The organism is Flavobacteriales bacterium (assembly GCA_019694795.1).
Lineage (GTDB): Bacteria > Bacteroidota > Bacteroidia > Flavobacteriales_D > UBA2798 > UBA2798.
Genome location: JAIBBF010000022.1, coordinates 1 through 48094 on the forward strand (window position 1 = coordinate 1; position 48094 = coordinate 48094).

Annotated in this window: 37 protein-coding genes; 16 read left to right on the top strand and 21 right to left on the bottom strand. The window is 40.7% G+C overall.

The window, feature by feature from the left end; all coding sequences use genetic code 11:
- The 5 genes from K1X56_08370 to K1X56_08390 all read left to right on the top strand — a co-directional run.
- A partial coding sequence (locus K1X56_08370; GenBank protein MBX7094720.1) for a hypothetical protein occupies positions 1–787 on the top strand: 787 nt, incomplete at its 5' end.
- Positions 777–4040, top strand: a complete 3264-nt coding sequence (locus tag K1X56_08375) for a DEAD/DEAH box helicase (GenBank protein MBX7094721.1) — start codon at positions 777–779, stop codon at positions 4038–4040. The genes K1X56_08370 and K1X56_08375, both read left to right, overlap by 11 nt.
- Before the next feature lie 158 nt (positions 4041–4198).
- The gene (locus K1X56_08380) at positions 4199–4420 is read left to right on the top strand and encodes a hypothetical protein (GenBank protein ID MBX7094722.1); all 222 of its coding nucleotides are present in this window, start codon (positions 4199–4201) and stop codon (positions 4418–4420) included.
- A 178-nt stretch (positions 4421–4598) separates the two neighbouring features.
- On the top strand, positions 4599–6455 hold the full coding sequence (locus K1X56_08385) for a sensor histidine kinase (GenBank protein ID MBX7094723.1): 1857 nt from the start codon (positions 4599–4601) through the stop codon (positions 6453–6455).
- 1 nt (position 6456) lies between these two features.
- A complete protein-coding gene (locus K1X56_08390; GenBank protein ID MBX7094724.1) occupies positions 6457–7149 on the top strand; it encodes a response regulator transcription factor in 693 nt (230 codons plus the stop codon).
- Between the two features lie 30 nt (positions 7150–7179).
- On the opposite strand, the gene K1X56_08395 is transcribed toward K1X56_08390, so the two are convergent.
- The 6 genes from K1X56_08395 to K1X56_08420 form a co-directional block, all read right to left on the bottom strand.
- Complete coding sequence (locus K1X56_08395; protein MBX7094725.1) at positions 7180–7596, bottom strand: PepSY-like domain-containing protein; 417 nt, start codon at positions 7594–7596, stop codon at positions 7180–7182.
- 42 nt (positions 7597–7638) lie between these two features.
- Complete coding sequence (locus K1X56_08400; GenBank protein MBX7094726.1) at positions 7639–8028, bottom strand: hypothetical protein; 390 nt, start codon at positions 8026–8028, stop codon at positions 7639–7641.
- 142 nt (positions 8029–8170) lie between these two features.
- Entirely contained in the window at positions 8171–9607 is a 1437-nt protein-coding gene (locus K1X56_08405; protein MBX7094727.1) for an efflux transporter outer membrane subunit, read from the bottom strand.
- The gene (locus tag K1X56_08410) at positions 9600–12803 is read right to left on the bottom strand and encodes an efflux RND transporter permease subunit (protein ID MBX7094728.1); all 3204 of its coding nucleotides are present in this window, start codon (positions 12801–12803) and stop codon (positions 9600–9602) included. Before K1X56_08410 ends, K1X56_08405 begins: the two co-directional genes overlap by 8 nt.
- 24 nt (positions 12804–12827) lie before the next feature.
- The gene (locus K1X56_08415; protein ID MBX7094729.1) at positions 12828–13910 is read right to left on the bottom strand and encodes an efflux RND transporter periplasmic adaptor subunit; all 1083 of its coding nucleotides are present in this window, start codon (positions 13908–13910) and stop codon (positions 12828–12830) included.
- 102 nt (positions 13911–14012) lie between these two features.
- Complete coding sequence (locus K1X56_08420; GenBank protein MBX7094730.1) at positions 14013–14489, bottom strand: hypothetical protein; 477 nt, start codon at positions 14487–14489, stop codon at positions 14013–14015.
- 335 nt (positions 14490–14824) lie between these two features.
- Here K1X56_08420 and K1X56_08425 point away from each other — a divergent pair, with 335 nt between their 5' ends.
- The gene (locus K1X56_08425; GenBank protein MBX7094731.1) at positions 14825–15760 is read left to right on the top strand and encodes a LysR family transcriptional regulator; all 936 of its coding nucleotides are present in this window, start codon (positions 14825–14827) and stop codon (positions 15758–15760) included.
- A gap of 58 nt (positions 15761–15818) precedes the next feature.
- Here K1X56_08425 and K1X56_08430 read toward each other — a convergent pair whose 3' ends face one another.
- Positions 15819–16448, bottom strand: coding sequence for a DUF1801 domain-containing protein (locus tag K1X56_08430; protein MBX7094732.1), 630 nt, complete (start codon positions 16446–16448; stop codon positions 15819–15821).
- Between the two features lie 38 nt (positions 16449–16486).
- On the opposite strand from K1X56_08430, the gene K1X56_08435 reads away from it, so the two are divergent.
- The 4 genes from K1X56_08435 to K1X56_08450 all read left to right on the top strand — a co-directional run bounded on the left by K1X56_08435 (position 16487) and on the right by K1X56_08450 (position 21363).
- Positions 16487–17704: a class I SAM-dependent methyltransferase gene (locus K1X56_08435; GenBank protein MBX7094733.1), complete on the top strand. Its 1218-nt coding sequence runs from the start codon at positions 16487–16489 to the stop codon at positions 17702–17704.
- A gap of 161 nt (positions 17705–17865) precedes the next feature.
- Positions 17866–18567 (top strand): succinate dehydrogenase cytochrome b subunit, encoded by a 702-nt coding sequence (locus K1X56_08440; protein ID MBX7094734.1) that lies wholly within the window; start codon positions 17866–17868, stop codon positions 18565–18567.
- 14 nt (positions 18568–18581) lie between these two features.
- Positions 18582–20585, top strand: a complete 2004-nt coding sequence (locus K1X56_08445) for a fumarate reductase/succinate dehydrogenase flavoprotein subunit (protein MBX7094735.1) — start codon at positions 18582–18584, stop codon at positions 20583–20585.
- A 28-nt stretch (positions 20586–20613) separates the two neighbouring features.
- Positions 20614–21363 (top strand): succinate dehydrogenase/fumarate reductase iron-sulfur subunit, encoded by a 750-nt coding sequence (locus tag K1X56_08450; protein MBX7094736.1) that lies wholly within the window; start codon positions 20614–20616, stop codon positions 21361–21363.
- 109 nt (positions 21364–21472) lie between these two features.
- On the opposite strand, the gene K1X56_08455 is transcribed toward K1X56_08450, so the two are convergent.
- The 4 genes from K1X56_08455 to K1X56_08470 are packed head-to-tail and all read right to left on the bottom strand — an operon-like array spanning position 21473 to position 22570.
- Positions 21473–21913 (bottom strand): hypothetical protein, encoded by a 441-nt coding sequence (locus K1X56_08455; protein ID MBX7094737.1) that lies wholly within the window; start codon positions 21911–21913, stop codon positions 21473–21475.
- Positions 21891–22154, bottom strand: coding sequence for a hypothetical protein (locus tag K1X56_08460; GenBank protein MBX7094738.1), 264 nt, complete (start codon positions 22152–22154; stop codon positions 21891–21893). The genes K1X56_08455 and K1X56_08460 overlap by 23 nt, the downstream gene beginning before the upstream one ends.
- Positions 22129–22383: a hypothetical protein gene (locus tag K1X56_08465; protein MBX7094739.1), complete on the bottom strand. Its 255-nt coding sequence runs from the start codon at positions 22381–22383 to the stop codon at positions 22129–22131. The genes K1X56_08460 and K1X56_08465 overlap by 26 nt, the downstream gene beginning before the upstream one ends.
- Positions 22340–22570, bottom strand: coding sequence for a hypothetical protein (locus K1X56_08470; protein ID MBX7094740.1), 231 nt, complete (start codon positions 22568–22570; stop codon positions 22340–22342). Before K1X56_08470 ends, K1X56_08465 begins: the two co-directional genes overlap by 44 nt.
- 98 nt (positions 22571–22668) lie before the next feature.
- Between K1X56_08470 and K1X56_08475 the strand changes: the two genes are divergently transcribed.
- Positions 22669–23826: a methionine aminotransferase gene (locus K1X56_08475; GenBank protein ID MBX7094741.1), complete on the top strand. Its 1158-nt coding sequence runs from the start codon at positions 22669–22671 to the stop codon at positions 23824–23826.
- A gap of 1 nt (position 23827) precedes the next feature.
- Positions 23828–24601 carry an amidohydrolase gene (locus K1X56_08480; GenBank protein ID MBX7094742.1) on the top strand — a complete coding sequence of 258 codons (774 nt, stop codon included), beginning with the start codon at positions 23828–23830 and terminating at the stop codon, positions 24599–24601.
- Here K1X56_08480 and K1X56_08485 read toward each other — a convergent pair.
- The 5 genes from K1X56_08485 to K1X56_08505 all read right to left on the bottom strand — a co-directional run bounded on the left by K1X56_08485 (position 24598) and on the right by K1X56_08505 (position 30617).
- On the bottom strand, positions 24598–25287 hold the full coding sequence (locus K1X56_08485; protein ID MBX7094743.1) for a M50 family metallopeptidase: 690 nt from the start codon (positions 25285–25287) through the stop codon (positions 24598–24600). The two genes, K1X56_08480 and K1X56_08485, sit on opposite strands and share 4 nt — an antisense overlap.
- 83 nt (positions 25288–25370) lie before the next feature.
- Positions 25371–27290: an acetate--CoA ligase gene (gene acs / locus K1X56_08490; GenBank protein ID MBX7094744.1), complete on the bottom strand. Its 1920-nt coding sequence runs from the start codon at positions 27288–27290 to the stop codon at positions 25371–25373.
- A 112-nt stretch (positions 27291–27402) separates the two neighbouring features.
- Positions 27403–28371: a tryptophan--tRNA ligase gene (trpS, locus tag K1X56_08495; protein MBX7094745.1), complete on the bottom strand. Its 969-nt coding sequence runs from the start codon at positions 28369–28371 to the stop codon at positions 27403–27405.
- A 16-nt stretch (positions 28372–28387) separates the two neighbouring features.
- On the bottom strand, positions 28388–30208 hold the full coding sequence (locus tag K1X56_08500; GenBank protein ID MBX7094746.1) for a pseudouridine synthase: 1821 nt from the start codon (positions 30206–30208) through the stop codon (positions 28388–28390).
- Between the two features lie 46 nt (positions 30209–30254).
- Positions 30255–30617 (bottom strand): YraN family protein, encoded by a 363-nt coding sequence (locus K1X56_08505; GenBank protein MBX7094747.1) that lies wholly within the window; start codon positions 30615–30617, stop codon positions 30255–30257.
- Between the two features lie 89 nt (positions 30618–30706).
- Here K1X56_08505 and K1X56_08510 point away from each other — a divergent pair, with 89 nt between their 5' ends.
- Positions 30707–31339 carry a DUF4412 domain-containing protein gene (locus K1X56_08510; GenBank protein ID MBX7094748.1) on the top strand — a complete coding sequence of 211 codons (633 nt, stop codon included), beginning with the start codon at positions 30707–30709 and terminating at the stop codon, positions 31337–31339.
- Positions 31340–31378: 39 nt separating this feature from the next.
- Here the strand turns inward: K1X56_08510 and K1X56_08515 are convergent, their stop codons facing one another.
- Positions 31379–32260, bottom strand: a complete 882-nt coding sequence (locus K1X56_08515; protein MBX7094749.1) for an LD-carboxypeptidase — start codon at positions 32258–32260, stop codon at positions 31379–31381.
- 14 nt (positions 32261–32274) lie between these two features.
- Positions 32275–35682, bottom strand: coding sequence for a hypothetical protein (locus K1X56_08520; protein ID MBX7094750.1), 3408 nt, complete (start codon positions 35680–35682; stop codon positions 32275–32277).
- A gap of 131 nt (positions 35683–35813) precedes the next feature.
- On the opposite strand from K1X56_08520, the gene xth reads away from it, so the two are divergent.
- Together xth and K1X56_08530 are read left to right on the top strand one after the other, a co-directional pair.
- On the top strand, positions 35814–36581 hold the full coding sequence (gene xth / locus K1X56_08525) for an exodeoxyribonuclease III (protein ID MBX7094751.1): 768 nt from the start codon (positions 35814–35816) through the stop codon (positions 36579–36581).
- Positions 36582–36677: 96 nt separating this feature from the next.
- The gene (locus K1X56_08530) at positions 36678–38432 is read left to right on the top strand and encodes an ABC transporter substrate-binding protein (GenBank protein ID MBX7094752.1); all 1755 of its coding nucleotides are present in this window, start codon (positions 36678–36680) and stop codon (positions 38430–38432) included.
- A 31-nt stretch (positions 38433–38463) separates the two neighbouring features.
- Here K1X56_08530 and K1X56_08535 read toward each other — a convergent pair whose 3' ends face one another.
- Positions 38464–39171: a hypothetical protein gene (locus K1X56_08535; protein ID MBX7094753.1), complete on the bottom strand. Its 708-nt coding sequence runs from the start codon at positions 39169–39171 to the stop codon at positions 38464–38466.
- A gap of 116 nt (positions 39172–39287) precedes the next feature.
- Between K1X56_08535 and K1X56_08540 the strand changes: the two genes are divergently transcribed.
- Complete coding sequence (locus tag K1X56_08540; GenBank protein ID MBX7094754.1) at positions 39288–40283, top strand: OmpA family protein; 996 nt, start codon at positions 39288–39290, stop codon at positions 40281–40283.
- Between the two features lie 61 nt (positions 40284–40344).
- Here the strand turns inward: K1X56_08540 and K1X56_08545 are convergent, their stop codons facing one another.
- Both K1X56_08545 and K1X56_08550 read right to left on the bottom strand, forming a co-directional pair.
- Positions 40345–42486, bottom strand: a complete 2142-nt coding sequence (locus K1X56_08545) for a S46 family peptidase (protein MBX7094755.1) — start codon at positions 42484–42486, stop codon at positions 40345–40347.
- A 154-nt stretch (positions 42487–42640) separates the two neighbouring features.
- The gene (locus K1X56_08550) at positions 42641–48073 is read right to left on the bottom strand and encodes a cell envelope integrity protein TolA (protein ID MBX7094756.1); all 5433 of its coding nucleotides are present in this window, start codon (positions 48071–48073) and stop codon (positions 42641–42643) included.
- Between the last annotated feature and the right edge of the window lie 21 nt (positions 48074–48094).

The following is a 48094-nucleotide window of genomic DNA, read 5'->3' on the forward strand; positions in this document are numbered from 1 at the left end:
TGATGACGAACAGGCGAGTAAACTCGAAGAATTTCTTAAATCAAAAGTCAAAAGGATTAAAGCGTTTCAGGACGTAAAAAATATTTCTGGTTATTTGAAAACACCGGGAATTGATTCCTCATATAAAGAAAAATTTGAAGCGACTTTGACTGACATAATTAATCCTAATAAAAACAAAATTCCTTGGTTTGATATCAGAAGATCATATGTTACTGAATTCATGTCCCAACTTCTACTTTCTAAGCAATTTCAATGTGTATTTTATGAGGAAGCTGATCGTAGAATGAATGCTGATGCAATTACTATCAAGAAGCACTCTCCGGGAATCGATGTAACTGGAGTTCGTAACGAAGGAGGAACCTTGAAATTTGTTGTGTGTGAGGTTAAGGCCTCAAAGGATAAAATACCAACTTCAAGCGCAGCAGATTTATTGGATGACATTAAAAAATCGTTGACCGATGAAAGCGATCGCTTGAGTAGTGAGATTTTATACTTTATGCAGCAGTTACTAAACAAGGGAGAGTTCTTTGAACAAACTATTAATTTTCTCTTGAAGTGTTTGTCTGAAAAGGTAGAAAAGGGTATAGTGTTGGAAAACGTGATCTTCTTTCCCTTTTTAATAAGAAACAACGAAGAAATTGTAAAAGATCAAAATGTTGATGATTATACTGAATTTGGGAATCATTCTTTTGATGATACTTCTGTAAATGGAATTATATGGTCTTTCAATAAAGACATCGATGATTTTTGTATTTCAATTTGGGAGAATGCAGTAAATGAGCTCTGAAGCAAAGATAAAATACATTGATGATCAGATTAAATCATTGTTTGATTCAATCGGAGAGACTGTTCCTGATATTCTCTCAATACTGCATGCGAAAGAAAAGCACCATTTAATTCACAAATTTATTGATCAAACTGTCATTGATGAAAATTGGGAATCAATAAAGAGTAGAATTGACTTTAAAATTGACGTTATTGATACATTAACTTCATATTTGGTAGATAATTCTCAATTATATGAATCGTCAAATGAACGGAACAAAAGAAATATTATTCCTAAACTCTACAGTGTTTTATCTGATCTTTTTCTAATGAAGTCGGAAGAGATTCCAGATTTAACTTTTAATAAACTTGAATTTCTTGTTCTGTCTTGTGTTACCGGTGTTGCCGCAGAGAGAACAACTGAGATTGCAATGGTGGTTAAGGAGAATTCTTCTTGGATAAAGAAATTAGCCAAAGAAGATGACATGACTGAAATGAAAAAAGCAGTCTACATTATTGTAATTGGCTTATTGGATAAGATTGAGAAGAGAGAACAGATTGAATGGTTTAATGAATTTATTAAGTCCTCTGAAACGCAACTTCAAAATTTGCAAGTTGAAGAGATGAAAACTGAATCATTTTCAATTGAGAATGCGCTAATCATTGGTACTTTTAGCAATCTGTTGCATATAATTAATTCGCAAAGAGAGTATTTGTTTACAGGTAAATTGTCGTCAGGTGAAAAAGTCCGGGATATTATTCGTGATTACGGCTTTAACGCAATTGAACTTTCAAGAAGAACAGATGATAAAAATCTTCAAAGGCTTTGCTTTCATCTTAGAAGAGCGTTCACTCAATTGAGTGATAACGCAATATGGACTTTAGCTGAGAGAAATCCGATATTCAAAGACTTCTTTGATAAAACCCTGAGTGGTAATGAAAATTTCTTTGTGACACTTTTCCCTTCACAAAGAAAATCGATACTTGACGTTTTAACCGCAAAGAAAAGTATTGTAGTAAATATGCCAACAAGCTCCGGCAAATCCTTATTGGCAGAAATGTATATCTTATTTACAATTCATACCCAAACGTTTAATAATGTTGAACCAACAGTTGCATATGTTGTTCCAACAAATGCATTAATAAATCAAGTCAAGCACAGATTAAAACGACAATTTGCAGATAGATACTTAATTGAAAGTGTGCTTCCATTTTACGAAGAGGATTCCCTCGAAGAGGAATTTCTTAATAAAAAAACGCACATACATATTATTGTAACTACTCCTGAAAAATTGGACTTTTTGATCAGGAATGAAAGGCCTGTGGTAAAAAACCTAAAATTGGTAATCTTAGATGAAGCTCATAACCTTTCAAGTAAAAACAGAGGATCAAAGTTTGAACTTCTATTATCGATTATCAAACAAAAAACGTCCAATGTCAATTTTTTACTTTTAAGTCCGTTCATAGATGAAAAGAACGCGCAGCAAATTGCAACGTGGCTTGGAGATACTGAAGAGAATTCAAGCACTATTAGTGTAGATTGGTCACCGACAAAACAATATATCGGTTGTAATACCTTAGAGTCAAATAAGACACAAAGTTTTGTTACGTATTTGCCCTCTCCAACAAATCAAATTATTAAGGAAGAAGTAACTATTCCTCTAAATGTGAATTTGCAAAATCTCAAGACTACTTTAGGTCTTGATCGAGTTGATTCTAAGGTGAAGGTAATTGGGTTGTTAGAGAAATATATATCAATTGGAGAATCAACTTTGGTTTTTTGTGGAGGAATTACTTCGAGTCAGAATACTGCGATAAAAGCCAAGGAATATTTTAGAAACAAGGGGGTTTTGAAAAATATTTCTGATGACCCTGCTATTGCAAGATGTGTAACTGTAATAAAATACGAATCAAAGGAAGACGATCCTTTAATTGATTGTATTGAGCATGGGGTTGCATACCATCATTCTGAATTAAGCGGATTAGTAAAGGAGGAAATTGAACTTTTAATTGCAATGGGGAAAATTAGACTTGTTTGCTCTACCCCCACTTTGGCACAAGGAATGAATTTTCCAATTTCTACAGTAATATTTGATACTTTATCAATTGGTCGGGATGAAGTTGATAACACGATGGACAATGCTACCTTTTGGAACATCGCTGGCAGGGCGGGGCGCGCTTACATGGACAAAGAAGGGCATATAATAATTGGTTACAGCACAAATAATGAAATAACGAAGGAAGCTACAAAGCAATATATTGGTAAAAAAACTAAAGAAATTATTTCTTCACTGTCGCACTTTTTTGACGCAGTCGGAACGGACGTTGAATTTAATCACGCCTTACTACGAAATAATCCTGCCGCATCTAATTTCCTGCAATACCTAAATCATATAATTAAAATCTCTTACAATTACGATTTAAATGCTGTCGATTCTAATAAAATTAGAGCGATTTTAAATAACTCACTTTTTTATAAGCAAATTACCTTCAAGGAAGGATTCTTAGAAACAGAACAACGAATAAGCTCTTTTGCTTCTAAGTATGTTGATCATTTGAAAGGACAAAATAAGGCTAATTTAACTCTTGCCGATGTATTTGGAATTAGTAATATTAGCTTGAATGGAGTAATGGCAAGGATTATTGAATTCAAAAACGATCTTCAGGCAGAGGGTGTTCTCACCAATGAGAACTTGCATGTCTCAAAAATTATCCTTGAATCTAAGAACGAACAGAACTTAGCAAAAATTATATCGATAATAAGTGGCATTCCTGAATTGAAAGTTGCAATATTTAATCGTGCCGGAAAATTAGATGTAGAATCAATTTCAAAAATACTCATAGGCTGGGTTAACGGAGAGCCAATCAATAAAATTGCTTCTAAGATTCAGAGGCAAAATCAAACGTTAGATCAAGCGATAGGAGAGACAAATAAGTATATTAATGGCAACCTCAAAAATTATTTGCCTTGGGGAATGAATATTTATCAAACCTTGACTGAAGATAATAAGAGTGAATCGGCCAAAATGCTTCCTTCATATATCTACTATGGAGTGAGTGATAAAGAGTCGGCCATTATTGCAAGTATAGGTATTCCGCGTTTTTTGGTAAACAATATTAAATCCAAAGTGAAGGAAAAGATGCAGAACGCTCCAATCACTGTTGAGAATTTCAATGAAATTAAGAAGATTATAAAGGAAACATCAGACTTCGGAATTGGTAAAGACTCAAACGAAAAAGCACAAATCAAAAAGATCATAGATAGTCACTTATAAATCACGCAGCATTTATTCACATTAAACAGCATTAACCGCATAAACAAGCATAAATAGACATCAAAAAACAACATCGAGCAGAAACCGGAAACCGATCTTATAGCCCACCGCATCTTTGTCCTGCCTGTCCTGCTTTTAGCAGGGTAAAACATAATAAAATGAACAGGACAAAAATAAAAGTACATCCGGCAGCTATTGCAATCTTTACGGATGCATCGTGGGAATTCGCCCACAAACAATTATGGAAAAACTATCCATTCAGTCAAGCTGAAGAACATTTGCAAAATCATTTATCAGCGAATATTACAAGGACATTCTTCCTGAATTATTTCCCGCTTTTGCAGGAAAACAATTCGATGCTTTCTGCGAGCGTATTCTAAAGGCCAAACGCTATGTCGAGCGTTATCCGAGCCGCTACATTCCCCATCCTGGACCTTACCCCCCCTCACATTCGCCTAATTTCAAGGTGTACATAGCAAGAATTAACCATTCACATAAATAGCTCTGCTTTTCGCACTGAAATGTGAATTAAGGAAGATGGATTGATTATTTTTGAACGTGTTCGTCCGCTCGCTCATCACGGTCCTCCTTATTTCGCTTTTTTCAGTACAAGGCGTCAGGGGCCAGATTGTTTCTTCTAAGGGAATAAGCAAGAGCCAGAATCTCGATACTGCCATAGCAGATGCCGAACGTTTTTTGGCGAATGTGGCATTCAGGAATGATTCGGCCAAAGTATTTAAAGCTTATTGTTTTTTAGCGGAACAATACACGCTGAAAAGTCGTTACCCCAAAGCCGAAAAATACATTGCGCAGGCGGCACAAATTGCCAATGCATCAGGGAATCTGGTTCAGCAAGCTTATGTATTACTCGAAACGGCCAATCTTAAAAAATACGAAAGCAAATTTTCGGAAGCGTTGGATGCTTATCTGCAAGCGGAATCTATTTTGTTGCGCGAAAATACCATCAGCGAATTACCCCGTTTTCAATTGGAGATTGCAGAATTTTACCGGAAAACGGCCCAACATGCCAAGGCGAAAAACTATTTGCAACAGGCCTTCGATAATTACGAAAAATCGCAATTGCGCGATACCCTTCTCTTAATACGAATGAATAACCGGGCTGCGGCGATTCATAATGAGTCGACCCCCGATGTGCGGGTTTCCATTTATTATTCCCGGCGGGCGTTGGATTTAGCGAAACGGATTAAGGACCGCAACCTGATGGCTACCTCCGAGAATGAGTTGGGCTTTACCTATAAGAATTTGCGTCAAAACGATAGTTCAGAATATTATTATCAGGAGGCAGAAAAAAACTGGTTTGCAGTGGGAAATTACAGCGACGGAATTCACGCCATGAATAATCGTGCCATGCTTTACGCACATAATAATTTTTCGCGCGATTCCGTTTTCCGGATTTATTTTCAGATTATCGATAAAGTTGAAAAAGATAAAATTGATTATCCACTCAATGAAGTCTATCATTATTTATACCTGGAAAACATTTGGTCGGGCGATACAGGGAAAGCGATTTCCTATCTCGAAAAATACCATTCCGCCGAAATGATTATGGAACGGAAAATGAATGATATCGATTTGTTGAATGTGCGCGAGAAATACGAGAATGAAAAAATTAAAAATGCATATCAAAAAGTTTCGGATGAGTTAAACAAATCAAACCAGGATATTATCACTCACCAACGTGAAAATGTAAGACTTCTCGTTTTTTTAGGTGGACTCCTCATTGCTTTGGTCATCATTATAACCCTCACCTATAAATTGAGGTCCTCCAATAAAGAATTGCGCGCTAAAAACAAGGAAAAGGACTCCCTCATTCAGGAAATTCATCACCGTGTGAAAAACAATTTGCAGTTCATCAGTTCATTGGTGAATATGCAAATGAAGGCCAGCGAAAATGCAGATGAAATTCACACGCTATCGGATGCTTCGCGCAGAATTAATGCTATGGCGCTGGTGCATGAAATGTTGTATAATCAGGATGAACAACAAGGGATTTCGGTGAAGCTATATTTGGAGGAATTGATTGATTCGCTGAAAGACATTGTTCAGTCCGACTCCAATCCGATCGAATTTATTACCCACATTAAAGAAATAAATTTTACCGTTCAGGAGGCCATTTCATTGGGGATGATTACTTCTGAAATTGTAGCAAATTCCATTAAACATGCTTTTGCGGATGTTGATCAACCACAAGTGAAAATTTTGCTGGAGGAATTGGAATCGAAAAAAATCCGCTACACCATTTCCGATAACGGAAACGGATTCAATACCACTACATCCAGAAAATCAAGTTTGGGATTAAGGTTGATCGATATTTTTTCGCGTCAATTAAAAGGAGCCTATTCCATTGAGGGGAATAATGGTTTTAGCTATACGATTACGTTTAATATTAAATAAAATGAACAACACGCGGATTTTGATAGTTGAGGATGAAATTCTGATTGCGGAGGATTTAAAAGATACGCTTTTTGATTTAGGATTTTCACAGGTAGATATGGCGCATGACCGGAAATCTGCTATTGAAATGATTCATACGATGAATCCACAAATTGTGTTATTGGATATCCGGATGGAGGGAGAAACCGACGGACTGGAAATTGGTAAGTTCATTGCTGAAAATACGAAACAGCCTTTTATTTACATTACTGCACATTCGGATGTGGCCATGGTGAAGGAAATCGTGAAAACAAGACCGGAAGGTTACATCACCAAGCCGGTGAAAAAGTCGGATTTATTTGCTGCTATTTCACTCGCTTTACAAAAGGTAAAAGTCGAAGATCGGCCCAAATCCATCAGCATTAAGGATGGATATTCTAATGTATTGATCCAGCTGGATAAAATATTATTTGTTGAGGCCGAAGGTAATTATCTCAATATCGTTTGTGAAGATCGCCGTTATGTTTCGAGGCAGTCGATGGAGTCAATCATGGAGGAAATGAATGATGAACGTTTTTTCCGTATTCACCGTTCTTATTTTGTAAACACGCAAAAAATTCTAAAATACTCTAAAAAAGAAATTCAGATCGGAATCTATAAATTACCGGTTTCCCGTAATATTGGGAACGAATTTGAAGCGCGAATGCTAAAATAAAACGGGGACTGTTAGGTCCCCGCCTTATAACTATTTTTTTAGTTGTCCATCCGGACTAAACAACACATCTGTTTTTTTCCCATTTATTTTAGCTTCTGTTTCGTAATAAACAGTGCCGTCGGCCATTGTAATTTTAGCGGCCTCGAGAATTTTAGCTGTGGGATAATTGGATTTAAATGCGTCCTGAACTTTTTGCGGAAGTTCATTTATTTCCAATTCTGTTTCTGTTTCCAGAAGTGTTGCAGATGGAGAGAAGGTGGCCGACATTTCCTGATCATTCAGAATAAATTCAGCTTCATAATTTCCATCTTCTTCTTTTTCCCATTTCACTTTTTTGGCATTGGGAAATTTTTGTTCAAATGCAGATTCAATTGCATCCGGAACTTCAAAGGCCATTACCTGATTGCTGAGCAATGCAATGACCAGTATAAAAAATAACTTTTTCATGTTGATTGATTTTAAATTGAAACGAAGCGATTGATAAAACAATCAGCAGGACGGTGGTTTCAATAGCTTCGGAATAAATTCGAAATGAAAAAGATTCCGGTATTCCGGTGTATTCCAATGAAGCGAAAGGGATGAAATGAATCCGTCAACTTTATTGGATTGAGCGATATAAACGGAAGGAATTACAATTTTATGTTCGATTCCCTTATGCGGTTTTTGCTCATCGCCATGGTTGTGTGCATCAAATATGCCGTCGAAATTGATCAAGTGATCGCTGATAAAATCGACCCAGGTCATGTCTTTATCTTCCTGCGATTTACAATGGTGATACATCTCCGGTAATTCGGCCAGATAGCTAAAATCGCCCTTTGGTAATAGAAATACACCTAGGGAATAAAACGATAACAGCAAATATAGAATGGCCTTTTGCATGCGTTAATATGGTTGTAATTTAAAAAAAATAAATTAAAAAGAGGAGGACCGAAGCAAGCAATCACCAATGTCGTCCTTTCACTGGCAATTATCCCACCCCGGCCCTCCCTGATCGCGTTGAAAACCGAATAAAACCCTAAACTTATTTCCATCCACCGCCTAATGCGCGGTACATGTTAACTGTTGCGATCATTTGCATTTTTCTTGTTTCTATTAATTCAAATCTCGATTCAAGTGCATCACGTTGTGTGAGTAAAACCTCCATGTAGTCTGCACGCGCAGCTTTAAATAAACCGATGGAGATATCCACCGACCGTGTTAATGCTTCTACCTGGGCTTTTTTCAAATCATAACTTTTCTGAAGGTTATTGATATTGGAAAATTGATTCACCACTTCAATGTATCCGTTCAGAATGGTTCGCTCATAATTATATGCGGCCTGAATCTGTTTTGCGTTGGCAGAATAATAAAAGGCCTTAATCGCATTCCGGTTAATTAAAGGTGCTGCCAGGTTACCGGCTAATGAATACAACATCGATTCCGGTGTTTTAATAATGAACTTCGGATTAAAGGCTTCAAATCCTAGTCCCGCATTAATTCGAAAGGAAGGATAGAAATTGGCACGTGCCACTTTTACATCGAGTTTCGAAGCGATTAATTCCATTTCTGCCTGTCGGATGTCGGTTCTGTTTTCCAGCAGTTGCGAAGGAATACCTGCTTGTAACGTATCCGGTGCATTTTCCATTAATGTGGCAGAATTCCGTACTACAGGTTGCGGAAAGCGTCCCACCAGGAAATTGATTTTGTTTTCGGTCTCCACAATTTTCTGCATGATGAAGTACTGGGCACTTTGATTTTTAAACACCTCTGCTTCAAATTTTCTTACGGCTAATTCCGAAACTTTAGCGGCAGCTTTTTCTGCTTTAATAATTTCCAGCGCGTTTTTCTGAATGTCGATGATGTTTTTTAATAGCTCCAGCTGATTATCCAGCGCTTGTAATTCATAATAGGCCGATGAAATTTCGGTGACGAGATTGGTCACCATAAAATTTCTTCCTTCTGTTGTTGCGAGGTAACGGTACATGGCCGATTTTTTCGCATTGCGGAGTTTCTTCCAGATATCGACTTCCCAACTGGCATCGAAGCCAATTAAATAATTGGGAAGCGGATCGGGATTTTCTTTTCCCGGATCTATTTCTGTAGTGGCATCCACTGCACCATTGCGTGTGTAACGACCCGATTTTTCAACTCCGGCTCCGCCACCTACGTCAACAAATGGAAGATATTCCCCTTTACGTGCGCGGATTTCGTTTTTCGAAATAGCAATTTCCTGCAACAGAATATTTAATTCCTGGTTATTCACCAGTGCTGAGTCAATCAGTGCAATCAGATTCTGATCCTTAAAAAATGTTTTCCAGCTGATGGTTGCACTATTGATGCTGTCTTTTGTTCCGGCATATGAATCCGGTGTTGTTCTTTTTTCTGTTCGCGCTAAATTATTTTGCACGGAACAGGAACTGTAAAACACCGAAATGCCAATTACAAAAACAAAGAGATATGGAACGATATGTTTACGCATGATTTTCGGTTTCTGGTGTTAAATCTTTTAATTCGGGATGATCAATCATGTCTTCGGTGAGTGGACCGATTTCTTCATCGCGGATTAATTTTCTTCCTTCGGCAAGTGATCCGAAAATGTAGTAGAGACCCGGCACAATAATTACTCCGAAAATGGTTCCCAATAACATTCCTCCTAATGCAGATCCACCAATGGTTTTATTTCCAATTGCTCCCGCACCGTGTGCCATAACCAGAGGGACAAGACCCGCAATAAAGGCAAAGGAGGTCATAAGAATCGGACGAAAACGTACGCGTGCACCTTCAATCGCTGCTTCCAGAATAGTTGCACCCTGGTGATGCTTTTGAACGGCAAACTCAACAATCAGTACCGCGTTTTTACCTAGTAATCCAACGAGCATCACCAATCCCACCTGGGCATAAATATCATTGGCCAATCCCATACTCTTAATCAACAGGAATGAACCGAATACACCTGCAGGTAGTGAAAGAACTACGGCTAAAGGAATAATAAAACTTTCATACTGCGCTGCGAGTACCAGGTAAACGAAAACAAGTACAATAATGAAAATGTAAATGGCTTCATTTCCTCTTCGTACTTCATCGTATGATAATGCAGCCCAGTCGATATCATAACCGCGCGGTAAGGTTTTAGCTGCAACTTCTTTTACGGCTGCAATTGCTTCACCGGAGCTGTAACCCTGTGCTGGTCCACCACGAATGGCAGCGGTGTTATACATGTTGTAACGGTTAATCTCATTGGCACCTTGTTTCTTTTTTATTTTCATAAAAGCAGAGAAAGGAACCATTTCACCTTTGTCGTTTTTTACCCACATGTTTAATACATCCTTCGGAAGTTTTCTGAAATCCGGATCAGCCTGCACAAACACTTTAAAGAAACGTTGGTATTTAATGAAACCTAATTCATAGGTACTACCTACGAAAATCGACAAGGTATTCATCGCATTTCCAATGGAAACTCCTTTCTGCATAGCCAGTTCATTGTCGATTTCCAGCTCGTATTGCGGATAATTGGCACTGAAGAAGGTGAATAATCCCATCAGCTCTTTGCGTTTTTTTAATGCCGCCAGAAAATCGTTGGTTACTTTTTCCAGCGCTTTATAATCGCCCGAATTGGTTTTATCCAATAACTGCAAAGCAAATCCTCCTGCTGCACCGTATCCGGGTACTGCCGGTGGATCAAAAAATTCGATGGTGGCACCGGGAATGGATTTTGCTTTTTCTTCGAGTTCATAAATGATCTCATTTACGGTATGCTCGCGTTCATTCCATGGTTTTAAATTGATCAAACATGTACCTGCATTTGAACCGCGACCTTCCGTTAAAACCTCGTATCCTGCAATCGACGATACAGATTTTACTCCATCCACTTCCATAATTAGTTTTTGAAGTTGTTGCGAAATGTCGTTGGTTCTTTCCAACGTAGATCCGGGAGGCGTTTGTACAATGGCGTAAAGCATTCCCTGGTCTTCACTGGGAATAAATCCGGATGGAAGCGTTGTGGTGATGACATAAATTCCAACCCCAAATGCCAACCATAAAACACCGGTTACCCATGTGCGATGTGCAATTAGTTTAAGCAACCAAACGTATTTATTGGTGAGTTTTTCAAATCCACGGTTAAATGAATCGAGCGCGCGATTCAATATGTTTTTCTTTTTCGGTTTGCCATGCGTGTTCTTTAAAATCATAGCACACAATACCGGAGTCAACGTAAGCGCCACCAGACCCGACAGTACGATGGAACTTGCCATGGTAATGGAAAACTGCCGGTAGAAAACTCCAACAGGACCAGTCATAAATGCAACCGGTACAAACACTGCTGTCATTAATAATGTAATTGCGATTACCGCACCGGAAATTTCGCCAAGCACCAATCGTACTGCCTGATAGGGGGAAACATGAACTTCTTCCATTTTTGCATGCACTGCTTCTACTACCACAATCGCGTCATCCACCACAATACCAATCGCAAGTACCAATGCAAAAAGTGTAATCATATTAATCGTTAAACCGAAAATCTGCATGAACAGAAATGCTCCAATCAGTGAAATCGGAACCGCAAGCGTTGGGATGAGTGTCGAACGCCAGTCGCCCAAAAACACAAATACCACCAAGGCAACAAGAATGAAAGCATCACGCAGGGTGTGCACTACGTTTTCGGTGGAAGCATCCAAAAATTTCGAAACGTCGTAACTGATTTCATAATCCATTCCCGGAGGGAACGATTGTTTTAATTTTTCTAGTTCAGCTTTTACATTTTTAATTACCTCGCTCGCATTACTTCCGTAAGTCTGCTTTAACACAATCGCCGCAGAAGGATATTCATTGAGGTTGGAGTAGATATCGTAATACTCACTTCCTAATGTAACAGTGGCAATATCTTTTAACCGCAGCATTTCCCCATTGGGATTGGCGCGGATAATGACATTCTCATATTGGGTAGGTTCATTGTAACGGTCGGGATAGGCCAATACATATTCCAATGCTTCGGCACGACTTCCGTCGCCGCGACCAATCCTTCCCGGTTTACCAATAATACTTTGTTCACCCAAGGCCTCCATGACTTCATCCGGAGAAACATTGTAAGCACGCATACGTTCCGGATTTAGCCAGATACGCATGGCATACTGACGACTCCCCAGAATCCGCGCCTGACCAATACCGTTGATCCGTTGCAATTCCGGAATCATATTTACACCGGCATAGTTGAACAAAAATTTCATGTTGGCGCTGGTGTCTGTACTATACAGATTCACATACATCAACATACTTGGCATAATCGGAGTAATGATTACACCTTCACGTTGTACCAGTTCAGGTAAACGATTTCGCACCTGCTCCACGCGATTGGAAATCTGCACGAGGGCCTGATTGGGATCGGTTCCCGGATTAAATACAACCTGAATATTACATTCTCCGGCACTGGTTGCATCTGAGGTCATGTAACGCATACCCCATGCACCGTTGATGGCTTGTTCGAGAGGAATAATAACCGATTCGGTCAGCGTTTTAGCACTGGCGCCCGGGTAGGAGGCCGAAACCATCACCATTGGGGGTGCAATTTCAGGAAACTGAGATGTCGGTAATGTGTATATCGACAACACGCCCATAAATATGATTACCAGCGATAGTACAATCGCAAGGACAGGACGTTTTAAAAATTTATTGAACATGTCTTTTTCTTTTTTAATGGATGATTATTCCACGTAGACATTCAGATTCGAAATCACTTTTTGAGGTTCCTCATAGGTAAATTCAATTTTGTCGCCGTCTTTCACTTTCCGGATTCCTTCTAATAAAATGCGTTCACCGTCTTTTAATCCTTTCCCTACAATGAAAATATCGGGCATTTCTGCAGCAAGTGTTATTTCACGCTGGTGAACAACATTGTCTTTGTCGACCACAAAAACATATTTCTTTTCAAGAATTTCGAAAGTGGATTTTTGTGGAATGATCAACGCGTTTTTATAAGGAGCCGTCATTAAAATATTTCCGGTTTCACCGTGACGTAAAAGTTTTTCTGGATTTGGAAATTTGGCACGGAAGGCGATGTTACCCGTTTCATTATTAAAATCCGCTTCAATGGTTTCTACAATACCGGGCTGATCAAAAACTTCATGATTAGCCATCTCCAGATGCACATGCATGGTACTGTCTTTTTTAGCCATTTGTTTATAGGTTAAATATTCTGCTTCAGGCACGTTAAAATAAACCCACATATTGCTGTTGTCGGAGAGCAGCGTAAGTAAATCGCCTTCTTCTACGAGACTACCGAGTCGCACATAGAAATGGTCCATAATTCCATCAAACGGTGCACGGATTTCCGTGAATCCCAAATGCGCCTGTGCTAATGCTAATTCGGCTTTTGCCTTATCTAATTTTGCTTTAGCTAATGCTAATTCGTTTTTCGAAACGTAATTGCTATCTGCTAATGCTTTGGTGTTTTGGTATTCGATTTCTGCAAAATTTACTTCTGCCTGCGCACGATTCATTTCTGCTTCATACAAAACCGGCATGATTTTAAACATCAGTTCGCCTTTGTGTACGAGCTGACCTTCATCAACAAAGATGTCCTGCAAATAACCACGCTCCATTGCACGCAATTCAATGTGCTGTATGGCATGAATCTGGCACACATATTCGTGAACAACGGTAGTGTCTTTTTTCAGCGGACTGGTTACTACATACTTAATTTCCTCTTCGCCTTCTTCATGGTGCGATCCGCAGCTACTGCCCAGGATCAGGACGGCAAAACCCATGGTAATGAGAATACTTCTCATGATGTTTGTTTTTTAAATGATTGAAATAATTGGATGCTTGGGGGAATTCCCCAACGATCTTTATTCACTCCGGAAATGGAGTGATTTAAAAAAAGAAGATGTTTAAATCAGAAGTGATCTGTATCGGATAAACAGATCTGAAATAAATAAATCAGGCGATTGAATTTCGCTTGTATTTATTTGGGAAATAAAGAAGAAATTTCCCTGGTGATTTTGATTGGTTAGTGATAAATATACATCATCATGATGATCTTCTGCACTTTCATTTTCTTCTTCCAGTTCTACCAAGGTGAGAGGATCACCTAAAAAATCGGAATCTAAAGGATTGGAAAATGGTACAGTATGGATTTCTGCTGAAGCAGAGCTGAAATGATGAACTTGACTCGCTGATTTTAATTCGGATGAAAAGGAATTGGCAAATCCAATTACAGTAATCAGCGACAAAATAAAAACAGAAAGACTAAAGCGGAGTCCGTTAAAAAGTTGGATTTTGAATGATCGTTCTCCAATGACAAATTCGGAATTATTCGCAGAATATTCCGGTGTGTGGTTATTGGTATGGAGGACGACAGGTTTCAATCGGACATTATTTAAACCGATTCAAAAGTCTGTAAACTCATCGAAATGTTTTCATAAAATATTTTTTAGTGATTCATTAGTTTATTTTATAATAGCAATGCTATTGAACTTTTTTTAGAGATGGATTTTCATTGACAAAATGGTTATAAATTTCATATAAAATCACAATACGAATCAGGAAGAAAATCCAATTATTTGGCACTGTTAAAAAAGTTTAAATAAGAAATATTGATAGTAATACCCTCTTGCATAAGACCTTTAAATGTTAACGAAAAATTAAAATTCACCCATTTTCCTTCTTTTTATTTATGTTGCGTTCTGCATAAATATTTTTTATGAATTACACATTACATCAATTGCAGGTGTTTTCCCGGGTTGTGGACTTAAAGTGCATTACCCGAGCTGCGGAAGAATTACATATGACGCAACCAGCTGTATCTATTCAATTAAAAAATTTCCAGGATCAGTTTGATATTCCACTTACAGAAATCGTGGGCCGAAAATTATTTGTTACGGATTTCGGAATGGAGATTTATCATATGACGCAACGAATCCTGGAGGAAGTAGATGCAATTAATTTTAAAACCCTATCCTATAAAGGATTTATTACGGGTCGCTTAAAAATCTCTTCAGTATCCACCGGATTGTATGTAATGCCTTATTTTTTATCCGGATTTTTAAATGATAATGAAGGGGTTGAATTGGTAATGGATGTAACCAATAAATCGAAAGTCATAGAAAGTCTGCAACAAAATGAAATTGATTTTGCACTCGTGTCGGTGATGCCTTCCGATATTCGGTTAAACTCAGAGCAATTGGTAGAGAATGAATTATTTTTGGTTGGAAATAAAAATCATGATTTAGGGAATAAGTCCTTACACAAACAACAATTTACCAAACTACCTCTTATTTTTCGGGAAGAAGGTTCTGGTACTCGTTTTGTAATGGAGGAATTTTTCAAGAAGAATAAGATTGATGTGCGAAAGAAACTTGAACTAACTACCAACGAAGCCGTGAAGCAAGCTGTTGTTTCCGGATTAGGATATTCGGTAATGCCATTAATCGGAATTCGAAATGAATTAAAAGTGGGGGAGTTAAAAATTATTCCCGTTAGTGGATTTCCGATTGTATCCTCCTGGCGACTGGTTTGGCTGAAAGAAAAAAAGTTATCGCCGGTGGCTGAAGCGTATTTGAAATATTTACGAAAGGAAAAAGACAGGATAAAATCAGAACATTTTTCCTGGATCACCAAAGCCGGGGGAAGCCGCTAATTTTTGTGAGTAAACCTTTCTGGAAAAATCTCAACATTTAGGTGAAAAGTGTAAAGTATTATTTCGCTTTTAAAAATTCTTCCACCAGTTTTAAAGCTTGTGGACCCACACCATGCAATTTGTTTAATCGTGCAATGCCGAATTTTTTCAATTCGTTTTTGTTTTTAATTCCCGCTGCTTGTAGTGCTCTCCAGGCGGGAGCCGAAAGTCCGGGTACAAAACAATTTGTATTTTTGTTTTCTGCTTCGCATTTCGGACAAGTCCTGCAATCGCTTGTTTTAGTATAGGTGTGTCCCTTTTTGCAGGTAATAATCGTTGCAGTGCTTTTGTTTTTTTCCTTTACCGTGGTAATTCGGAACAAAACAATTTTTCGGATGAGCGCTGCAGGGATTTTTTTTCCAAATGGAAATTGTATAGTGCCTTTGGAGGTTTTGTAATCGCTTAGCTCCTCCTTAAAATGTTCGATGGGTTTTGAAGTCGGAAAAAATCCGATATGGTGTTTAAAGGCCGCGAAGTAAACCAGATTCTCACTACTGCGATAAGCGGGCATTCCATACGATAGTTTCCGTTCGGCATCAGGAATTAGTTTCGAAATGAGCTGATCCAGTTCAATCATCATACTGGCTGCAGGTTCCGGATGGCGGTCGATATAATTTCGGATGGGATCCGATTTTTTTATTTCCTTCATGTAAACAATATCCTACTTTTGAGGAATAAAACAAAACGATGGCTTTATCCCGCCCGCATTTCCCTTTGATCGACGCCGTTTGCCGTGCATTGGATGATATTTTTGAACGCCGGTATTATGCCGATCGTGTGATTGAACGTGTATTGAAGGAAAACCCCAAAATGGGCTCGCGCGACAGGGCTTTTGTTGCGGAGACCACCTATAATGTGGTGCGTTGGTGGCGTTATCTTTACGAATTAGCAGGAACAGAAGCTAAAACAGACCGTCCTTCTTTGCTCCGTGTTTTGTCCACTTATTTTTACGTTTTTCATGGCGAGCAATTTACCTGGCAGGAAAATTCGGGGATGGAGTTTAAATCCATCAACCGGAAAAAAGAGGAATTAAAACAAAATCTTGCCATCACACAGAGTGTGCCCGACTGGATGTTTCAAATGGGAGAAGCTGAATTGAAGGAAAATTGGATAAAGGAATTATCGGCTTTAAACAAAGAAGCAGATGTTATTCTACGGGTGAATACGCTTAAGACAGATAAGGAAGCCTTGCGCCACAAACTTGCAGAAGACGGAATTGAAACCATAGATGTAGCCGGTAGCATTGATGCTTTACAACTGAAACAACGGAAAAATATTTTTAGAAACGAATGGTTTCAAAATGGATTTTTCGAAGTGCAGGATAGCGGCTCTCAGCAAATCGGAGAATTCGTTAACCCTCAACCGGGAATGCGTGTAATTGATGCCTGTGCCGGAGCAGGTGGAAAGTCATTGCAGCTCGGGGCGATGATGAAAAACAAGGGACGATTAATTTCAATGGATGTGGAGGAACGCAAATTAATTGAGTTGAGAAAACGATCTTCACGTGCAGGAGTAAATATTATTGAAACAAAATTGATCGATTCCGGAAAAGTAATTAAGCGCTTAGCTGATTCTGCCGATCGTGTATTGCTGGATGTGCCTTGTTCAGGAATGGGGACCCTCAGAAGAAATCCGGATGCGAAGTGGAAATTGAATCCTGAATTTTTCGAAAAGGTAAAAGCACTCCAAAAAGAGATTTTGTTGAACTACTCGCAAATGGTAAAAGTTGGTGGACAACTTATTTATGCCACCTGCAGTATTTTCCCTTCAGAAAATGAATTGCAGGTAGAGGCTTTCCTCAAGGAAAAAGGCAGTTCTTTCCGTTTGCTGGAGCAAAAAAGTCTGAGTCCCGCTAAGTCCGGAACCGACGGCTTTTTTATGGCCCGCCTTGAACGAATTGCCTAAGGTTGAAATCTTTTTTTCTTCCCGATTGTTATAGCCTAATACAAGCCTAAGGTTTACTGTATAATAGAGAGATAATTAGAATCATTCTAAATAAACTTTCTTGTTGACAGTTTACTTTTGGGCAGTTACATTTGTGCAACTAAAAAACCACATTTTTCGATATGAGTAAATCTGTTCTGCTCAAGTCTTCCCTCGCAAAAAAATACTGGATGGGTGCAACGGGATTGTTCCTTTGCCTTTTTCTGGTTGGTCACCTGGCGGGAAATCTTCAATTACTGATATCACCGGCTAACGGTGCACGAGATCAGTTCAATCTCTACGGTCAGTTTATGACCACCAATCCCTTGGTGAAGGTGTTGAGTTATGTCACCTACATTTCTATTTTGTTTCATGCCATTGATGGTTTATTGCTGGCTATGCAAAACAGAAAATCGCGGCCGGTACGTTACCAAAAAGTGGATGCGAATGCCAACAGCTCCTGGGCTTCGCGTAACATGGCTTTTTTAGGTACGGTTATGCTGGTGTTTATTGTGCTCCACATGCTGGCCTTTTGGAAAAGAATGCACTGGGGACCTATCGACACTTATACCGGTCCGCACGGCGAGCAGTTGAAAGATCTTTACTCTATCACCATTCAGGCATTTAAAGATCCGGAAATGGGAATGGCGGTTTGTATGGTTTACCTCGTGGCCATGATGGCGATTATGTTCCACTTGTTGCACGGTTTTCAAAGTGCTTTCCAATCACTCGGTCTTCGTCACGCTAAATACACACCGGTGATTAAAATGGTGGGATTAGGTTTTGCCGTTTTCATTCCGGCATTGTTCGCCTTCATCCCTTTTTACGTACGTTTTATTTTATAATCCAGAGCTGAACTATGAGCAAGCTTGATTCAAAAATACCACATGGTCCGATGGACAAAAAATGGACGGATTACAAAAATCACGTTCTTCTTGTTAACCCTGCCAATAAACGTTCTATTGATGTTATTGTAGTAGGAACCGGTTTGGCCGGATCTTCTGCTGCAGCTTCATTGGCAGAAATGGGCTACAATGTAAAAGCATTTTGTTTCCAGGATTCTCCGCGTCGTGCACACTCCATTGCTGCACAAGGTGGAATTAATGCTGCAAAAAATTATCAGAACGATGGCGATTCTGTTTATCGTTTATTCTACGATACAATTAAAGGTGGCGACTACCGCGCGCGTGAAGCAAACGTTCATCGTTTAGCGGAAGTTTCTGCGAATATTATTGACCAATGTGTTGCACAAGGTGTTCCTTTTGCACGTGAGTACGGTGGACTTCTCGACAACCGCTCATTTGGTGGTACACAGGTTCAGCGTACATTTTATGCAGCCGGACAAACTGGTCAGCAATTATTACTCGGTGCATACTCCGCTTTATCGCGTCAGATTGCGCTGGGTAAAGTGAAAATGTACAACCGTCACGAAATGCTCGATGTAGTATTAGTGGGTGGTAAGGCGCGCGGAATTATTGCCCGTAATCTTGTTACCGGAGAAATTGAACGCCATTCTGCGCATGCGGTATTGTTATGTTCCGGAGGATATGGAAATGTATTTTTCCTTTCTACCAATGCTATGGGTAGCAATGTTACTGCTGCATGGAAAGCGCATAAACGTGGAGCTCATTTTGGTAATCCATGTTTTACTCAGATTCACCCAACCTGTATTCCGGTTTCCGGCGATCATCAGTCGAAATTAACCCTGATGTCGGAATCGCTCCGTAATGATGGTCGTATTTGGGTTCCGAAGAAAAAAGAAGATGCTGTTGCAATTCAACAAGGAAAGAAAAGAGGAAATGATATTGCGGAAGAAGACCGCGATTATTACCTCGAAAGAAGATATCCTGCATTCGGAAATTTAGTTCCCCGCGATGTGGCATCACGTGCTGCTAAAGAACGTTGCGATGCTGGTTTCGGAGTTAATCCTACCGGTCAGGCAGTATTCCTCGATTATGCTTCGGCTATTGAACGCTACGGAAAAGTTGAAGCTACAAAACGCCATATGCCCAATGCCAGCAAAGAAGAAATTCGCGCTATGGGTAAAGAAGTGGTAAAAGAAAAGTACGGTAACCTGTTCGATATGTACAAACAAATCACCGGTGATGATCCGTACGAAACCCCAATGAAAATTTATCCTGCCGTTCACTATACCATGGGCGGATTATGGGTGGATTATGAATTGATGACTTCTATCCCCGGTTGTTATGCACTGGGTGAAGCCAACTTCTCCGATCACGGTGCAAATCGCCTCGGTGCTTCTGCTTTAATGCAGGGATTGGCCGACGGATATTTTGTAATTCCATACACCATCGGAAATTATTTATCGCACGATATCAGAACCGGAAAAATTCCAACCGATTCACCTGAATTTGATGCAGCAGAAAAAGAAGTGAAAGAGCGTTTGAATTTCTTTATCAATAATAAGGGAAGCAAATCTGTTGATCATTTCCACAAGCGTCTCGGAAAAATTATGTGGGATAAATGCGGAATGGCACGTAACGAAAAAGGATTGAGAGAAGCCATTCAGGAGATCCGTCAGTTGCGCGAGGAGTTCTGGAAAGATGTTCGTGTTCCTGGAGAATTAAATGCCTTTAATCCAGAACTGGAAAAAGCAGGTCGCGTTGCCGACTTCCTTGAACTGGGCGAATTGATGTGTATGGACGCACTTAACCGTGAGGAATCCTGCGGTGGTCACTTCCGTGAAGAATCGCAAACCGAAGATGGTGAGGCCAAACGTAATGATGATCGTTTTGCATATGTAGCTGCATGGGAATTTAAGGGCGACGTTAAAGATGCCATGTTGCACAAAGAAGAACTCACGTTCGAGGAAATCAAAATGGTTGCTCGTTCCTATAAATAATCCGATTAAGAATCTTTAGTTTTTAGATATGAAACTTCATTTAAAAATCTGGCGCCAGAAAAACCGTGATGCACAAGGTAAACTGGTTGATTATACCATAGATCACGTTTCTCCGGATATGTCCTTCCTCGAAATGTTGGATGTGCTGAATGAGGAACTGATCAATAAAGGGGATGACCCAATTGCATTCGATCACGATTGCCGCGAAGGTATTTGCGGAATGTGCTCCTTGTTTATCAACGGAAGAGCCCATGGTCCAAATTACGGAGTAACCACTTGTCAGCTTCACATGCGTTCGTTTAAGGACGGTGACACGATTTATATCGAGCCCTGGAGAGCGAAGGCTTTCCCGGTGATTAAAGACCTTGCGGTGGACCGTAGTGCTTTTGACCGCATTATCCAGGCCGGTGGTTATGTAAGCGTAAACACAGGAGGAGCGCAGGATGCGAACTGTATTCCTGTTCCTAAAGTAGATGCAGATAAAGCATTTGCCGCAGCAACGTGTATTGGTTGCGGAGCATGTGTGGCTACTTGTAAAAACGCATCAGCGATGTTGTTTGTTTCTGCTAAAGTATCGCAGTTGGCTTTATTGCCACAAGGTAAGGTAGAGGCTAAAGACCGCGTTCTAAACATGGTTGCTCAAATGGATGCCGAAGGATTCGGGAACTGTTCCAATACAGGTGCATGTGAAGTAGAATGTCCGAAAGGAATTTCATTGGAAAACATCGCACGCATGAACCGTGAGTACCTCATGGCTTCCTGCTCCAGCGAGAAATAAATAAATGACTATATTTTTTCAAAAGCCCGGTTTATTAAATCGGGCTTTTTTTTGGTCAAAAAAAAAGGTCGGCAATTAGCCGACCTTTTTTGCAAGAAGCAAAAAACGATTATTCGCCTTTGAGTTCTTTTTCACACTCTTTCATTACTTCTTCGATTTCGCCTTGAGCAGCTTTGTCATCTTTGTACTTAGTCTCCATCTCTTCGCCCATTTTCATACAGCTTTCGAGTTTAGACATGTCTTTCATAGCTTCTTTCATGCAATCACAGAATTTCTGACCGTCAGCTTTAGCACCGCCGCCGCCGCAAGAAGTAAGAGCAAGAGCAGAGATAACTGCTACTGAGAAAAATACCTTTTTCATGGTTTGTGGATTAAGTTTGTTAAAGGGTTTATGCTTTGAAATTAGAAAAAAATCGTGAATTCCAATAAAATGTGAAAAAAAAGGAGCGAAAAGGGGCGATTTTTGTTGTTTGAAGGACCTAAACAAGCAGGTTTCAAAATCGGCGAGGCGCTCAAAAAGGCTTATTTCAGCGGTTTTCCGGTTGCTCATAAACAGCGCAACGGATAATTTCTTCGGCGTAGGTTTTGGCGTCCTTCGGATCTTTTAAATATTCTTTGTGTTCGGCTGCTAATTCTGCACATTCATTTAACTTATTCTGATCTGAGCCTGCTTCCAGAAAACATTTGCAATAAGCGCGGGCCATTTCTTTGGGATTGGAAGAAGAACAGGAAAAGAGAAAAAATAAAAATAAGGGACTTAATTTTTTAATCGCATTCATCGGTCTTTTCATAAATGATGTTCATTTTTTCTTTATCGGTACCATAAGCGCTCTGCGCTTCAGATTCCAGCATGACGATTTCGTCGACAAGTTTTTTCTTTTCTTCTTCGGTTTTGGCCGACTGAATTTTATGATTGAGTTCGCACCATTGTTCGGCGTATTTTTCCGGACTGGTGGAGCATGCGCTCAGCAACAGACTAACGACAATTGAGAAATGCAGCGTCGAATTCTTTTTCTTCATCGGTGCCCTTGTATTTTTTTGTGTACTTATTAAGCAGATTCATGCATTCGTTCATTTTTGTAGTGGCAGCTTCACCTTTCAGGTGATAAACTTCATCATAACATTCGCAAACTTCACGCGCATCACGTTCTGGTCCGCAGGAACCCAGTAGACTTAACAATAACAGACTAAACAGAAAAATTCTCATACCCTAAATATAAACAAAGAAGCAAATGAAAGCAGCAAAAAAAACGAATATTAGCGAAATACGATTTTGGATGTTCAGAAAGGTTATTTTTGTTCATTATGCCTAGCTATCCACGATCTATTTCTTCTAAATTACCATTGGTTGGTACAACCATTTTTACGGTAATGAGCAAACTGGCGGCAGAAAACAACGCCATTAATCTATCACAAGGTTTTCCGGATTTTCCTTGTTCCGCTGAATTAATTTCATTGGTGACAAAACACATGCAGGAAGGCAAAAATCAATATGCGCCCATGCAGGGACTCCTCTCCTTGCGCGAAACCATTGCTGCAAAAATGGAAAAGGCCTATGGAGTTGCTTATCACCCGGAGGGTGAAATAACTATTACCGCCGGAGGAACACAGGCGATTTATTCGGCCATTGCTGCTTTTGTTCGGGAAGGTGATGAAGTGATTGTTTTTAATCCTGCCTACGATTGCTATGAACCCGCCATTGAGTTGAATGGTGGAGTTACGGTTTTTTCTACACTGGTGGCACCGGAGTATAAAATTAACTGGACCGAAGTTCGAAAGCTGATCAATCATAAAACACGAATGATCATCATTAACACGCCGCATAATCCAACCGGAACTTTATTGAGTAAATCGGATCTTGAAGAGCTGGAAAAAATTACCAAAGGATCGGATATTATAGTGATTTCGGATGAGGTGTATGAGCATCTCGTGTTTGATGGCCTATGTCACGAAAGTGTTTGCAGGTATCCCGGACTGGCAGAGCGTTCTATTCTGGTTTACTCCTTCGGAAAAACGTTTCACGTTACGGGATGGAAAACCGGATATGTGTGTGGTCCCGCAAATTTAATGACGGAGTTCAGAAAGGCGCACCAGTTTATTGTTTTTGCGGTAAACACGCCAATGCAATATGCGCTGGATGAATTTTTAAAACAGGAAGAAAACTATTTATCTCTCGGGAATTTCTATCAGGAAAAACGCGATTATTTTTTAAATGGAATAAAAGGATCGCGTTTTCAGTTGAAGCCTTCGCAGGGGACCTATTTTCAATTGTTGAATTATTCGAAAATCAGCAATGAGAAGGACACTGAATTTGCCATTCGTCTAACTAAAGAAAACAAGATTGCCAGCATACCGGTTTCTGTTTTTTATAATAATGAAAACGACGAAAAAGTTTTACGTTTTTGTTTTGCCAAGAAAAAAGAAACGCTCGACAAAGCCATTGAAATAATTAATGCGATTTAATATGGATTTAAAAGTATCGATTGTACAAACCACCATGGAGTGGGAAAATATTCGCGAAAACATTTTGCATTTCGATCAACGCATAAATAAGATTGCAGAAAGTGATGTTATTGTTTTGCCGGAGATGTTTACTACAGGATTTTCTATGCAGACTGATCTTTTGGCTGAGGAGATGAATGGATCGGCAGTGCAGTGGATGCTGAATAAAGCCAAAGAAAAAAACGCTGCCATAACAGGTAGTGTAATGATTAAAGAAAATGATCGTTTTTTTAACCGGTTAATCTGGGCACAACCCGACGGAAAAATTTTCCATTACGATAAACGCCATTTGTTTCGAATGGGGAATGAGCACCAACACTATTCCGCCGGTAATGGAAGAATAGTCATTGAATGGCGCGGATGGAAAATTTGTCCACTGATCTGCTACGATCTCCGCTTTCCGGTTTGGGCAAGAAATACAGATCCTTTTTACGACGTTTTACTTTATGTAGCCAACTGGCCTGATGTTCGTCGTCACCCCTGGAAAACCCTCATCACGGCACGTGCCATCGAAAATCAATGTTATGTGGTTGCCGTAAATCGCATTGGGAAAGATGGTCGCGATATAGAGCATGCCGGAGATTCTTGTGTTTGCGATCCAAAAGGACATTGGATTTCGGAAACGCAGCCTTATAAAGAAAGCATTGAAACAATTGTGTTGAGTAAAATGGAACTGGAGGATTTCCGTGAAAAATTTCCCGTGTTATTGGATGGAGATCAATTTCACATCGATTAAAACCAGGGAACAATTTCTATAGCGAAAAGTTGTTCTGTAGTTTTTAGTGCAACGGCAATGGAAAAACCTGCGAAGAGGAGTCCCCATACAATGGCAGGTATATAAGTAATAGAACGGAGATTCGCCGCATCACCGGAGTGACCAGGTTCGTCGGCACTAAGCCATAAAATGACCAATGAAGAATAGACGGCTTCAATGCTGTTGACGATGGCGCTAAAGCTTAAAAAATACCAGGTAACATGTGGATTGTTATAGTACCAGCATCCGCCAAGTAAAGCGCCAAAACTTAAAATCCAGAACCATCCGAATTTGTTTCTTACCCAAAACAAAAGATTAAGGAGTAACCATCCGGCTAATCCGTAAAAAACCCAATCTGTTTTTCCGAGGTGTTGGTAGTACAACATGGCCCATCCTGCTAAAATTCCAAATGGATATCCGGCTAAATTAATCAGCATATCACGCAGCCATCCCGATTGCACATATTTGCAGGTTCCAGAAGTATCGGCATGCAAATCTACGGTGCTGAATTTTCCGGTGAGCAGCAAAGCCATCACGGCGTGACCACTCTCGTGAAACATGGTGTTGAGTCCGCGGAAATACGGACCGATTTTATCGATTCTCAATAAGAGAAAAGCCAATACAATCATGCCGATGTATTGATAGGAAGCTGGCGCGAAATCGAGCATAATTAAAATTACGCCGATTCTGCTTCACCCGGTGAAATGCCGCGATGAAATATTAAGAGCGGGAGGTTAATTAAAATTCCCGTTTAAAGTTGTGTTGCGCCTTCTTTTATCACTTCTACAAGTGAAGGATCCAGCAAGGTGCTGGTATCGCCTAAATTTGACGTGTCACCTTCTGCAATTTTTCGAAGAATGCGACGCATGATTTTACCGCTTCGTGTTTTAGGTAATCCGGGTACAAATTGAATTTTGTCGGGTTTAGCAATAGGACCAATAATCCGCGATACGGTTTGCGTAATATCCTGCTTAGCCAATTGCGCATCACCGTGTGAACCATCGTAAATAACATAAGCATAAATGCCTTGTCCTTTTACATCATGCGGATAACCTACTACGGCGCTTTCAATTACACCGGAATGCATATTAATAGCATTTTCCACTTCAGCGGTTCCAATGCGGTGACCACTTACGTTTAATACATCGTCCACCCTTCCGGTGATGCGATAATTTCCATTGGCATCGCGCAAGCATCCGTCGCCTGTAAAGTATTTGTTTTCGTAAGTAGAAAAGTAGGTTTGTCTGCAACGTTCATGATCGCCATAAGTGCTGCGGATAATTCCGGGCCATGGTGCTTTCATGCATAAATTTCCGCTTACGTTATTCCCCGTTATTTCATTACCGTTTTCATCGACCAGACAAGGTTGAACACCGGGTAAGGGTAAGGTTGCAAATGATGGAATACCGGGAGTAACATTAGCAATATTTGAAATTAAAACACCTCCGGTTTCCGTTTGCCACCAGGTATCTACAATGGGACATTTTTCTTTTCCGATGTTTTTATTGTACCAGTGCCAGGCTTCTTCGTTGATGGGTTCGCCTACGGTTCCCAATACTTTTAATGAAGAAAGATTTTTATTTTTTAATGGATCTAATCCAAATCCCATCAGACTCCGGATAGCGGTTGGGGCGGTGTATAAAATATCGACCTTGTATTTATCTACAATATCCCAAAATCTGCCTGCATCCGGCCAGGTTGGAATTCCTTCGAACATGAGGGATGTGCCTCCTGCAGAGAGTGGACCATAAACGATATAACTGTGTCCCGTAATCCATCCGATATCGGCCGTGCAAAAATGGATTTGTCCGGCCTGGTATTGAAATACATTTACAAAAGTATAGTTGGTCCACACCATATACCCCGCCGTAGTATGCACCACTCCTTTGGGTTTACCTGTAGATCCTGATGTATAGAGAATAAATAAAATATCTTCCGCATCCATTTCTACGGCTTCGCAAAATGGATTTCCTTGTGTTTCCACTTTTTTAATTTCATCTTCCCACCAAAGATCTCTGCCTTTGATCATGCTTACCGCAATTCGGGTTCTGGTACTTACAATCACTTTTTTCACTATGTGATTACCCACCAGCGCATCATCAATTACACTTTTTAAGGGAATATCTTTTGCACCACGGTAAGCGCCATCGGATGTGATAATATATTCCGCTTTTGCATCATCTAAACGATCAGCAATGGCTTGTGCAGAAAACCCGCCGAATATCACCGAGTGAATGGCACCAATGCGGGCACAGGCTAAAACAGCAATGGTTAATTCGGGAATCATCCCCATATAAATACAAACGCGATCTCCTTTTTTTACGCCGTTGTTCAAAAGGACATTGGCAAATTGCATCACTTTAAAATGCAATTCACGATAAGTGAGCACACGGTGATGTTCTTCCGGATCGTTCGGCTCCCAAATAATAGCCGGCTGATCTCCGCGTTCGGCGAGGTGCCGGTCCAGACAGTTTTCTGTGATGTTTAATTTTCCTCCACTGAACCATTTTACGTCCGGACCACTAAAATCCCAATGTAAAACCTTGTTCCATTTTTTTTTCCAAACGAAATTTTCAGCAATTTCTCCCCAGAAAAGTTCCGGATTTTCTACACTGCGCTTATACTGCAGATCATATTCTTCGCGCGATTTTATTTGATAGGGATATGACATAGCCTTTGTGTTTAGTCACAATATAAAAAATATTATACAAGTGCATTTCCGGAATAGCTAGCAAAAAAAATGACAGGCAATGCCTGTCATTTTAAATGAAGTATGAATTTGGTTAAAAGCCTAATTTTTCGCGCACCACTTTTAATTTTGCATGAGCAATTTTTCGCGCCTTTTCTTCGCCGATTTTTAGCCGGGCTTCTAATTCAGCATGATTCTCCATGTAATACGCATACAACTTCCGTGCTTCTGCAAATTTTTCGAGAATCAAAGCAAGTAATTCTTGTTTTGCATGTCCGTATCCAAAATTCCCTGCCAGGTATTTGGCGCGCAATTCTGCAACCTGAATTTCGGTGCCCAGCAAACTGTACAATTTAAATACGTTACAGGTATCCGGATTTTTAGGTTCTTCCAATGGAGTAGAGTCGGTAACAATGGTTCCGATTTGTTTTTTCAATTCCTTTTCCGGAAGAAAAACATCAATGAAATTTTTGTAGCTCTTACTCATTTTTTGTCCGTCGGTTCCGGGGACAATCATCACCCGTTCATCCACTTTTGCTTCGGGAACTACAAATGTTTCTCCCATTATGCGGTTAAACGATTCGGCGATGTCTCTCGAAATTTCCAGATGCTGTACCTGGTCTTTTCCAACAGGGATGTATTGTGCATCGTATAACACGATATCGGCAGCTTGCAAAACAGGATAAGTGAATAATCCGGCATTTACATCTGCAAGACGATCGCTTTTTTCTTTAAACGAATGGGCATTCGCCAGCATTGGAAACGGAGTAAAGCAATTCAGATACCAGGCAAGTTCGGTGACTTCGGGGATCTGACTTTGACGGTAAAATATGGTGCGTTCCGGATCCAGACCAAATGCAAGCCATGCAGCTGCAACGGCATTGGTATTGGTTTTTCGCTGCTCCCCATCTTTTAATGAGGTTAATGAATGCATGTCGGCAATGAAAATGAACGATTCATTTTTCGGATCGTTGCACAATTCAATGGCGGGCAAAATGGCGCCAAGGATGTTGCCTAAATGAGGAACTCCTGAACTTTGTATGCCGGTTAATATTCTGGCCATGGTGGTGTAGAAATAATCAGATCATTTTTAAAAACGAAACTTCTTTTGGAGTTAAAAATCTCCATTTTCCTCTGGGAAGATCTTTTTTAACTAATCCTGCAAACATTACACGATCCAGCTTAATTACTTTGTAACCGAGATGTTCAAACATACGGCGTACAATACGGTTTCTTCCGCTGTGAATCTCAACACCGATATCGCGTTTGTTGCTTGCATCACCAACGAATTGAACATCGTCTACTTTAATAAATCCGTCTTCCAGTTCAAAACCTTCCTTCAGCTTCAGCAAATCTTCGCGCGAAACATTTTGGTCGGTCATTACATGGTAAATTTTCTTGATGTTGTTTCGTGGATGCGTCAGTTTATCTGTTAGTTCTCCGTCGTTAGTAAAGAGTAATAGTCCGGTGGTATTGCGGTCTAATCTTCCAACCGGATAAATACGTTCTTTGGTCGCTTTTTCTACCAGCTCCATTACGGTTCTGCGTTTTTCCGGATCATCCACCGTGGTGATGTAATCTTTCGGTTTATTCAGTAACACGTACACCAGTTTTTCCTGCGATAAAAGTTGGTCGCCATAATGCACTTTGTCGGTCGGCATTACGCGCGTTCCTAATTCGGTTACGATTTTGCCGTTGACTTTAACCACTCCGGACTGAATCAATTCATCAGCTTCGCGGCGCGAACACACTCCGGTGTTGGCAATGAATTTATTTAAGCGGATACTTCCGTCGTCCTCTCGTTTTACGGTAGATTTTTTAGAGCGGGAAGTTTGTACCAGTTTTTTATAATCGGAAGACGATTTTTTTACGCGCTTTTTCTCATCGTCGAGTTTTTTAAAATCGAATTCTTCATCGTCTTTAAAATCCTCGTTGATATAACTTTTTTTATCTGATTTTCCGGAGAAACCGCTGAATCCGCTTTTACGTTTTTTAGAAGTTCCGTACGATTCTTCGCCGGATGTTTCTGATTTGTTTTCGAAATCATCTTCTTCTCTTTTTTTGTAACCGCGGCTTTCACTATCGTCGGATCGGCCAAAACTTTTTTTCTTGCGATCATCGAATTTGCGCGTACCGGAACGTTCATCGTCGCGTTTTCCATATTTGCGTTCGCCACCTTCAGAGGATCTTCCGTAAGAACGTTTTTCTCCACGGTCATCGTCTCTGCGTTTGCTGAATTTACGCTCACCACCTTCAGAGGATCTGCTATAAGAGCGTTTTTCTCCGCGGTCATCATCTCTGCGTTTTGAGTAGGAGCGTTCACCACCTTCAGAGGATCTGCTATAAGAGCGTTTTTCTCCGCGGTCGTCGTCTCTGCGTTTGCTGAATTTGCGTTCGCCACCTTCAGAAGATCTGCCATATGAGCGTTTTTCTCCGCGATCATCATCTCTGCGTTTGCTGAATTTACGTTCACCATCTTCAGAAGATCTGCCGTATGAGCGTTTTTCTCCACGGTCATCATCTCTTCGTTTGCTATAGGAACGTTCACCGCCTTCGGAGGATCTGCTATAGGAGCGTTTCTCTCCACGGTCGTCATCTCTGCGTTTGCTGAATTTGCGATCACCACCTTCGGAGGATCTGCCGTACGAGCGTTTTTCTCCACGGTTGTCGTCGCTTCGTTTAGAAAATTTTCGGTCTGAATTTTCGGAACTTCTGCCGTAGGATTTTTTTTCTCCCCGGTCATTATCATTTCGTTTGCTGAATTTTTTGTCGCGGTCATTGCTTCTGCCGTAACTTCCTCCTTCTGATGATGAGGATCTGGAGGATCTCTTTTCGTATCCTCTGTTGTTTTCGGAACGTCCTGCGGATCTGCGGTCGTTGCCTCTTGATGGGCGTTTCATAATATAGAACTAGTTAGGGCATAAAGGTACGCTATTTAAGCATTGCTTAAGCGAGGGGGTAAAAAGCATCGGGAATGTGTTCTAATACAGGACCTTTCGGTCCGTACCAGATTCCGATAATGTCGAAGCGGACCTCCTCTTCCGTGGGATTTTCTTCGAGGTACAGGTTGGCAGCCCGTATAATGCGTGCTTGTTTTTTGGGGTCCACAAAAGTAATCGGATCGCCAAAATCCACACTGCTTCTCGATTTTACCTCTGCAAAAACAAGCGTAGTTCCTTCCCTGGCAATGATATCGATTTCGAGATGCTGTTTTTGCCAGTTGAGGGCCAGGATTTCAAATCCCTTTTCCACCAGGTGAAACATGGCCAGTTCTTCACCTCTTTTCCCTTTATTTCTAGAGTTTTCCATTTTTCGGAACGGCTTTTGTAATGACTATATCGATTAATTTGTTTATCTTTAAAGTTAAAATCATGAGAACCAATAATCCAAGACATCATATGACAAGGTTTTTAAGCTTTTTACTGTTTGGTCTTTTCTTTATCGGCGCAGGTTCCGTAAAGGCAGGATTCGAAGGGGTGATTGAATTCACCAAAAAAACAGGAAGTACTGAAGTAAAGTACAAGTACTATATCAAAGGATCTAAAACGCGTATCGAAGATTTCGGTACCGACGGAACTTTACAAGGGGTGATGCTGATTGATGCAGCGGCCAATAAAGTGATCGGGATTTCTCCGGAGCGTAAATTGTGGATGGATATGCCCAACAATCGTCAACGTAAAGATGTAAAGTTGGATATTCAAAAAACAAATAACACAAAAGAGATTGCCGGTTATAAGGCAACGGAGTGGAAAGTAACGTGTAAAGATGATGACCGTGTTATCAGCTACTGGATGGCAGATGGTGCATTTGATTTTTTCATCCCACTTTTAAAAACCTTGAATCGTGCAGATAAACTTTCTATTTACTTTTTAAAATTAAGTGGAGCAGAAGGTTTGTTCCCTATTATGGGAGAAGAAAAAAAATCAGACGGAACCGTGATTACTACCTTAAAAACCCAATCGGTTAAAAAGCAGGCATTAGAAGAGTCATTATTCGAAATACCAAAAGGTTATTCGAAATACGATAAGTAAAAAGAAAGATCCGCTGAGAGGCGGATTTTTTTTTGAGTATTATTTGGAGAAAGAACTCTTTAGTTCGGAATGTTCTTCAATTTTCATTGTTAATCTGCCTCCCATAATTAATGTTCTGTTATCGGGAATATGTCCGCCGGGAAATCCGAAGCATACCGGATATTCATAATCGGCCACATGTTCCAGGATAATTTCTTCTGCGCTTTTCCCGAATGGAATGGCGTTATCTTTCATTTCGGTAAACCCACCGATGATGAGTCCATTTAATTGCGCCAATATGCCACTGCGTTTTAAACTTAACATCATGCGGTCGACGTGGTAGAGGTATTCGTCCAGATCTTCCAGAAACAGAATTTTTCCTTTAGCATCGGGTAATGATGCAGAACCTTGCAAGGCATACACCAGCGATAAATTGCCTCCGAATAAAATTCCTTCACTCATTCCTTTTCTATTGAGCGGATGGGATGAAAGGGTATAGGATAAATCCTTCCCTTCAATGGCATCGAGAATTGATTGTAAGGCTTCCGGTGTATTGCTTTTCATATTCACCGGCATGGTGCTGTGCAGCGACATCAGTTCATGTTGTGCTAAAAGATGATTGTGAAGCACGGTAATGTCGCTATAACCTGCAATTAGTTTTTTGGTTTTTTTTAATGAAGAAAAATCTACCAGATCCACCATCCGTAAAGTTCCATAACCACCTCGTGCGCAAACAATACAATCGATGCGGTCGTCAAGAATAAAATCCTGCAATGCTTTTGCGCGAATGGCGTCTGTTCCTGCAAATTGATGATCGCTTTCCCATAGGGACGGATGCGTAATTACCCGGTAACCCCGCTCCTGGAAAAATAAAATTCCGGCTTCAATTTCTTCGGGAGAAATTTTGCGGGCGGTTGCGGTAATACCAATGGTTTTAGACATGCATCAAATATAAATTAAAAATAAGCCCGAATTTGCACGCCTCCGGTGTGAATGGATTTATTGCTTTCTGTTTTACGGGCATTGTAGGTTAGATTCAATTGCATGTGTTTCGATAAATTCTGTTGCCAGCTGGCGGTCCAGGTGAAATTTGTTCCGGGTTTTAAAGCATCCAGCATTTCAAAACCGAGAGAGCTGGAACTGTTGCCGTTGTAAATGATGCCTACATAGTTAAATGTAGCAAGCAGACTTCCTTTGTTCACCACATTATATCGGATCTCCAACCCTATGTCATTAATCACGGCATGTTCGTTTCCATATTCTTCTTTGTTTTGTTTGTCGGAATACTTGTAAGCAATGGTCGACCTGAATTTTGTGTTGGGCTGATAACTGAATTTCGGATTTGCTTTCAGATAACTGATGCTGTAATTTCTTCCGCTTAGAAAATCAGAATTATTTCCTTTTGTTCCCTGTTCGCCCTCTACCACCAAATTGTATTCGGGGGTTATGTTCCAGCGAATTTTTACAAGATGAAAACGGTTAAATCTCGAATCGAATCCATTCGTCAATAAACTTTTTCCGCGTACATCCTGATAGGTGTGATCGATTCCGAAAACAGATCCCGTTCGGTTAATAAAAAAGGTATTTCGGAACGATGCGTTGAGCGACAATAAACTGGAGTCGGATACTTCACGCAAAAAGGGATTAAACCTGTTTCCTTCGCTTTCCGAATTGGTTTTGCGGTCCACACGATAAGCCGTTTGATTCGATAGAACAGATAATTTTTTGCGGATTCCTTTTTTATTTTTCCAGATGTTGGCGGGATTTAAATTGAGGGTTTGACTAAACTGGTTGGTGTATGTTTTTACATATTCATTGGTGGGTGTAAATGAACGGATATACGTTGCCTGATCCGGAAAGGCAGCAATCTCGAATTCATTTAATTCTTTTACTCCATTTTCATTGTAATCGATCCAGGTATATATGCCTTGTCCTGCCGGCACTTCCAGGTAAATAAATTCCTTTTTAAGTTCCTGTCCGGTTCCTATTTCATAAAAAGTAGATAACGAAACAGCATTTTTTGCCATTTTAAAATCGTATTCTATCCGTGTTAAAATGGTTTGATCGGGTTTTTGCGAAGTAAGTGTGGTGTCGATAATTTCCAATTCGCGATATCCTGCATTGATGCGTAACTGATTTTTCGGATTTTTTAATAGATCAGTTTTAATGGCATACTGCCGTGCACGGGTGGCTTTGGATAAAGAAAGGGTATCCGATATCCGGTCGCGTCGTTCGCGGTATGATGCGCCAAAGCGATTATTACTCGAATCGGCCGACTGAAGGTAAATTTCATAATCGTAAAACGAGTAACTGTTTTTAGCCAGACTATCACTCGTGCGTATGAAAAATTTATTGCTTTCCTGTTCGTCCCGAAAACCGATGGTGATGCCTTTTATGTTTTTAGACAGATTAGATTTGTGACGGTTAAATTGGGTTTTAACGGCTCCGTCTGTTTGTAATGAACTTCCCGTAAAACGAAGATCCCATCCTTTTTCCTGGTAGTTTAAAATACCATTTTGCATTTGTCCCTGAAACGACGAGCCCGAATAAAAGGTATTAAAACCATAACCTAATCTTCCGGTTTTTCCTTTTAGCACGTCGAACTTAACATCACTAATGTATTGATCACCCGTTAGGGTGCGGTTTAAAATATTCCAGTTCCGTTCAAACTCTACAGCGCGAAAACGTTCTATCTGACTGAAATTTTTACTGATGTTTTCTATACTTACTTTGGGTACAATTCGGATATCATTTTCTTTTTTTCCAATTCTTATTTCCTGTTCATATCCAATTTTAAATCCATATCCCTGATCATCGCTTTTGTTCAAATCCGAAAATGTATTGCGGTTGTAATTGGTATAAACACCCTCCACCGAAAATTTCCCTTTTTTGCCGATTTGTTGTTCTAGTCCGGCACTTACCATTTGTCGTTTTTTGGGGGAGATTAAAACCTGGACCGGATTGTGGTCGCCCCGCTGATAAATAATGCCTCCCACCGTGTCCGGCGCAACCCATTTAAAGGTTCTGCCCAGTGCTGTAAATTCCGATTGCACATAATCTCCTTTTCCGCTTCCTACAAATGCAAAATGCAGACGATATAAAGCAGAATCGGGATTCGTGGAATACACGTACACCGGATTGTATCCGAGGGAATCGGTTTTTTTATACAAAACCAAATTGTCGCTGTATCCAACGCTGTCTGCCGAAGGAAAAACAGCAAGCTGTGTACTATCGCCCACACTGTTCAGCAGAAGTTTTGCACTATCGCTGAGGTTTTGTTGCAAGGGTTGATTTTTGCTGTCCTGCTCGGAATATGCATTAACATAAATCAGCGTTTTTTCCTTGCTAAAAACATTGTTCGACTCCAGAATGGAACGCGCATAATTTTTATCGGAATACTGAAATTCGACTATAATCCTTCGGTCTTTGGTAATAAGCCGGTTGGGTGTAAAGGTAATTTCGGAGGTGTTGTAATCGATCACGTAATCGTTTTCTTGCCCGCGTTTTAATTGCTGACCATCAATGTAAACGACTTCAGTTCCGGCCAATACAATGATGAATGTTTCGTTTTCCGAACCTTTCAAGCGGTAGGGACCTTGATTTCCTTCTACACCTTGAATAACGTTTCTTGCGAATTTTCCTTTCGAAATGGCTGCACTTGTTCGCGTTTCGTAGCTGAAATTTTTAAAATCCTGTTTCGTGGAAAAGGATGCGCCTTGTCCGCGTTTCTGATAAACCATAAAATATCCTTTTGGTTTTTTCATCCAGAAATCACCGGCTATGAGCGCAGATTTTTGATCATACACTTTAATAAATACCTGATCGAAATCCTGCAATTGTTGTGTATTTCCATCGGGTTGTATGGGAATGTTATCGTCGGTTATACTGGCCAGAATACTTACGCGGTCGCTGATTTTTCCCGATAGCTGAAGGTTGAGGTTGGAGTTGACGGATAAATCCTGATTGTTCCCGAAATTTACACCGCGGGATATGCTTCCCGATTTGGACAATCCATCACTGTCGAAGAAGTCGGAATTTTTTTTCCCGGGCTGAAAAGAAAATGAATTGGGTCTGTTTTTAATATCGGGACTATTCTCCGGAAGTGATTTGTGATAATGAATGCGTGTAAGTTGTTCCGGAAAAACCCGGTAATTGATTTGAATGGAATCACCCGGTGGCAATGAAAGGAGAATATATCCGTAAAAAGGTTCTTCCCGGATCAGGCTCGGGTCAATAGTTTTTCCATTCCGGATTACTTCCACGGTACCCGGAACAATACTCAGCGTGTCGAGCCAGATCGTGTCGGTGGTACTAATCCAGTTTTTACTCCTGAAATTAGTTTGCGCTAGAGCACCTTTCACCATAAGGATGGTGATGAACAAAAGAGATATGCGCAACAATAGTTTCAGCTGTGACTAATTCGAATACAAAATAACGTTAAATCATCTTTTCTAGCATGAGCTTGTTGGCCAAGCAATAATCTTTATTTTCGTACATGGCTAAAATCATCACCTACAATGTAAACGGAATAAGAGCTGCCATTACAAAGGGCTGGCTCGATTGGTTAAAGGCAGTGGACGCCGATATTGTCTGTTTGCAGGAAATCAAAGCAACCCCCGATCAGATTGATATTCGTCCCTTCGAAGAAATGGGTTATTTTACCCATTGGCATCCGGCCGATAAAAAAGGCTATAGCGGTGTTGCCATTTTAAGCAAACTGGAGCCGGACAATGTTGAAATCGGCTGCGGAATGCCCAAATACGACCATGAAGGGCGGATTATCCGCTGCGATTTTGGCGATGTTTCGGTGATGAGCGCCTATTTTCCCAGCGGGAGTTCCGGTGATGAACGTCAGGCGTTTAAGATGGAATTTCTGGAAGATTTCCTCCCTTATGCTACCGAATTACGCAAAAAACGACCAAACCTCATTATTTCGGGCGATTACAATATTTGTCACAAAGCCATCGATATCCATAATCCGGTGAGCAATAAAAATTCATCCGGATTTCTTCCCGAAGAGCGGGAATGGGTAGATCGTTTTGTGGAAAGCGGGTTTGTGGATGCGTTCCGGGTTTTTAATCAGGAGCCCAAGCAATATACCTGGTGGAGTTTCAGGGCCAATGCCAGAGCTAAAAACCTGGGCTGGCGCATCGATTATCACATGGCCACAAAGCCATTGGAAAAGCGACTAAAGGCATCCCGAATATTACCCGAGGCCAAACATTCGGATCATTGTCCGGTTCTCCTTGAGATCGACCTTTAATTCCGTTTGTCAACTTTATTTCCCATCGTTCACTTTCTCCTTTATTTTTTAATTATTTGGCTATATTTGCCTTCGTCGCTAAAAAATACCGAACAAATGATGAAAAAGCTTATCCCTGTTCTTGCGCTATCTGCTTTGTTAGCTTCCTGTGGTGGAGGTAAAAATGGAGAAGAGATTAAAATGGTTGAAGCCAAGGGTGGAGTAGTTTACGGGGGGATCTTTAAGATCAACCAGGTAGAAGATTTCAAAAATCTGTTTCCCCTGAGCATTAACGATATCACCTCACATCACATCGCCAGCCAGATGTATCAGGGTCTTCTGAAATTCGATCAGAAAACGTTGGAAGTTGTTCCAAATATTGCTGAATCATTCGAAGCCAATCCCGATGCAACGCAGTTCACCTTTAAAATCAGAAAAGGTGTAATGTTCCACGACGATGAATGTTTCGGTGGTAAAGGCCGCGAGGTAACCGCTAATGATTTTAAATATTGCTTCGATAAAATCTGCACCGCTACCGGTGATAACAAGGTTTACTGGTTGTTTAAAGACAAAGTAAAAGGAGCCAATGAACATTACGATGCAACCATTGGCGGAAAGCCGGGTCCTGCAGGTGGTGTTTCGGGTATTAAGGTAATCGACAACAATACCCTTCAAATCGATCTTAATTTTTCATTCTCTGCTTTCCCGAAAGTGATTGCACACTCTGGTTGCTGGGTTTATCCGAAAGAAGCGTATGAAAAGTACAAGGATGATATGCGTACGAAAGTGGTAGGTACGGGTCCTTTTGTTATCAAGTCGATTAAAGACGGACAAATGGTTCTTCTTGAAAAGAATGAAAACTACTGGGAAATTGATGAACACGGAAATAAACTTCCTTATTTGCAAGGTGTAAAATTCACCTTCCACAAAGAGAAGAAAACCGAATTGATGGAATTCCGCAAGAAGAATCTGGATATGGTCTGGAAGCTTCCAGTAGAAGAAATTTCATCTGTACTTGGTTCGCAGGAAGAAGCAAAACAAGGTGGAAATATCGACTTTGAACTTCAAATGATTGATGCTTTATCCATTCAGTTTTACGCCTTCCTGAGCAATGGAGATGTATTTAAAGATAAGCGTGTACGTCAGGCATTCAACTATGCTATTGACCGTGAAAAATTAGTTACTTATACCCTTCAGGGTGAAGGAACAGCTGCTACTTATGGATTTGTTCCTCCTTTTGGTAACTATCCGGCAAGTAACGTAAAAGGATTTGCATTCGATCCGAACCTGGCACGTAAGCTGATGTCGGAAGCAGGTTATCCCAATGGAAGAGGATTCCCTAAAGTGGTATTGCAACTTAACTCCGGTGGATCAACCAATGAATTGTTGGCTGAAGCTGTACAAGGAATGTTAAAAGAAAATTTAGGGGTTGATGTCGAAATGCAAGTGATGCCTTTGAATCAACTCATCGAAAATTTCGAATCGGGTAAAGCTGATTTCTGGCGCTCTGCATGGGTGGCCGACTATCCGGATCCGGAAAACTTCCTGAACTTGTTCTACGGAAAACATGTTCCTGCTAATCCATCCGACAAATCATACATCAATTTTACCCGTTATTCAAGTCCGGTTTTCGATTCAACCTTCCAGGCTGCGCTTCGTACCGTGGATGAAAAAGAACGTTTAGAGTTGTTTGCTAAGTGCGATCAGATTATTATTGATGATGCAGTTGTTATGCCTGTTTATTACGATAACTACATTCGTCTGGTACAAACCAATGTTCGCAATTTCCCGATCAATGCCATGGAGTACAGAGATCTCTCCCGTGTGTATTTTGCATTGGATGAAAAGAAAGATAAAAAAGGAAAAAAATAATCTATCAAGAGCCGGTTCATCCGGCTCTTTTTTATTTCAGGTGATTCCAAAGTTTCTTACGCGCTATGGGTAATACGGTAGATTCCTCCGGATACATCCCCGCATCCAAATTCAGGTAATAGGCCGCCATAGCTCTTTTACCGGAATGCTCCCATAGTTTCATTTTTATACGGGATAAGCTCTCACTGAGTGATAAAAAGAAATCACCTGCAAAGGTGGTGGAGATGGATAGCGATTCGTCCTGAGTAGCCTGATATAAAGCAGAACGTTTAAATTGGAAAGCACGAATAACCCTGGCCGAACGTGGAAATAGAATGAAACCTTCTTCCGGTTTTATCGGTTCCACCCCAATGGGTTCCAGCGCTGTTTTATATTCAATTTCCAGCTCCATTTCTTGGAATTGGCGACATCTGGTATGGAGGAGGGGAATGGACCATTTGGCAATTTTTTCCAGGGTAATCAGGTATTCATCCTTCACCGGGTGATGAGCATAATCCAGTTCCCATTTAGCTGTATTTACACCTTTTAAATCGCCTTTTTCTACATCGGCTAGATCGGCCATTCCGCGTAAAAATTGGTGCAGGATTTCCTCCTTTAACTCCAGTTCATTCCGCCAGGGAAGCAGTTCTTTATTGGCAAAGGCATGGTCAACCCCTTGCAGCCAGGCCAGCAGGGTATACGATTTACCTTCAAAATCGATGGAGGGTTGAAGGAACCAATCGTGATCAAGTCCGTTCATCTTCCTGTTTTTTCTTCATAACGTTTGTTCAAAAAAAGAGTTGCCTTAAAGTGAAGAATCTTAGTTACTGGCATAATTTTGAGGGATACGGAAAGGTTGAACTTTATTAAACTCTTATGAAGACAAAAAGAATCCTGTTTATTATTTTACCACTCTTGGCACTTTACCTCAGTGCTTGCGTGCCTTCGCGCAAACTCGATGAAGCCGAAGCCAAATACAAGGCTTGCGACGCAGAACTGAAAGCATTACGCGACAGTACCCGGAAGTTTTTCGATGAACATAAAGAAATGCAAAGTGAATTAACGCGATTGAAAAAAGCGACGGATGCTTTATCGCGCGACACTTCTATTTTGGGAGCTTCCTATCGCCAGATGCGTGAGCAATACGACAAAATCAATAAGCTCAATGATGAAATCATGAAGAAACTTGAATTGCTTCAAAAAGGAAGTGAATTAGAATCTTCAAAATTATCTGCACAGCTGGAAGCCACTCGTCTTGAATTGCAAAAGAAGGAAGATGATTTAAAAATGTTCGAGCGCGAACTGAATGTGAAAAAGCAGGAACTGGATTTAAAAACCAAAGAACTTGCCGATAAAGAAAAACGCATTCGTGAACTGGAAGATGTGCTTGCTCGTCAGGAAGCCGCTTCGAAAGCGCTGAAAGAAAAAGTAGCCAATGCATTGCTTGCGTTTAAAGATAAAGGCTTAACAGTGGAGCAGAAAAACGGCCGCGTTTATGTTTCCATGGAAGCGAAATTGCTTTTTGCATCCGGTAGTTATAAAGTGGACCAGGAAGGTAAAGAAGCATTGATTAAACTCGCAAAAATTCTGGAAGACCAAAAGGATATTGAAGTACAGGTAGAGGGTCATACCGACACCGATAAACTTAATTCTCCAAATGTACCGCGCGACAATTGGGAACTATCCGTATTGCGTGCCACCTCGGTTGTAAAACTCATGATGGAGAACTCTAAAATGGATCCAAAACGAATTACCGCTGCGGGAAGAAGTGAATTTTTGCCTGTTGATCCTAATGATAAATCGAAAAACAGAAGGATTGAAATTATTCTGATTCCAAATTTGGATGAGTTGTATAAAGCGATTCAGAATTAATGAAAAATAATAAGCAATAAAAAAGGGGGCCTAAGCCCCCTTTTTTTATGTAGTGAAATAATTATTTCACCAATGTCATTTCATCGATCAGATGTTTCGCACCGGCATATTTATCAATAATAAATAATACATAGCGAACATCTACAGAGATGGTACGTTGTAAGTTCGGTTCAAATGCGATATCGCCCGACATTGCTTCCCAGTTTCCGTCGAAAGCAACACCGATTAATTCGCCGTTACCGTTAATTACCGGACTACCCGAGTTTCCTCCGGTGATGTCGGTATTCGAAAGGAACGCAACTTTCATTACACCGTTCTCTCCATATTGACCATAATCTTTGTTTTTCCAAAGCTCTTTCAATTTCGCAGGAACGATAAACTCATCGTTGTTAGGGTCTTCTTTTTCAATAATACCATCCAGGGTAGTGAAGTACGAATAGCTCACTGCATCCTGAGGAACATAAGCCAGAACTTGTCCATAGGTTAAACGCATGGTGAAATTCGCATTCGGATAGAATTTTTTATCCGTCATCATTTTGCGAATACCTTCAACATATAAACGAGTAGCTTCTGTGAGTTTGTTGGTTGCTTCGGCAGATTGTGCACTAAAGGTTCTGTAAACGGTAATGAAATCCATCATTAATTTGAATCCGAGGTCTGCTTCAAGTTTTTTCAGATCAGGTTTTTTCAAATAAGCATCTAAGCGTGCTTTATCGGTGAATACAGATTTAGCATAATAAGCGCTTACCCATTTTTGGAAATCCCCTTTCGATTTTTTGTGAATTTCGGTAAGGAATTTCGGATGGTATTCAGCAGGAATATCTGTGTAGTACATTTTCATCATGGCAGCCATGAGGTTGATGTCGGTAGACGCGTTGTGGTTTTTGAAATAATCTTCAACTTCCGGACGAACACTTTCTACAACGGCATTTAACTGCTCAGGAGCGATATCCGGATTTTTCAATGCGCCATAGAGCGGGAATAATTTGAGGAAAAGCATATTGATTTCCATTCCGAAAACACACTCATTGAAGTAAACATCCGGAAGAATTACTTTATCGAGTTCCTTATAGGCAGTTTCCATATCGGAAATCACATTAGCATAACGTGTCTTGCGGTTAGCATCGGCATTGATCCATTGTACAAATGCCTCTTCTTCAGCTTTTTTCTTTTCGTATACTTTCAGGCGTTTTAATCCACGGGTCTGACCAATGAAGTACTTCCAGTAGTTCGAAATCTGAGCGTAATGAGAAGCGTATTGAATACGGATTTTGTCGCTTTGATCCATGTCTTTTTTCATGATCTCAAGGCGGGTTCCACGCAGCTTCACACGAGCAGGCTGCTCAATGTCGATCGCCTGTTTTACTCCATACGAAGTAAGGAAACGATCTGTGCTTCCTGGATAACCCATAATCATGGCAAAATCATTTTGCTGAACACCTTTTAGTGAAATGGGTAAATGGTGACGAGGCTTCAGCGGAACATTGTTGGGTGAGTATTCTGCCGGTTTTCCATCGGGACTCATATAAACTCGGAGAAGAGAGAAGTCACCGGTGTGACGAGGCCACATCCAGTTGTCGGTATCTCCACCGAATTTTCCGATGGAACTTGGAGGAGCTCCTACTAAACGAACATCCTTATAAGTTTCGTAAATGAACAAGTAGTATTCATTACCGTCGAAAAACGATTTTAATTCAGAGATATAGTGCGTACCCTTGGTAGCATTCGCTCTGATTTCATCACTTTTCTTTTTGATGATATCCTGACGAGCTTGTCCGCTAGTGTTTCCGGCAGCAGTCATGATTTGTTCAGTAACATCTTCCATGCGAACCAGGAAGTTTACATATAGACCAGGAACATTCAATTCTTCCGATTTTTTCATAGCCCAAAAACCATCTGTCAGGTAATCGTGCTCTACCGTAGAAAAGGTTTGCACTGCATCATAAGCACAGTGGTGGTTGGTCAATAATAAACCTTCATTGGAAATCACTTCTGCAGTACAAAAACCGCCAAGTGAAACCACGGCGTCTTTTAATCCGGGTTTATTGATGTTGTAAATATCTTCTGCAGTAAGTTTAAAACCTTTCTTCTGCATATCTTCCTGATTCATCTTTTTCAGATGCATCAGCAGCCACATTCCTTCATCGGCATGAGCTGTCGCCGCGGTTAAGAGGGCTGCGACAAATACAAGGATCTTTTTCATTTTAATTTTTGTTGGGAAGCGAATATAGCCACTAAAGCCGTTTTTAGTCCAAAAATTTCGATAAGTGGCAAAAAAGCGAGATAAATCATGTTTTTTGGAGGAATAGGGACAAAAAAAGGGGGCAACCGCCCCCTTTTTCTTTGTGTAATATGCTTTATTTAACCCCTTCTTCGTTAACGGTAATCCCGTTTTTACCGGTTGGTTTAATGCCTCCCGCTTTTTCCTTTTTCTTAGCCTCCTCTTCAGCAGCTTTTTTCTTGGCTTCTTCTTCGGCTTTTTTCTTTGCGGCCGCTTCTTCAGCTTTCTTCTTAGCAGCTTCCTGTTGCGCTTTTTGTTGTGCTTCTTGTTGCGCTTTCTGCTGCGCTTCTTGTTGGGCCTTGCGTTGTGCTTCTTCCTGTGCTTTACGTTGCGCTTCCTGGTTCGCTTTGTTTTGTGCATCCTGGTTCGCCTTACGCTGTGCTTCTTCCTGCGCTTTACGTTGTGCTTCTTCCTGAGCTTTGCGTTGTGCTTCTTCCTGCGCTTTACGTTGTGCTTCCTGGTTATCCTGACGCGCTTTTAAACCAGCTTCACATTGAGCGATTTTTTCGCGTGGATAAGATTCATTCGGCTTGTAGCTAAGGGCTTTTTCGTATTGTTTTTTCGCAATTACAAATTTCCCTTCGTTATAGGCTTTATCACCTTCGGTGATGGCATCGTTATACGCTTTGTTCGGATCGATGGATTGACCACCCTGCTGAACGTTGTTGTTTCCGCCGGACTGTGTGTTTTTGTTGTTTCCATGATCGTCATCATCGTTGTTATGATTACCGTTATTTCCGTTGCCGCTATTGCCATTATTTCCATTCCCATTATTCCCGTTTCCGTTGTTGCCGTTGCCCTGATTGTTAACGCATGATCCGAGATAATCTCCATGATCAAGATGCGCTTGCAAGGCACTTAAAGGAATGTTAATGGTTTGCGGATTATTGGTGTTTCCGGGAGGAAGGTGACAAATAGTAACGGTGCTGTCTTCAACAACATTGTTATTACCATGGTCATCGTCGTCATCGTCATTGTGATTTCCGTTGTTGCCATTGTTTCCATTGTTATGATCATCATCGTCATCATGATCTCCATTGTTGTTATGGTCGTCATCATCTTCGTGGTGACCATTACCATTATTTTGGTTGTTGGTCGGACATGCACCCAACGCATCACCATGTGCCTGGTGAGCAGCCCATGCGCTTAATGGGATAGTGATGGTTTGCGGGTTGTTCGGGTTGCCCGGAGGGATGTGACAAATGGTGATGGTGCTATCGGAATTGTTATTACCATTTTCGTTGTTGCCATTTCCATTGTTGCCGTTATTTCCATTCCCGTTATTTTGGGTGTTGGTCGGACAAGCACCTAATACATCACCATGTGCCTGGTGGGCAGCCCATGCGCTTAATGGAATAGTAATGGTTTGCGGGTTGTTCGGATTACCCGGAGGGATGTGACAAATGGTGATGGTGCTATCGGAATTGTTATTACCATTTCCGTTATTGCCATTGTTACCATTATTTCCATTATTACCGTTGCCATTGTTATTTACAGGAGGCGTATACGTTACGGTAAAGTTTTTATATGCATTACCGCAATCGCCGCGAACTGCAATCTGAATGGTATTGCTTCCTTGTGGTAACGTCATGGCACAAGAAATACCTGGATTTCCTGTATAAGTACAAACTGCAAGTGAATTCAGATTTACCGTAATCACATTGTTTGTTCCACCAATTACATTCGCAATCACAGTAAAATTAGGATCACTTACGGTGATGTTCTGGCTGGTTGGATTAACCATGTTAATGGTAGGAGCAGTACAAGGTTGCGATGTGATGTTGATGGTTTTGGTATCGCTTCCGCAAGGACCATTTACACTAACAACAATGGTGTTTGCACCTTGAGTCAGAGAAACGGATCCGCTGAATATTCCACCACTGTATGAAACATTAACCGGGTTACCATTAATGGTAGCGCTTAAAGTTGTGCCGTTGAAATTACTTACCATACCGGTTAAACCTAATGAAGTTGCCGTAGTGGTATTACCGTTTTGGTTGATCTGATCGAGTGTAATTTCTGGTGCAAGACAAGGTGTGTAGATAATGGTAAAGCTTTCGCTGTCGTTACCGCAAGAGCCGCTTACCGATACGGTAATGTTATTGGTACCTGCATTTAAATTCAGTCCCGCAGTTATAGAACTGCCATCGAAATTAGAAGCAACAGTGCTTCCGTTTAATGTAACGGTTGCAGTGGTGTTGTTTCCGTTTTGAACCATGGCAGCAAGGTTGAAGTTCGCTGCGCTAACATTGGTAGAATTTCCTGATGGTTGGCTCATGATAATTTGCGGAGCAAGACAAGGCTGATAAGTGATCGTGGTTTGATCCGTTGCTTGTCCGTCATTATTGGTACCGGTAATTACAATCGTATTTAAACCTGCGTTTAATGTAATGCTTGCGCTAAACTGGTCTGTATTCGGATCGTAGGTAAAGTTGCTGTTCGCATTTCCATTCACCATGAACGATACATTCGATGAGCTGCTCACATTGGTGATTACTGCTGTAACGTTTGTTGTAGCATTAGCCGTAACTGTTCCATTTTGTGGTGCAGTGATGTTTACTGTTGGAGGAACAAGCGGACGATTATACGTAATGCTGATGTTATCGCTTGCATTTCCACAATTACTTCCGGCGCTGATTTCAACAAAGTTACTTCCGTCGATCAATGTAATTGATGCAGATACTTGTCCGTTGTTAAACGTGAATGGAACACTGTTACCATTCAATTTTACGGTGATTGCATTTTGATTGGTGACATTCGTAACTGTTGCAGTAACTGTTGCTGATGAATTGCTTACTGTAGAATTCGCAGCAGGAGAAGTGATGCTAACCGTTGGGGGATTACATGGAGCTACATACTGATAGATGATGGTATGTGATTCAGAATCTGTTCCATCTGCATTTGTTCCGATGATTTCAATGGTGTTTGTTCCGGCAACCAATGTAATGTTGGCTCCAAATACATCGCTGGTTGCATTATAGGTAAATGCAGTACTGGTAACACCGTTTACTTTAAAGGTGATATCTGATGCACCGTTTACATATTGAACGGTTGCTGCAATAGCAATATTTGCCGTTTGTGAAGTGTAAGGGTCAGTAGCAGGTGATGTAATGGTTACAACCGGTGGTTGTAAAGGACGGTTGTAATTAATGGTGAAGTTGGCTACTTCGGTTCCGCAATTGTTCGTTGAAGAAACTTCGAAGGTATTGGAACCATCAACCAATGTAACTGCAGCAGTTAATACATGTGTAGTTGCATTGTAATTGAATGGTTTGTTTACACCATTTTGTTTTACAGAAATCTGTGCTTGTGTTGCATTTAATACGGCTGCCTGTAAAGTGTAGTTTGCACTGCTAACCGTTTCTGAAGTGGTGGCAGGTGCTACCATTGTAATTACAGGATTGTTACAAGGAGCTACAACAGGTTGGTAGATAATCGTTGTGCTTTGCGAATCGCTTCCGTCGGTATTTACCGCAGAAATAGTGAACACATTATTTCCTTGTGCCAGCGTAACCGAACTGGAGAAAATATCTGTATTCGGATCGTAGGTAAAGTTGGTAGAATTAACTCCGTTAATGGTGTAAGTTACATTCGACGCTCCTGTGATATTCAGAATTTTTGCCGTAATGGTATAATTAGCTACCGTACTGGTGTAAGGATTTTGTCCTGGATTAAGAATAGTAACTACAGGAGGTAATAGCGGACGATTATAAGTTACACTTATCGCTGAAGTGGATGTTCCGCAATTGTTGAGTGCAATAATTTCAACGGTGTTGCTTGGATTCACCAGGGTGATGTTTCCAATAAAGCTGCCATTTGCTGAATTGAATGTAAATGGCAACGCTTGTCCGTTTAATTTAAAGGTGATGTTATTGGCGCTGGTCACATTTAAAATGGTAGCCGTTACTGCCAATGAACTTGTTCCGGTGGTGTAAGTGGTTCCGGATGGGTTGGTCATTACAATTACCGGTTGTTGACATGGAGGAGCAACAGGTTGATACATGATCACTGTGCTTTTCGAATCGCTACCGTCGTTGTTTGTACCTGTAATCTCTACTGTATTTGCTCCGGTAACCAGGTTAATGTTGGCGCTAAACTGTGTGCTTTGCGGATTAAATGTAAATGCGGTAGAAGGCACACCATTCACCTTAAAGGTGATGTTGGATGCAGCTGCTACATGTTGCACAGTTGCGTTGATGGTGGTGCTGGACGTGGTGGATGTATACGGATTGCTGGATGGGTTGGTAATGGTAACCACCGGTGGCACCAATGGAGCTTGGTAGTAAATCAATACCGATTGTGTAGCCATTCCGCAATTGTTGGTCGCTTTTAATTCAACCGTATTGCTGGCACCGCTTAAAGCTAAGGTTGCGTTTACCGTTCCGCTGTTCGGATCGAATGTAAATGGATAACTGTTCCCGTTTAATTTAAATGTAATCGCACTTTGGTTGCTGATGTTTTGTACGATTGCAGTAAACGGTAAATTGGAAAGTGAAGTCTGGAAGTTGATACTTGCAGGTTGAATCAGTGTAATGGTTGGTGCATTACAAGGAATCGAGTAATTAATGGTTTGCGATTCACTTGCCGTTCCGTAATTGTTGCTTGCCGAAATTTCGTACACATTCGATCCTGGATTTAATGTTACGTTGGCAAGGAAAACATGCGTGCTGATATTATAGCTAAAGTTGCTGCTGGGAACACCATTAATTTTAAATGTAATTTGATTTGCAGCCGTCACATTCAATACCGAAGCAACAATAGAAGCATTCGGATTGGTGGTAGCATATGGATCAACAGAAGGGTTGGTGATGGTAACCACAGGAGGAACACCTGTTGTGTTTTTCTGGTAGATGATGGTTGTGCTGGCAACATCGGTACCTACCTGATTGGTTCCGGTAATCTGCACCACATTTGAACCTTGCAATAAGGTAGCCGTAAAGCTTACCACTTTTGTGTTGGTATTGTAAGTGAAATTATTTACCGGATTGCCATTTAGTTTTACGGTAATGTTACTTTGACCCGCAACATTCAATACAGTAGCTTTTACAAGTTTAGTATTGGTAGTGGTGGTGTAAGGATTTACTGCAGGATCGGTAAAGGTAACTACCGGTGGTAATGCAGTTTGCTTAACGTAAATAATGGTGGTGGCTTTAATGTCGGTACCCGCGCTATTGGTGGCTTTAATTTCAAATGTATTTGCACCGTCAATCAGCGATGAAACGATGTTCATCACCTTCGTGGTGGTGTTATAGGTAAAATTAGAGCTGAGCTGACCATTAATTTTCAACGTAATGTCGGCCGCAGAATTTACATTTAACACAGTAGCATCTACGCTGGCAGAGTTAACGTAAACGGTGTATGGATTTAAAGTAGGATTGGTAATGGTTACAACCGGAGGCTGAACAACCTGTACCGGCTGGTAATTGATTACAACACTTTTCTGATCCTGACCCGCATTGTTCACCGCTTTAATTTCGATGGTGTTGGGACCAGGATTTAAACTGATCACACTTGAGAATGCACGGGTAGA

What these genes read in the sequence shown, in the direction of transcription:
- K1X56_08415 (MBX7094729.1), bottom strand. Translation starts at nt 13,910, where the DNA reads ATGAGAAGTATTCTCATTACCATGGGTTTTGCCGTCCTGATCCTGGGC.
- K1X56_08480 (MBX7094742.1), top strand. Translation starts at nt 23,828, where the DNA reads ATGGATTTAAAAGTATCGATTGTACAAACCACCATGGAGTGGGAAAAT.
- K1X56_08505 (MBX7094747.1), bottom strand. Translation starts at nt 30,617, where the DNA reads ATGGAAAACTCTAGAAATAAAGGGAAAAGAGGTGAAGAACTGGCCATG.
- K1X56_08485 (MBX7094743.1), bottom strand. Translation starts at nt 25,287, where the DNA reads ATGCTCGATTTCGCGCCAGCTTCCTATCAATACATCGGCATGATTGTA.
- K1X56_08510 (MBX7094748.1), top strand. Translation starts at nt 30,707, where the DNA reads ATGACAAGGTTTTTAAGCTTTTTACTGTTTGGTCTTTTCTTTATCGGC.
- K1X56_08460 (MBX7094738.1), bottom strand. Translation starts at nt 22,154, where the DNA reads ATGAAAAGACCGATGAATGCGATTAAAAAATTAAGTCCCTTATTTTTA.
- K1X56_08450 (MBX7094736.1), top strand. Translation starts at nt 20,614, where the DNA reads ATGAAACTTCATTTAAAAATCTGGCGCCAGAAAAACCGTGATGCACAA.
- K1X56_08375 (MBX7094721.1), top strand. Translation starts at nt 777, where the DNA reads ATGAGCTCTGAAGCAAAGATAAAATACATTGATGATCAGATTAAATCA.
- K1X56_08435 (MBX7094733.1), top strand. Translation starts at nt 16,487, where the DNA reads ATGGCTTTATCCCGCCCGCATTTCCCTTTGATCGACGCCGTTTGCCGT.
- K1X56_08395 (MBX7094725.1), bottom strand. Translation starts at nt 7,596, where the DNA reads ATGAAAAAGTTATTTTTTATACTGGTCATTGCATTGCTCAGCAATCAG.
- K1X56_08425 (MBX7094731.1), top strand. Translation starts at nt 14,825, where the DNA reads ATGAATTACACATTACATCAATTGCAGGTGTTTTCCCGGGTTGTGGAC.
- K1X56_08520 (MBX7094750.1), bottom strand. Translation starts at nt 35,682, where the DNA reads ATGGTGAAAGGTGCTCTAGCGCAAACTAATTTCAGGAGTAAAAACTGG.
- K1X56_08545 (MBX7094755.1), bottom strand. Translation starts at nt 42,486, where the DNA reads ATGAAAAAGATCCTTGTATTTGTCGCAGCCCTCTTAACCGCGGCGACA.
- K1X56_08465 (MBX7094739.1), bottom strand. Translation starts at nt 22,383, where the DNA reads ATGAAGAAAAAGAATTCGACGCTGCATTTCTCAATTGTCGTTAGTCTG.
- xth (MBX7094751.1), top strand. Translation starts at nt 35,814, where the DNA reads ATGGCTAAAATCATCACCTACAATGTAAACGGAATAAGAGCTGCCATT.
- K1X56_08540 (MBX7094754.1), top strand. Translation starts at nt 39,288, where the DNA reads ATGAAGACAAAAAGAATCCTGTTTATTATTTTACCACTCTTGGCACTT.
- K1X56_08475 (MBX7094741.1), top strand. Translation starts at nt 22,669, where the DNA reads ATGCCTAGCTATCCACGATCTATTTCTTCTAAATTACCATTGGTTGGT.
- K1X56_08515 (MBX7094749.1), bottom strand. Translation starts at nt 32,260, where the DNA reads ATGTCTAAAACCATTGGTATTACCGCAACCGCCCGCAAAATTTCTCCC.
- K1X56_08390 (MBX7094724.1), top strand. Translation starts at nt 6,457, where the DNA reads ATGAACAACACGCGGATTTTGATAGTTGAGGATGAAATTCTGATTGCG.
- K1X56_08405 (MBX7094727.1), bottom strand. Translation starts at nt 9,607, where the DNA reads ATGCGTAAACATATCGTTCCATATCTCTTTGTTTTTGTAATTGGCATT.
- K1X56_08430 (MBX7094732.1), bottom strand. Translation starts at nt 16,448, where the DNA reads ATGAAGGAAATAAAAAAATCGGATCCCATCCGAAATTATATCGACCGC.
- trpS (MBX7094745.1), bottom strand. Translation starts at nt 28,371, where the DNA reads ATGGCCAGAATATTAACCGGCATACAAAGTTCAGGAGTTCCTCATTTA.
- K1X56_08455 (MBX7094737.1), bottom strand. Translation starts at nt 21,913, where the DNA reads ATGAGCAACCGGAAAACCGCTGAAATAAGCCTTTTTGAGCGCCTCGCC.
- K1X56_08380 (MBX7094722.1), top strand. Translation starts at nt 4,199, where the DNA reads ATGAACAGGACAAAAATAAAAGTACATCCGGCAGCTATTGCAATCTTT.
- K1X56_08530 (MBX7094752.1), top strand. Translation starts at nt 36,678, where the DNA reads ATGATGAAAAAGCTTATCCCTGTTCTTGCGCTATCTGCTTTGTTAGCT.
- K1X56_08410 (MBX7094728.1), bottom strand. Translation starts at nt 12,803, where the DNA reads ATGTTCAATAAATTTTTAAAACGTCCTGTCCTTGCGATTGTACTATCG.
- K1X56_08400 (MBX7094726.1), bottom strand. Translation starts at nt 8,028, where the DNA reads ATGCAAAAGGCCATTCTATATTTGCTGTTATCGTTTTATTCCCTAGGT.
- K1X56_08470 (MBX7094740.1), bottom strand. Translation starts at nt 22,570, where the DNA reads ATGAGAATTTTTCTGTTTAGTCTGTTATTGTTAAGTCTACTGGGTTCC.
- K1X56_08445 (MBX7094735.1), top strand. Translation starts at nt 18,582, where the DNA reads ATGAGCAAGCTTGATTCAAAAATACCACATGGTCCGATGGACAAAAAA.
- K1X56_08535 (MBX7094753.1), bottom strand. Translation starts at nt 39,171, where the DNA reads ATGAACGGACTTGATCACGATTGGTTCCTTCAACCCTCCATCGATTTT.
- K1X56_08440 (MBX7094734.1), top strand. Translation starts at nt 17,866, where the DNA reads ATGAGTAAATCTGTTCTGCTCAAGTCTTCCCTCGCAAAAAAATACTGG.
- K1X56_08500 (MBX7094746.1), bottom strand. Translation starts at nt 30,208, where the DNA reads ATGAAACGCCCATCAAGAGGCAACGACCGCAGATCCGCAGGACGTTCC.
- acs (MBX7094744.1), bottom strand. Translation starts at nt 27,290, where the DNA reads ATGTCATATCCCTATCAAATAAAATCGCGCGAAGAATATGATCTGCAG.